This window comes from Cupriavidus sp. 05L310 (genome assembly GCF_056398185.1).
Genome location: NZ_JBFTOX010000022.1, coordinates 56,860 through 112,908, shown reverse-complemented (window position 1 = coordinate 112,908; position 56,049 = coordinate 56,860). Strand labels below are relative to the sequence as shown.

General features: G+C 66.5%; 51 protein-coding genes and 1 pseudogene (2 of these 52 cut by a window edge). 16 read left to right on the top strand and 36 right to left on the bottom strand.

Annotated features, from left to right (window positions below; genetic code table 11):
- On the top strand, positions 1–1,995 hold the 3' portion of the coding sequence (locus AC1DS6_RS17775; RefSeq protein WP_477102841.1) for an ATP-binding protein. 1,200 nt of this gene lie to the left of the window's left edge; 1,995 of the gene's 3,195 nt are visible here — the last part of the coding sequence; its start codon lies beyond the left edge, outside the window; the stop codon is at positions 1,993–1,995.
- 177 nt (positions 1,996–2,172) lie between these two features.
- Here AC1DS6_RS17775 and AC1DS6_RS17770 read toward each other — a convergent pair whose 3' ends face one another.
- Positions 2,173–2,592, bottom strand: coding sequence for a hypothetical protein (locus tag AC1DS6_RS17770; protein ID WP_441633342.1), 420 nt, complete (start codon positions 2,590–2,592; stop codon positions 2,173–2,175).
- Between the two features lie 612 nt (positions 2,593–3,204).
- Here AC1DS6_RS17770 and AC1DS6_RS17765 point away from each other — a divergent pair.
- Complete coding sequence (locus tag AC1DS6_RS17765; RefSeq protein ID WP_441633344.1) at positions 3,205–4,371, top strand: response regulator; 1,167 nt, start codon at positions 3,205–3,207, stop codon at positions 4,369–4,371.
- Between the two features lie 5 nt (positions 4,372–4,376).
- The gene (locus AC1DS6_RS17760) at positions 4,377–8,192 is read left to right on the top strand and encodes a hybrid sensor histidine kinase/response regulator (RefSeq protein ID WP_477102840.1); all 3,816 of its coding nucleotides are present in this window, start codon (positions 4,377–4,379) and stop codon (positions 8,190–8,192) included.
- A 102-nt stretch (positions 8,193–8,294) separates the two neighbouring features.
- Here AC1DS6_RS17760 and AC1DS6_RS17755 read toward each other — a convergent pair whose 3' ends face one another.
- Both AC1DS6_RS17755 and AC1DS6_RS17750 read right to left on the bottom strand, forming a co-directional pair.
- Entirely contained in the window at positions 8,295–9,353 is a 1,059-nt protein-coding gene (locus AC1DS6_RS17755) for a DMT family transporter (protein WP_477102839.1), read from the bottom strand.
- A 56-nt stretch (positions 9,354–9,409) separates the two neighbouring features.
- Positions 9,410–9,622: pseudogene (locus AC1DS6_RS17750) on the bottom strand (chromate resistance protein ChrB domain-containing protein); the annotation flags it as partial.
- 183 nt (positions 9,623–9,805) lie between these two features.
- Here AC1DS6_RS17750 and AC1DS6_RS17745 point away from each other — a divergent pair.
- On the top strand, positions 9,806–10,765 hold the full coding sequence (locus AC1DS6_RS17745; RefSeq protein WP_477102838.1) for a DMT family transporter: 960 nt from the start codon (positions 9,806–9,808) through the stop codon (positions 10,763–10,765).
- A 51-nt stretch (positions 10,766–10,816) separates the two neighbouring features.
- Here AC1DS6_RS17745 and AC1DS6_RS17740 read toward each other — a convergent pair whose 3' ends face one another.
- Positions 10,817–11,257, bottom strand: coding sequence for a GFA family protein (locus tag AC1DS6_RS17740; RefSeq protein ID WP_441633352.1), 441 nt, complete (start codon positions 11,255–11,257; stop codon positions 10,817–10,819).
- Positions 11,258–11,336: 79 nt separating this feature from the next.
- Complete coding sequence (locus AC1DS6_RS17735; RefSeq protein ID WP_441633354.1) at positions 11,337–11,702, bottom strand: hypothetical protein; 366 nt, start codon at positions 11,700–11,702, stop codon at positions 11,337–11,339.
- 204 nt (positions 11,703–11,906) lie between these two features.
- On the opposite strand from AC1DS6_RS17735, the gene AC1DS6_RS17730 reads away from it, so the two are divergent.
- A complete protein-coding gene (locus AC1DS6_RS17730) occupies positions 11,907–12,584 on the top strand; it encodes an alpha/beta hydrolase (RefSeq protein WP_441633356.1) in 678 nt (225 codons plus the stop codon).
- A 7-nt stretch (positions 12,585–12,591) separates the two neighbouring features.
- Here the strand turns inward: AC1DS6_RS17730 and AC1DS6_RS17725 are convergent, their stop codons facing one another.
- Complete coding sequence (locus tag AC1DS6_RS17725; RefSeq protein WP_477102837.1) at positions 12,592–14,130, bottom strand: DHA2 family efflux MFS transporter permease subunit; 1,539 nt, start codon at positions 14,128–14,130, stop codon at positions 12,592–12,594.
- 127 nt (positions 14,131–14,257) lie between these two features.
- Here AC1DS6_RS17725 and AC1DS6_RS17720 point away from each other — a divergent pair, with 127 nt between their 5' ends.
- A complete protein-coding gene (locus AC1DS6_RS17720) occupies positions 14,258–14,701 on the top strand; it encodes a MarR family winged helix-turn-helix transcriptional regulator (protein ID WP_441633360.1) in 444 nt (147 codons plus the stop codon).
- Positions 14,702–14,727: 26 nt separating this feature from the next.
- Here the strand turns inward: AC1DS6_RS17720 and AC1DS6_RS17715 are convergent, their stop codons facing one another.
- The 5 genes from AC1DS6_RS17715 to AC1DS6_RS17695 all read right to left on the bottom strand — a co-directional run bounded on the left by AC1DS6_RS17715 (position 14,728) and on the right by AC1DS6_RS17695 (position 18,657).
- Entirely contained in the window at positions 14,728–15,102 is a 375-nt protein-coding gene (locus tag AC1DS6_RS17715) for a hypothetical protein (protein ID WP_441633362.1), read from the bottom strand.
- Positions 15,103–15,337: 235 nt separating this feature from the next.
- Positions 15,338–16,228, bottom strand: a complete 891-nt coding sequence (gene glxR, locus AC1DS6_RS17710) for a 2-hydroxy-3-oxopropionate reductase (RefSeq protein WP_441633364.1) — start codon at positions 16,226–16,228, stop codon at positions 15,338–15,340.
- An 84-nt stretch (positions 16,229–16,312) separates the two neighbouring features.
- Positions 16,313–17,104, bottom strand: a complete 792-nt coding sequence (locus tag AC1DS6_RS17705; RefSeq protein ID WP_477102836.1) for an HpcH/HpaI aldolase family protein — start codon at positions 17,102–17,104, stop codon at positions 16,313–16,315.
- A 400-nt stretch (positions 17,105–17,504) separates the two neighbouring features.
- A complete protein-coding gene (locus AC1DS6_RS17700) occupies positions 17,505–18,200 on the bottom strand; it encodes a fumarylacetoacetate hydrolase family protein (protein WP_441633368.1) in 696 nt (231 codons plus the stop codon).
- 34 nt (positions 18,201–18,234) lie between these two features.
- A complete protein-coding gene (locus tag AC1DS6_RS17695; protein WP_441633370.1) occupies positions 18,235–18,657 on the bottom strand; it encodes a VOC family protein in 423 nt (140 codons plus the stop codon).
- Between the two features lie 146 nt (positions 18,658–18,803).
- Between AC1DS6_RS17695 and AC1DS6_RS17690 the strand changes: the two genes are divergently transcribed.
- A complete protein-coding gene (locus AC1DS6_RS17690; RefSeq protein ID WP_477102835.1) occupies positions 18,804–19,685 on the top strand; it encodes a LysR family transcriptional regulator in 882 nt (293 codons plus the stop codon).
- Between the two features lie 119 nt (positions 19,686–19,804).
- On the opposite strand, the gene AC1DS6_RS17685 is transcribed toward AC1DS6_RS17690, so the two are convergent.
- The 4 genes from AC1DS6_RS17685 to AC1DS6_RS17670 all read right to left on the bottom strand — a co-directional run bounded on the left by AC1DS6_RS17685 (position 19,805) and on the right by AC1DS6_RS17670 (position 23,892).
- A complete protein-coding gene (locus AC1DS6_RS17685) occupies positions 19,805–20,395 on the bottom strand; it encodes a TetR/AcrR family transcriptional regulator (RefSeq protein ID WP_477102834.1) in 591 nt (196 codons plus the stop codon).
- Positions 20,396–20,870: 475 nt separating this feature from the next.
- Positions 20,871–21,566, bottom strand: coding sequence for a glutathione S-transferase family protein (locus tag AC1DS6_RS17680; RefSeq protein ID WP_441633376.1), 696 nt, complete (start codon positions 21,564–21,566; stop codon positions 20,871–20,873).
- Between the two features lie 73 nt (positions 21,567–21,639).
- Complete coding sequence (locus tag AC1DS6_RS17675) at positions 21,640–22,809, bottom strand: MFS transporter (protein ID WP_045241227.1); 1,170 nt, start codon at positions 22,807–22,809, stop codon at positions 21,640–21,642.
- 258 nt (positions 22,810–23,067) lie between these two features.
- Positions 23,068–23,892: a class I SAM-dependent methyltransferase gene (locus tag AC1DS6_RS17670; RefSeq protein ID WP_441633378.1), complete on the bottom strand. Its 825-nt coding sequence runs from the start codon at positions 23,890–23,892 to the stop codon at positions 23,068–23,070.
- Between the two features lie 336 nt (positions 23,893–24,228).
- On the opposite strand from AC1DS6_RS17670, the gene AC1DS6_RS17665 reads away from it, so the two are divergent.
- Positions 24,229–24,801 (top strand): hypothetical protein, encoded by a 573-nt coding sequence (locus tag AC1DS6_RS17665; RefSeq protein ID WP_477102833.1) that lies wholly within the window; start codon positions 24,229–24,231, stop codon positions 24,799–24,801.
- A 42-nt stretch (positions 24,802–24,843) separates the two neighbouring features.
- On the opposite strand, the gene AC1DS6_RS17660 is transcribed toward AC1DS6_RS17665, so the two are convergent.
- The 3 genes from AC1DS6_RS17660 to AC1DS6_RS17650 all read right to left on the bottom strand — a co-directional run bounded on the left by AC1DS6_RS17660 (position 24,844) and on the right by AC1DS6_RS17650 (position 29,477).
- A complete protein-coding gene (locus tag AC1DS6_RS17660) occupies positions 24,844–26,163 on the bottom strand; it encodes a cytochrome-c peroxidase (protein ID WP_477102832.1) in 1,320 nt (439 codons plus the stop codon).
- Positions 26,160–27,731 carry a metallophosphoesterase gene (locus AC1DS6_RS17655; RefSeq protein WP_477102831.1) on the bottom strand — a complete coding sequence of 524 codons (1,572 nt, stop codon included), beginning with the start codon at positions 27,729–27,731 and terminating at the stop codon, positions 26,160–26,162. Before AC1DS6_RS17655 ends, AC1DS6_RS17660 begins: the two co-directional genes overlap by 4 nt.
- 78 nt (positions 27,732–27,809) lie before the next feature.
- Entirely contained in the window at positions 27,810–29,477 is a 1,668-nt protein-coding gene (locus AC1DS6_RS17650; RefSeq protein WP_477102830.1) for a hypothetical protein, read from the bottom strand.
- 259 nt (positions 29,478–29,736) lie between these two features.
- Between AC1DS6_RS17650 and blaOXA the strand changes: the two genes are divergently transcribed.
- A complete protein-coding gene (blaOXA, locus tag AC1DS6_RS17645; RefSeq protein WP_477102829.1) occupies positions 29,737–30,549 on the top strand; it encodes a class D beta-lactamase in 813 nt (270 codons plus the stop codon).
- Between the two features lie 76 nt (positions 30,550–30,625).
- Positions 30,626–31,528 (top strand): class A beta-lactamase, encoded by a 903-nt coding sequence (gene bla / locus AC1DS6_RS17640; protein ID WP_477102828.1) that lies wholly within the window; start codon positions 30,626–30,628, stop codon positions 31,526–31,528.
- Between the two features lie 48 nt (positions 31,529–31,576).
- On the opposite strand, the gene rtcR is transcribed toward bla, so the two are convergent.
- The gene (gene rtcR / locus AC1DS6_RS17635; RefSeq protein WP_477102827.1) at positions 31,577–33,187 is read right to left on the bottom strand and encodes an RNA repair transcriptional activator RtcR; all 1,611 of its coding nucleotides are present in this window, start codon (positions 33,185–33,187) and stop codon (positions 31,577–31,579) included.
- Between the two features lie 872 nt (positions 33,188–34,059).
- On the opposite strand from rtcR, the gene AC1DS6_RS17630 reads away from it, so the two are divergent.
- Both AC1DS6_RS17630 and rtcA read left to right on the top strand, forming a co-directional pair.
- A complete protein-coding gene (locus AC1DS6_RS17630) occupies positions 34,060–35,289 on the top strand; it encodes an RtcB family protein (protein WP_477102826.1) in 1,230 nt (409 codons plus the stop codon).
- Positions 35,290–35,375: 86 nt separating this feature from the next.
- Complete coding sequence (rtcA, locus tag AC1DS6_RS17625; RefSeq protein ID WP_477102825.1) at positions 35,376–36,395, top strand: RNA 3'-terminal phosphate cyclase; 1,020 nt, start codon at positions 35,376–35,378, stop codon at positions 36,393–36,395.
- A gap of 11 nt (positions 36,396–36,406) precedes the next feature.
- On the opposite strand, the gene fliR is transcribed toward rtcA, so the two are convergent.
- From fliR to catA, 14 genes are all read right to left on the bottom strand, one after another.
- Positions 36,407–37,192 (bottom strand): flagellar biosynthetic protein FliR, encoded by a 786-nt coding sequence (gene fliR, locus AC1DS6_RS17620; RefSeq protein ID WP_441636688.1) that lies wholly within the window; start codon positions 37,190–37,192, stop codon positions 36,407–36,409.
- 43 nt (positions 37,193–37,235) lie between these two features.
- Positions 37,236–37,505 (bottom strand): flagellar biosynthesis protein FliQ, encoded by a 270-nt coding sequence (gene fliQ / locus AC1DS6_RS17615; RefSeq protein ID WP_035870540.1) that lies wholly within the window; start codon positions 37,503–37,505, stop codon positions 37,236–37,238.
- A 34-nt stretch (positions 37,506–37,539) separates the two neighbouring features.
- The gene (gene fliP, locus AC1DS6_RS17610; protein WP_200876802.1) at positions 37,540–38,229 is read right to left on the bottom strand and encodes a flagellar type III secretion system pore protein FliP; all 690 of its coding nucleotides are present in this window, start codon (positions 38,227–38,229) and stop codon (positions 37,540–37,542) included.
- Positions 38,230–38,366: 137 nt separating this feature from the next.
- Positions 38,367–38,885 carry a flagellar biosynthetic protein FliO gene (gene fliO, locus AC1DS6_RS17605; RefSeq protein WP_477102824.1) on the bottom strand — a complete coding sequence of 173 codons (519 nt, stop codon included), beginning with the start codon at positions 38,883–38,885 and terminating at the stop codon, positions 38,367–38,369.
- Complete coding sequence (gene fliN / locus AC1DS6_RS17600; protein WP_276287103.1) at positions 38,882–39,337, bottom strand: flagellar motor switch protein FliN; 456 nt, start codon at positions 39,335–39,337, stop codon at positions 38,882–38,884. Before fliN ends, fliO begins: the two co-directional genes overlap by 4 nt.
- Entirely contained in the window at positions 39,330–40,337 is a 1,008-nt protein-coding gene (gene fliM / locus AC1DS6_RS17595) for a flagellar motor switch protein FliM (RefSeq protein ID WP_045241242.1), read from the bottom strand. Before fliM ends, fliN begins: the two co-directional genes overlap by 8 nt.
- A 159-nt stretch (positions 40,338–40,496) precedes the next feature.
- Complete coding sequence (gene fliL, locus AC1DS6_RS17590) at positions 40,497–40,982, bottom strand: flagellar basal body-associated protein FliL (RefSeq protein WP_477102823.1); 486 nt, start codon at positions 40,980–40,982, stop codon at positions 40,497–40,499.
- 272 nt (positions 40,983–41,254) lie between these two features.
- Positions 41,255–41,449 (bottom strand): hypothetical protein, encoded by a 195-nt coding sequence (locus AC1DS6_RS17585; protein ID WP_477102822.1) that lies wholly within the window; start codon positions 41,447–41,449, stop codon positions 41,255–41,257.
- Positions 41,450–41,489: 40 nt separating this feature from the next.
- A complete protein-coding gene (locus AC1DS6_RS17580; protein ID WP_441636231.1) occupies positions 41,490–41,702 on the bottom strand; it encodes a hypothetical protein in 213 nt (70 codons plus the stop codon).
- 242 nt (positions 41,703–41,944) lie between these two features.
- Positions 41,945–42,730 carry a 1,6-dihydroxycyclohexa-2,4-diene-1-carboxylate dehydrogenase gene (locus AC1DS6_RS17575; RefSeq protein WP_477102821.1) on the bottom strand — a complete coding sequence of 262 codons (786 nt, stop codon included), beginning with the start codon at positions 42,728–42,730 and terminating at the stop codon, positions 41,945–41,947.
- Between the two features lie 43 nt (positions 42,731–42,773).
- Positions 42,774–43,793 (bottom strand): benzoate 1,2-dioxygenase electron transfer component BenC, encoded by a 1,020-nt coding sequence (gene benC, locus AC1DS6_RS17570; protein WP_477102820.1) that lies wholly within the window; start codon positions 43,791–43,793, stop codon positions 42,774–42,776.
- Between the two features lie 25 nt (positions 43,794–43,818).
- Positions 43,819–44,319 carry a benzoate 1,2-dioxygenase small subunit gene (gene benB, locus AC1DS6_RS17565; RefSeq protein ID WP_441636225.1) on the bottom strand — a complete coding sequence of 167 codons (501 nt, stop codon included), beginning with the start codon at positions 44,317–44,319 and terminating at the stop codon, positions 43,819–43,821.
- On the bottom strand, positions 44,316–45,713 hold the full coding sequence (benA, locus tag AC1DS6_RS17560) for a benzoate 1,2-dioxygenase large subunit (protein ID WP_477102819.1): 1,398 nt from the start codon (positions 45,711–45,713) through the stop codon (positions 44,316–44,318). Before benA ends, benB begins: the two co-directional genes overlap by 4 nt.
- Positions 45,714–45,832: 119 nt before the next feature.
- Positions 45,833–46,747, bottom strand: a complete 915-nt coding sequence (gene catA / locus AC1DS6_RS17555; RefSeq protein WP_441636221.1) for a catechol 1,2-dioxygenase — start codon at positions 46,745–46,747, stop codon at positions 45,833–45,835.
- A gap of 218 nt (positions 46,748–46,965) precedes the next feature.
- Here catA and AC1DS6_RS17550 point away from each other — a divergent pair, with 218 nt between their 5' ends.
- The 4 genes from AC1DS6_RS17550 (at position 46,966) to AC1DS6_RS17535 (ending at position 53,429) form a co-directional block, all read left to right on the top strand.
- Positions 46,966–47,877, top strand: a complete 912-nt coding sequence (locus tag AC1DS6_RS17550; RefSeq protein ID WP_441636220.1) for a LysR family transcriptional regulator — start codon at positions 46,966–46,968, stop codon at positions 47,875–47,877.
- A gap of 170 nt (positions 47,878–48,047) precedes the next feature.
- The gene (gene acnB / locus AC1DS6_RS17545) at positions 48,048–50,633 is read left to right on the top strand and encodes a bifunctional aconitate hydratase 2/2-methylisocitrate dehydratase (RefSeq protein WP_477102818.1); all 2,586 of its coding nucleotides are present in this window, start codon (positions 48,048–48,050) and stop codon (positions 50,631–50,633) included.
- A gap of 987 nt (positions 50,634–51,620) precedes the next feature.
- A complete protein-coding gene (locus tag AC1DS6_RS17540) occupies positions 51,621–52,064 on the top strand; it encodes a thioesterase family protein (RefSeq protein WP_477102817.1) in 444 nt (147 codons plus the stop codon).
- Positions 52,065–52,139: 75 nt separating this feature from the next.
- Positions 52,140–53,429 carry a DUF1444 domain-containing protein gene (locus tag AC1DS6_RS17535; protein WP_441636214.1) on the top strand — a complete coding sequence of 430 codons (1,290 nt, stop codon included), beginning with the start codon at positions 52,140–52,142 and terminating at the stop codon, positions 53,427–53,429.
- Positions 53,430–53,453: 24 nt separating this feature from the next.
- Here the strand turns inward: AC1DS6_RS17535 and alkB are convergent, their stop codons facing one another.
- The 3 genes from alkB to fliJ form a co-directional block, all read right to left on the bottom strand.
- Positions 53,454–54,107: a DNA oxidative demethylase AlkB gene (gene alkB, locus AC1DS6_RS17530; protein ID WP_477102816.1), complete on the bottom strand. Its 654-nt coding sequence runs from the start codon at positions 54,105–54,107 to the stop codon at positions 53,454–53,456.
- 118 nt (positions 54,108–54,225) lie between these two features.
- Positions 54,226–55,698 (bottom strand): flagellar hook-length control protein FliK, encoded by a 1,473-nt coding sequence (locus AC1DS6_RS17525; RefSeq protein WP_477102815.1) that lies wholly within the window; start codon positions 55,696–55,698, stop codon positions 54,226–54,228.
- Positions 55,699–55,724: 26 nt separating this feature from the next.
- Positions 55,725–56,049, bottom strand: partial view of a flagellar export protein FliJ gene (fliJ, locus tag AC1DS6_RS17520; protein WP_477102814.1) — the 3' portion only. It continues 131 nt past the right edge of the window; 325 of the gene's 456 nt are visible here — the last part of the coding sequence; its start codon lies beyond the right edge, outside the window; its stop codon occupies positions 55,725–55,727.

Sequence of the window (56,049 nt, the reverse complement as noted above, 5' to 3'; positions counted from 1 at the left end):
GCCAATCGCGCTTACGAGCAAGCCATCGGGGTGCCGCACGGCGCTGCCGTGGGATGCTGCGACTGGGACATCATCCCGAATCGCCGTATCGCGGAGATCAGCCGCGATATGCACGAACTGGTACTGGCCAGCGGAACCTCCCAAAGCCAGGTGCATACGACCAGTCCTCGTTACGGGTATGAACGTATCTTCCGCGTGGTCAAGTTCCCGGTGCGCGCGCCGGACGATGCGGGCATCATCGGCGTCGGTACCGTGGTCGCGGATATCACCGAGCAGGAGCGCACCCGGCAGGCCCTGGAACTGCTTACCAACACGCTGGAAGCACGCGTCGAGGAGCGAACTCTGCAGCTGACGGTAGCCCGCGAGGCGGCCGAATCGGCTGCGCGGGTCAAGGCGAAGTTCCTGGCCAATATGAGCCACGAGATCAGGACACCGCTGAATGCCATCATCGGTATGTCGCATCTGGCGCTGAACAGGGAGTGCGACGACAAGCTGGATCGCTATCTGGCGCGCATCAGCGCATCCGCCGGGCACTTGCTGGGGATCGTCAACGATATCCTGGATTTCTCGAAGATCGAGGCGGAAAAGCTCACCGTCGACGCGCGCGAGTTCTACCTGTCCGAACTGCTGGACCGTGTCACTGGCCTGTTCTGGGAAACGGCGGAAGCGAAAGGCGTCATGATGTCCATTTCCACGTCCCCCGCGATTCCGCTTCGGCTTGTCGGCGATCCACTGCGGGTCGGGCAGATCCTGATCAATTTCCTGAGCAATGCGTTGAAGTTCACGGATCGCGGCGAGGTCTCCCTGCGAGTCAGGGAGACGCTCGTCCGCGACAGCCATATCGGCTTGTGTTTCGAGGTCGAGGACACGGGCGTAGGCATTGCGCCGGAACAGTTGCCGCAGCTGTTCACGCCGTTCCAGCAACTGGATAGCGCGATGAACCGCCGCTTTGAAGGCACGGGGCTAGGGCTTGCGATCTGCAAGAAGCTGGCGGAACTCATGGGCGGGCGTGTCCTTGCGCGGAGCCAGGCCGGCGTGGGAAGTACCTTCTCGTTCGAGGTATCGCTGGAGATTGCGGGAGCGGACCGGGCGGCCGGTGCGGGCTCCGGGCGTTCGCATACGGATACGGCGCCATCGGATGGCCGCTCGCTCGCCGGGCCGGCGTGGCAGGCATTGCACGGGCGCACGGTCTTGCTGGTCGAGGACAACCCGATCAATCAGGAGGTTGCGCGCGGTCTTCTCGAACTGGTGGGCATGGACGTGCATGTTGCCTGCGACGGTCCGCGGGCGCTGGCGGCGCTCAAGGAGCACGCATTCGATATCGTGCTGATGGACATCCATATGCCGGGCATGGACGGCATAGAGACCACCGGCGCGATTCGCCACGGCCTGGGGCTGCAGGCCCTGCCGGTGCTGGCGCTGACGGCCGACGCGATGTCGGCTGACCGCATCCGCTGCATCGAGGGCGGGATGAACGATCATATTTCAAAGCCGATCGACGCAGAGGCGATGTTCCGCACCATTGCGGCATGGCTACCGCCCGTGGCTAAACCAGGGGGCGCGGATCGCGGTCAGGCAGGCGCGGGGACAAGGATGGATGTGGCGGCGCAGGCGAGTCCCCCTGCGTCAGCGGTGGTGAAAGCCCTGAAGGGCGTACCGGGCCTGGACGCCGCTGCGGGGATCAAGCTCTTGTTCGGTCGCGAGGATCTCTATGTCAATCTGGCCAGGCGCGTATGCGCCGAACGCTCGGACGTGGTAACGCGGATCCATGAGGCCATCGGGGGCGGCGATTTTGGCCGGGCATGCCTGCATGCCCATGGCATGCAGGCCATCCTCGGCATGCTTGGGGCGGCGGAGCTCGCGCGGGCATGCATGGAGCTGGACCGTGCCTTGCGGGATGGCAAGGCGGATGCCGTGGCGCTCTCCACGCTGGGCCTGGACTTCCCGGCGCTGATCGCCAACATGCGCTCGGCGTGTGCCGTGGGCGCGGTATAAAAAAATCCAGAGCCAGCCCGGTGCATGAATCTGGCACTTCATCTGCAAGGGGGGGACACGGGGAGTGCTGTTTCCCTGCAAGAATCGGCCATGCTGCTAATCCTCACGCGCAAGGCGGGCTCTGGACCGGAAAGCGTGGTGCCGGCCATCACATCAGTCGCTGGAACTGCCAACGATTCAGCGGCGTTCCGCGCCGACCGGGGCAGCACACAGGTCGAGTCCGGCGGACAGGAACCTGAGCGTGCGCAGTTCAATCTGGGTGAATACGCCGTTGATCGTCACCCATGGGTAGCGGACACCAGACACCGTATGCTCGAAAGCGATCAACGTCGCATCGCTGTCGATTGCGCACACGAAGCGCCGGACGCCGATGTCGGGATGCCGGACCTCATAGCGCGCGCGATGTTCAAGCCGGAACTCGCTCCGGCCTTCGCGGATCACTCTCGATATGGCATGCCCCGGCACGTCGGGCGCCAGACTGTTGAGAATGCGGCTTAACCAGTCGTCGTATTCCAGCGCGGTTTCCCCGCTGCCCACCGCCATCGTCCACTGGTCGATGCGCAAGGTATGGCGAGCAGATTGCTGATGAGATTCCATGCCTCATGATGGCTCGGCGACGGCTGCCGCGAAAGAGTAGAAGTACTCAGATCGCCGAGCCTGTATTCGCATCCGTTGCCGGGGGCGTCGGGGGAGTAGCGGAGAGGGGGAGTATTTTTACTCTTTTCGATTCTGCGAGACCCGATGACAATGCCGCCGGTGCTTCGATCCAGCGAAAGACGGACCTTGATGTCTGCGGGAATTCGCTGTTGGTCGGGCACCATGCCGGCGCGCCGTCTGGCGGCGCCGGCAATGCGGACACGTCTTCCGACGTAGCCGGCGAGCATTGAAATGATTGCGGGGTGTCAGCGTCAATGCCATGCGACCGTTGTCCGTCCCTCTTGGAAAGCCCACTTCGGTGGGCTTTTTTTCTTGTCGCTGGCGCGCGGCGCCGGCAGGTCACCGTGCGCGCGGGCTCGGCGCGGGCTCGGTGCGGGCTCGGGTTAACGGCCGGCAGGGCCAATACTTGAGCCCTCCGCAAGTGGGGCTGAATTGCGGCGCAATACAACCGTTATGGCAAGCAGGGGCTGGGATGCCCCTTGCTTTGTTGCGTCCCGGGCCGGGCGCGCGCGGACATCGCCTGCCCGGCAAATATCCCTATCTGACTTTCCCATGCGCCCAGACAATCCCGACGCACAGCCCACGATTCTGGTGGTGGACGATGTTCCGGAGAACATCGCGATGATGGCCGCGTTGCTGCAGGATCGCTATCGGGTGAAGGTGGCGACTTCCGGCGGCGTGGCGGTGCGCATCGCGTCGGCAGCGCCGCCAAGCCTGATCCTGCTCGATGTGATGATGCCCGACATGGACGGCTACGAGGTGTGCCGGCAGCTCAAGGCGAATCCGGCCACCATGGACGTGCCGGTGATCTTCCTCACTTCCCGCACCGGCGAGCACGACGAGACGCGCGGGTTCCAGGTTGGCGCCGTGGACTACATCATGAAGCCGCTCAGCCCGCTGGTGATGCACGCCAGGATCGCCACCCATCTCACGCTCAAGAACGCCAGGGATTTCCTGCGGGACAAGTCGGCCTACCTGGAGCAGGAGGTACAGCGGCGGATGCGGGAGATATCCATGATCCAGGATGTCACCATCATGGCCATGGCATCGCTGGCGGAGACGCGCGACAACGAAACCGGCAACCATCTGCGGCGTACCCAGCACTATGTGCGGCGGCTGGCGCAGGCGTTGCAGCACCACCCGCGTTTCAGCGAGGAACTCAACGACGAGACCATCGCGTTGCTGTTCAAGTCGGCACCGCTCCACGACATCGGCAAGGTGGGCATCCCGGACCGCATCCTGCTCAAGCCAGGCAAGCTGACCGCCGAAGAGTTCGAGATCATGAAGACCCACACCATCCTCGGGCGGGATGCCATCGCGCAAGCCGAGGCCCAGTGCGGCGCTCCCAACTCCTTCCTGCGCTACGCGCGGGAGATTGCGCACTATCACCAGGAGAAGTGGGATGGCAGCGGTTACCCGGAAGGGTTGTCGGGAGATGCGATTCCGGTGTCCGCGCGCCTCATGGCGGTTGCCGACGTATACGATGCGCTGATCAGCCGGCGGGTCTACAAGCCGGCGTTCCCGCACGAGCAGGCGGTGCGCATGATCGGCGAAGGCCGCGGCCGTCATTTCGATCCGGACATGGTCGATGCGTTCCTGGCGATCGCCCATGAGTTCCACGCCATTTCGCAACGCTACGCCGATACCGACGCGGACCATGCGCGCGAGGCGGAGCTGCTGGCCGCCAACGGTTATTCAGCCGCGACCCCTGGAGAATGATCGCCATGGCTGCCTATGATTCCCTGCCTGGCTGGCGCAAGCGGGGGATGCGTCCCGGTGCCTGGCGCTATGTGTGCCCCGTGCTCCTCATGCTGGCGGTCTGCCTGCTTTCCGGCGGCGCCATCCACCTGGTGTACGAGAATAACCGCGCCATCCTGGGCGCGCGCATGGAGTCGACCCTGGCGGCCAACGCGCGCCTGCTGGGGCTGTGGAGCGGAGAACAGCAGCGGCGGGCGGGAACGATAGCGCGCATGGCGGAGGGGCTCAGGCTCGCGCGGCCGTTGCTATTCGCGCAAGGCCAGCCGTCGCCGGACCGCGAGGCGGCGGCCAGGTTTGAGCGATGGGCGACGCCGCTCTACCAGAGCAATGGCTACCTGGGCTTTGCCCTGGCCACGCCGGCACTCCAGATCGTCGCATCGGAACTGCCCAGCCGCATCGGCCTCCCGTTGTTGCCGGAATCCGCCAGGACCGCCAGGCGGGCGCTGGAGGAGGGCAGCGCGGTCTCGCCCCCTTATCCGGCCCCGGAGCCAACCCGTGACGCATCGGGCGCGCTGGCCGACTTGCCGTTCCAGGTGGTGTGCGCCCGCCTGTCCGACGCGGGACACAACATCGGCGTGTTGTGCCTGCGGGTGGATCCCCGCGCTGTGATGCTGCCGATCATCGAAGCGGGTCGCTTTGCCCGTACCGGCGAGTTGTACGCCATCGACAGCCAGGCCAGGCTGGCCTCTCCCAGCCGCTTCACGCGCGAGCTGGCGGCAACGGGCAGGCTGGCACGGAATACGTCGTCCATGCTCAATATCGCTGCCCGGGTGCCTCTGCAGCCAGGCAAGGCCGGGGGGAGCGGCCAGCAGGACGGCCCGCTGACCCTGGTCGCCGGGAGCGTGCTGCGCGACCGCGCGCCGGTGCTTGCCTTCGACTATCCGGACTTCCGCGGCGAACGGGTCGCGGGCGCGGCCAGGTGGATCCCCGGCCTGGAGGTAGGGCTGATCGTGGAGCAGGAGATGGGCGAGGCGTTCTCCTCCTATCTGTTCACGCGTAATGTCGTGGTGGCGCTGACCGCCATCATCCTGCTGCTGATCGCCATCGCCACCTGGATCCTGCGGCGGGAGGGCCGGCTCCTGGCCCAAAGCGAGGAGAGGATGCGCGCCATGCTTGAGCATTCGCCCGCGATCATGTCGCTCAAGGACCGCCAGCACGTCATGCTTGCCGCCAATCCGACCACGCAAGCCCTGTTGGGAGCGAGCGAGGCCGACGTGCTGGGCAAGGCTACCTGGGAGTTCAACACGGCAGCGGACGAAGCCCGGGCGCGCTGGGAGATGGAAGAGCGCGTGATGTCCTCGGGCAAGGCAGAGGAGCACATCTACGCCATGCAGACACCGCTTGGCGAGCGCCAGCTGCAGATGATGCGCTTTCCCGTGCGTGACCCGCACACCGGCGAAGTGGTGGGGGTCGGTGCCGTGGGCATCGATATCACGGAGCAGGTGGAGGCCAATCACCGCCTGAAATCGCTGTCCCAGACGCTGGAAGGCCGGGTCGAAGAGCGGACCTGGGAACTGGCCCAGGCCAATGCCGAGCTGGTCGTCGCCAAGCAGGCCGCCGAGAGCGCCGCCCATGCCAAGGCCAGCTTCCTGGCCAATATGAGCCATGAAATCCGTACCCCGATGAACGCGGTGATCGGCATGGCGCACCTGGCGCTGCGCACGCGGCTCGATGAGAAGCAACGCGGCTACCTGGAAAAGATCCAGCATTCCGGGCAGCATCTGCTGGAGATCATCGATGACATTCTCGACCTGTCGAAGATCGAAGCCGGCAAGCTGGAAATCGAGCGGATCGATTTTTCGCTGGAACGGATGTTGCGCACGGTGAGCGACCTGGTGGCCGAGCGCGCCGTCGCCAAGCATCTCGAACTGATCGTCGAAGTCGCCCCGGACGTGCCGGACTCGTTGCGCGGCGATCCGCTTCGGCTCAGGCAGATCCTGATCAATTTCGCCAACAACGCGGTCAAGTTCACCCATCAGGGCGAAATTGTCATCCGCGTCGAACGCCGCGGCGCCGGCGAATCCCAGCCCCGCATCCGCCTGCGCTTCGAAGTGCGCGACACCGGCATCGGCATCGATGCGGCCACGCGCTCCCGCCTGTTCCAGAGCTTCGAGCAGGCCGATGCCTCGACCACGCGCCGCTACGGCGGCAGCGGCCTCGGCCTGGCCATCTGCCGCCGCCTGGTGGAACTGATGGGCGGCACGCTGGGGGTGGACAGCACCCCTGGCCAGGGCAGCACCTTCTGGTTCGAACTCGACCTGCAGGCAGGAAAGAAGCGGCCTGCCCGTGCCATGGTCGCACCGCAGCTTGCCGGCTGCCGTCTGCTGGTGGCGGACGATCACGACTACGCGCGCCAGGTCGTCATCTCCATGCTGCGCAACTTTGGCTTCCGCGTGGACGAGGCCGCCTCCGGCCGGGCCGCGCTGGCGAAAATCGCGTTGGCTGACGAGGCCGCCGACCCGTACCAGGCCGTGTTCATCGACTGGAAGATGCCTGGTCTCGATGGCATCGAGACCGCCCGCCATATCGACGCCATGCGCCTGCGCCACCCGCGTCCCCGCCGGGTCATGATCACCGCGCACGGCCGCGAGGAAGTCTTGCGCGAAGGCGAGCGCTCCGGCTTCGATGCGACCCTGATCAAGCCGGTGAGCGCCTCGATCTTGCTGGAGGCGACCGTGCGCACGCTGGCCGCCGACGAGGATGCCCCGGAGGACGCCGCCGAGGCGCGGGAGAGCGCGCCGGACGCGATGCTCTCCTTGCCCAGCGCACGGGTGTTGCTGGTGGAGGACAACGACATCAACCGGGAGGTTGCGGTTCACTTGCTGCAGGCCGCGGGGATCTACCCGGACGTGGCGGAGAACGGTGCCATTGCGCTGAACCAGGTCCAGGCCGGTGCCTACGATCTTGTCCTGATGGATGTGCAGATGCCTGTGATGGACGGGTTCGAAGCCACCAGGCGCATCCGGGGGCTGCCGGGTTTCGCGAGCTTGCCGGTGATCGCCATGACGGCCAATGCGCTGCCGGAAGACCGGGCGCGTTGCCTGGCGGCGGGCATGAACGACCATATCGCCAAGCCGATCATTCCGGCGGCCTTCTATGCCACCCTGCGCCAATGGCTGTCGGTTCCCGGTGGCGGAGATCCGGCGCCGCAAGCCGTTGCCCGGCCGGCCTGGGTCGACGCGCTGGCGGCCTCCCCGCACCTGGACGTGAACGGCGGCCTGGGGCGTGTGAGTGGCCGCGTGGAGGTCTATGGCCAGTTGCTCGAACGCTTCGCCGCGGGCTATGCCGACATGCCGGACCGCATCGGCGAGCGCATGGCCCGGGGCGACCGTGACGGCGCCTTGTCGCTGGCCCATTCGCTCAAGGGACTGGCCGCCAATCTTGGCGCCATGGCGCTTTCCTCCGCCGCGGCTACGCTGGAGGCGAGCTTGTTGCTGCCGACCGCGCCCGGGCGCCCGGATTCCGTCAAACTGCTGGCTGTCCTGCGCGCGGCCTTGCTGCCATTGCTCGATGTCCTGCGCGCGCACTTGCCGGCTCAGGACCCTTCACCCCAGCACGGCGCCGTGCCGGCGGCCGGCCCCGATCGCCAGGATGCCGCGCTGGCTGCCGTCCTGGAAGCACTACGCGGACAACTGGAGGGGGCCGATAGCGAGGCCAACAACACGTTCGCCCGCTACCGCGACGTCATTGCCCGCGGCCTGTCCGCCGACGCGTGCAAGCGCCTGCAGGCGCAACTGGATTGCTACGACTATCAGGGGGCACTGGAAACCCTTGGCGGCTAGGCCGCCGGGCCGGGATTGCCATACTGGCTCGCGATCGCCACGACATAACCATCGGCGGCGCGCAGCCAGATCTCGCGGTGCTGCGCGTTCGCGCAGGCGGTGTCAGTGCGAATGCCTGTGATGGATATCCGGATAGTGCGGATGCCTGTGGACCAGGGGGGCATGCCGGTGCAGGTGCCGGTGCGGCTCCCGCCCGTCCCAGGGGAAGTCGTGTTCATGCTGGTGATGCGCATCGTGGCGATGCGTGTGGCTGTGTTCGAGCGGCTCGTGGGTGTGCTCGTGCTCGTGATGCTCGCGCAGGTGCAGCCAGACACCCAGCGCCATCAGCAAGGCCGCCGCGTAGAACACCACATGTGGCGGCTCGGGCCACATGGCCAGTGAAATCGCCACGCCGAACAGCGGCGCCACGGAAAAATAGGCACCCGTGCGGGCGGTACCCAGCAGCCGCAACGCGATGACAAAGAGCGCCAGGCTGACGCCGTACCCGAGGAACCCGATGGCCATGGCCGCGCCCAGCGCGGGCAGCGCCGGCAACCGGGCGCCGGTGGCAAGGGCCAGCCCCGTGTTGCAGAGAGCGGCCGCCAGGCCCTTGATGCAGGCGATCAACACGGCGTCGTTGCTCGACACCTTGCGCGTGAGGTTATTGTCGATGGCCCAGCACAGACACGCACCGATGATGAGCAAGGCGCCGGCTGACAATGGCAGGCGGCCCGGCTGCCAGGACAGCAGCAAGCCGCCGGCAACGATGGCGGCCATGCCGATCACGATCGGGCGGCTGGCATTCTCCCTGAAGACCACCCAGGCGATCAACGCGGTGAACACGCCTTCCACGTTCAGCAGCAGGGAAGCCGACGCCGCGCTAGTTCCGGCCAGGCCGCTCATCAGCAAGGCCGGCCCGGCCATGCCGCCGGCGAGGATGGCGCCCAGCAGCCACGGCATTTCCCGGCGCGGAATGCCAGGCATCTGGGTACCGGCATTGCCGGAGCCCATCCCGATGCGCCGCAGCACCAGCAGCAGGCCAAGACCCAGGCCGCTGCCCAGGTAAAGCAAGCCCGCCAACAGCAAGGGCGGGACGGATCCGGCCAGGGCTTTGGCAAGTGGCGTGCTTGCCCCGAACAGCAGCGCGGAGGCCAGGGCGGGGGCGGCGGTGCGCAGGGACATGGGCGTATGGCACTGGCTGGTTGGTTGTTAACGTATTGTCGCCCGGCCAGGCCGCGTCAGGGCGTGTCCTGGGCAGGCATGACCGGCGACCAGCGATGTTCTTCCGCCTGGCAGTGCAGGCACCAGGCGAAAAGGGCGTCATACATCACCATGCCGTGCGCGAGCATCTCGTGATCGTCGGCGAACACGTGCGACAGGCCCCGCGAGATGGCATATAGCCCCGCCGATTGCGCAGTGAGGTCCAGCCGCGAGATATCCGCCCCGCGCATATGCGATCCGCGCGCTCGCTGATACTGGCTCTGGATGGATTTGTGGTGATAGCGTAACTTCGCCAAGGGCTGCCCGATGACCGCGCCGGTGCATGGCTTGCAATCCATTGTTCAGCACACGCTGAAACGTTCGCCCGCGTCGCATGCCCACAATGGTTGCGATGCCTTCCCCGGGAGAACCGCATGCCAGCCAACCCCACCGCGGATGCGCGCGCGGCCCACGGCAGCGGGCCCGCGCCGGACCTGGCGCTGCTGCTGGCCTTGTCCACGCTATGGGGCGCGTCCTACACCTTTATCCGGCTCGGCGTTGCCACGATTCCCCCGGTGACGCTGATCGCGGCAAGAACACTGATCGCCGGCGCGCTGCTGGTGGCCTGGATGGCCGCCAGGGGCATGCCGACGCCGCGTGATGCTGGAACCTGGCGCCGCTTTGCCGTGCAGGCCATGCTGAACAGCGTGGTGCCCTTTACGCTCATCGCCTGGGCCGAGCAGTCGGTTCCGGCCGGCCTGGCGACGATCCTGAACGCCGCCTCGCCGGTGATGGCCGTGCTGGGAACCTGGCTGGTCACCCGCCACGAACGCATCGCGGCGCGCAAGCTGTTCGGCGTGATCGCCGGGCTCGCGGGCATTTGCATGATCGTCGGCACCAGCGTGCTGGGCGGCCTCGGGCAACAGTTGTTGCCGCAACTCGCCATTGTTGCCGCCACCGCCTGCTATGCCGGCGCGGCCATCTACGGCCGCTCGTTCAGGGACCTGGCGCCGGCGGCGCCCGCGGCCGGTTCGATGATCGTGGGGGCGGCATTGCTGGTGCCGGCAAGCCTGGTCATGGACCGGCCCTGGACGCTGCATCCGTCAATGTCGTCGCTGGCCGCCTTGCTGGCGCTATCGGTTTTTTCCACCGCGCTGGCTTTTGTCATCTACTTTCGCCTGGTGCGCACACTGGGTCCTGTGGGAACCACGGCGCAAGCCTATCTGCGCGTGCCGATCGGCGTCGCCATCGGCATCGTGTTTCTCGGCGAGTCGCTTACGGCCGGGGCATGGGCCGGCCTGGCGTGCGTGGTTGCCGGCGTCGCTGCCATGACGATGCCCGCGCGGGAGCGCCCCGCCGGCGCAAAGCCTGCAACGCCGACGGGCCGCGCGTGACCAACCCGTCGTACATCTGCAGCCTCAGTGAGAGCGAGCTTGCCGGGCGGCTCAGAACCCTGCCTTGTGCAGCGGGCCATCCCATCCGTCCAGGAACTTCGGCAACTGATCCTCCACGTCCACCACGCGATGCCGGTAGAACAGGTGCATGGCCGGTTGCAGGGCCTCCGGCAGCGCGCCGCCACTTGCCCGCGCGAAGAGGCTGTTGGGAATGACCGACATGCCAAGCCGGTTGGTGCCGACCAGCGTCTCGCCGCACTGCCGGCAGAACTGGCGCTCGAGTTGCCGCGTTCTGTGGTGGTACGTGGCCAGGTGCTCGGCGCCGCGTTCCACCAGTACTTGCGCCGGCTCCCAGGCCGTGGCGGCAAATACCGGCGTCGCATAGAAATCCCGGCAAGCCTGGCAATGGCAATTGGCCCTGGCCACCGGCGCTCCGCTAATACGAAGCTGGACCTGGCCGCAAAGGCACTCCAACGTAGCGGGGATTGTCATGGGCATTGTCTCCTGTCTTTTGAATGACGAGGAGCATTCTACTTGGCGCCGGGCCGGGCTGCCTGGCGCCGGCGCGCGGTCATCCCGTGATGGCCGCGTCAAGCATGGCGCCGAACAATCCGATCAGCAGCACGACCGCCGAGGCGATGAACCAGCGCACCGTCTTGCGGTATTCCGGCACCTGGTCATCCTCCACCCGCAGCGAGCGGAACAGGGCAACGATCTGCAGGCACACGGCGGCCAGCAGCGAGGCGGCGGCGAGCAGTGCCTGGGTGCTCCAGCGGCCGGGGCTCTCGAAGCCCCAGAAGCGCCAGAACGCCAGCGAGAAGCCAAGCAATACCGTGATGGCGGTGATGATGCCTTGCCGGTAGCCCGCCGGCACGACCTGGGGCGCCACGCTTGCCGCCTTTGCGGCTGGCGCGGGATCGGGGGCAGGGGCAGCCATGAGATGTCCTCCTGAGCGGTGCCGGACGGCCGCAGATGTGGTGCAACGAGTATAGGCACCGGCGGCCGTGGGTGAATCCTCCTCCATGCCGCCGTCTGTCACGCGCGCTCCCCCGGCATTACAATGCGGCTTCGCGGCCGCAGCCCTGGCGTCAGCGCTGACCGGCTCGCCTTGCCACTGCCTGTGCCTTACCTCCCATACCCTATGTCTTCGCTTTCTCCCTCAGACAATCGCATCTGGTTCGATGGCGCCGCCGGCCGCATCGAGGCCCTGGCGGATTCGCCGCAAGGGCCTCCTGCCGGCATCGCGGTGATCGCGCACCCGCATCCTCTGCTTGGCGGCAGCGCCGAGCACAAGATTCCGGTGGCGCTGGCCAGGATCTTCCAGGCGCGCGGCTATCTGGCCGTGCGGCCCAACTTCCGGGGCGTGGGCGGTACGCAGGGCAGTCACGACGCAGGGCAGGGCGAGACGGATGACATGCTTCTGGCCGTCCGGCATCTCAGGCAGGCGCACCCGGACCTGCCGCTGGCGCTGGCCGGCTTCTCATTCGGCGCCTATGTGCAGACGCGCGTGGCAAAGCAGTTGCTGGAGGACGGCGAACAGATCGCACACCTGATCCTGGCCGGCATGCCGGCAGGCCCGGCCGCCGGCGGCCGCAATTACGACACCCCCGCGGTGCCTGCCGATACCTTCGTCATCCACGGCGAACTGGACACCAACGTACCGCTGCAAGCCGTGTTCGACTGGGCGCGCCCGCAGGAGTTGCCCGTTGTGGTGGTGCCCGGCGCCAACCACTTCTTCACCGGCAAGCTGCCCGTGTTCCAGCGCGCCGTGGCGGAGTACCTGGACCACCGGCAGAGGCTGGGCAGGGCGGCCGGCTAGCCGTGCGTCAGTCCATGGCCGCATGCGCGACCGCGTCGCCGCCGGCATGGTGCGTGGGCCTGATCAGCAGGATCAGCGGCACCACCAGCAGGGTCGCGAGGAACATGACCTTGAAATCGTTGAGGTAGGCGATCATCGAAGCCTGCTGGTTGATCGACTGGTTGAGCATGGCCAGGTCGTAGCGCGAGCCGCTTGCCAGCAGCGCCTGCATGGCCGGGTTGTACACGCTCACATTGGCAGCCAGGTCGGCGTGGGCAACCTGTGTGTTGCGCGTCATCAAGGTCTGGATGACGGAGATGCCGATACTGCTGCCGATATTGCGCATCAGGCTGTAGGTGGCGGTGCCGTCCGCGCGCAGCTCCGGGGCGAGCGTGGAGAATGTCAGCGCGCTGAGCGGCACGAACACCAGCCCCAGCCCGAAGCCCTGGATGATGCCGGGCCAGACGATGTCGGAGACCGACAGCACGACGGTATATTGCATCATCTGCCACAGCGCGAAGGCGGAGATCAGGAAGCCCGACAGCAGCAGCACGCGCGCGTCGATGCGCTTGAGCAGGCGTCCGGCCAGCAGCATTGAAAGCATGGTGCCCGCGCCGCTTGGCGCGGTGACCAGTCCGGTGGTGGCGACGGGATAGCCCATCAGGTTCTGCAACATCGGCGGCAGCAGCGCACGGGTGGCGTACATGACCGCGCCGATCACGAAGATAAAGCAGGCGCCGGTGGCGAAGTTGCGGTCCTTCAGCAACTGGTAGCGGAAAAACGACTTTGGCCCGGCGGTGGCGGTGTGCGCGAGGAAGTAGAGGAAACTCACTCCGGCCAGGATGGCTTCGATCCGGATCTCCAGCGAGCCAAACCAGTCCAGCTGCTCGCCGCGGTCCAGCATGGCCTGCAGCGCGCCGATCGCCAGGCCTAGCGTGATAAAGCCGAAGGCATCGAACTTCACCGCCCGCTCCGCCGCCCTGGCGGGCAGGAACGACAGCACGCCAAACAGCGCGAAGGCGCCAATCGGCACGTTGATGAAGAACACCCATCGCCAGTTATAGCTGTCGGTGAGCCAGCCACCCAGCGTCGGGCCGAGGATCGGGCCCACCATCACCCCCATTCCCCAGACCGCCATCGCCTGTCCCTGCTTTTCGCGGGGATTGATGTCCAGCAGGATCGATTGCGACAGCGGTACCAGCGACGCCCCGAAGATGCCTTGCAGCAGCCGGGAGGCCACGATCTGCGCGAGTGTGTCCGAGAGCCCGCAGAACGCGGAAGCGATGGTGAAGCCCGTGATCGAGACGGCCAGCAGGCGCTTCACACTGAGCCGGTCGGACAGCCAGCCGGTCAGCGGCGTGGCGATCGCGGCAGCGACGATGTACGAGGTCAGCACCCATGTGATTTCATCCTGCGATGCCGACAGGCTGCCTTGCATATGCGGCAGCGCCACATTGGCGATGGTGCTGTCGAGTGTCTGGATCAGGGTGGCGGCCATGATCGAGATGGTGATCATGGCCCGGTTGAGCGGCATCGCTACGCGCCCTGCTACCGCTTCGGATGACATGGATAAGGCAGGCTGGTGGACGGGGATATGATAAGCATGCTTATTATACGGACGCCACAAGGCATGGCAAGGCGGTTTTCGCTGGCGGTACCGCGTCCACGGAGGTAGATGTTTGTACAATCGCGCCATGGAAACGAAACTGGAAAAACGCTTTGGCTTCCTGGTCTCGGACGTCGGCCGGCTCAGCGGCAAGCGCTTCGACGACCTGGCGAAGTCGTCCCTTGATCTCACCAGGGCGCAATGCCGCGCGCTCGCCTACCTGTCGCACTACGGTGAAGTCAACCAGGTGCGGCTGGCCGACTTGCTTGAAGTCGCGCCGATCTCGGCTGGCCGCCTGCTGGACCGGATGGAAGAGGGCGGCTGGATCGAACGGCTGCCGAACCCCGCGGACCGCAGGGAACGGGTGGTGCGCATGACGCCCAAGGCGGAGAAGGCACTGGACAAGGCGCGCCGGGTCGGGGATGAGGTTGCCGAGGAAGCGCTGGCAGGGCTCAGCGCGCAGGAGCGGGAGCAGTTGATCCGCTTGCTCCAGCGCGTGCGGGTCAATCTCGGCACGATTGTCGATCGCTGACGGGAAGGGCGCGTACGATGCATCGCTCAAAGCAGCCGGTGCATGTCTTCCACCGCGTCATCCAGCTGCAGCTTCAGCAGCTTCAGCAGGCAGTACAAGCCATAGGCTTCTTCGGCTTTCTCGCTCTGCAACTCCGCTAGCTGCAGCACGCTGTCCAGGCCGGCGCTGACACTCTGCAATTCGGCGCAGCCGTTCGCCATGCGCTCGCCGAGGCTGCGGTTCAGCGCATCGATCTGGGCGGTCAGTTCGGCTACGCGGGGCGGATCCCCGGGTTCGGCGGGACGGCTCAGGCTGAGCACTTCGGCGATGAGATCGCTTAGCGTGCTGAAGACGAAGGGCGGATCAGTCGGACTGCCGGCGCTGGCGATCGGCTTGGGACCGGCTCGGTCGGTGGGACGCAATGCAAGCTCCTCATAGTGTGGAGGTCCGCCTGCTCCAACGCGAGAGTGGCGGGCTCGCAAAAGCATACTGCGTATGCGGTCGCTCGCCCTTCGGAAATTTCCGTATTTGCACGGCACCGCATTTTGCCTTGCACCAACCGTTCACCACCGATGCTGCCTGCGCCTGCCGCAACGCGATGCCTGCGATCCGGTCGGCGTGGAATCCGGTCCGGATCGCATGGTTGCTGCGGGGGCTTCAGCCTTGCTTGGGGGCGACTTCATGGTTGGCCATCAGCTCAAGCGCCCTGACCAGCCCCGAATGATCCCAGCCCGCGCCACCATGGCTTGTGCACGCATTGAACAATTCCTGGCAGGTGGCGGTATTCGGCAGCGACAGCCCCATCTCCCGGGCGTTCGACAGCGCAAGGTTCAGGTCCTTCTGGTGCAGCCCGATGCGGAAACCCGGTTCGAACGTGCGCTTGATCATGCGTTCGCCATGCACTTCCAGCACCTTGGAGGAGGCAAAGCCGCCCATCAGCGCCTGGCGCACGCGCGCCGGGTCCGCGCCCGCCTTGGACGCGAACAGCAGCGCTTCGGCGACCGCCTCGATGTTCAGCGCCACGATGATCTGGTTGGCGACCTTGGCGGTTTGCCCCGCGCCGTTGTCGCCCACCAGCGTGATGTTCTTGCCCATCAGTTCGAACAGCGGCCGTACCGTTTCGAAGGTAGCCTCCGGCCCGCCCACCATGATGGACAGCGTGGCATTGCGCGCGCCGACCTCGCCGCCCGATACCGGCGCATCCAGGTACTGGCAGCCGCGCGCGTCGATACGCTTGGCAAATGCCTTGGTGGCGATAGGCGAGATCGAACTCATGTCGACCACGATCTTGCCGGCGCTCAGTCCGTCGGCAATGCCGCCCTCGTTGAACAGCGCCGCTTCCACGTGGGGCGTGTCCGGCACCATCAGGAAGATCACGTCGGCCCGTTCGGCCACTTCCTTGCCGCTGCCGCAGGCCACGCCGCCGCTGTCCAGCAAGCTTTGCGGCACGCCGCTGCGGCTGGACAAGCTGACTTCGTGGCCGCCGGCGATGAGGTTCGCCGCCATCGGGGTGCCCATGATGCCAAGGCCGATAAATCCAAGCTTCACTTTTGTTCTCCGTTAGTGCTTGGCACTGGCATCGCGTACGCCGCGATGCCGGTGTTTCAAATCGCAAACCGCAAATCAAAGATATCAATAGCCCGATGCCTGCCCCGGGGCGGCTTGCCCGGCACGCATCTGCGTGACCACCTGCCTGGCGCCGGCCGCCATCAGCCGCGCATCGGAGCCCACCGTGACAAACTGGAAGCCCTGTTCGATCCGGCGCAATGCCGCCTCCGGCGCGCCGTTGTGGATGCCGGCGACTACGCCGTGGGCCTTGGCGCGCGAAAGCACATGCGCAATGGCGTCCGCAACGGGCGGGTCGACATCGTCGAAGGTGGGCCTGCAACCGAGCGCCAGCGACAAATCGGACGGGCCGATATAGACGGCATCGAGCCCCTGGACCGAGAGGATGTCGTCCAGGTTGTTGAGCCCTTGCATGGTCTCGATCATCGCGAAGGTGACGATGGTCTCGTTGGCGTGTTCCGGATAGTCGGCGCCGCCATAAAGCAAGCCGCGGATCGGTCCGAAGCTGCGCGTGCCCAGCGGCGGGTAGTGGGTGGCGGCGACGAACCGTTCCGCGTCTTCGCGGGTATTGATCATCGGACAGATGACACCGTACGCGCCGGCGTCGAGCACCTTCATCAGGATGCCCGGCTCGTTCCACGGCACCCGTACCACGGGCACGGTGTCCGTGGTGGAGATCGCGGTGAACAGGGTGATGGCGTCGCGGTAGTCGACGGCGCCATGCTGCAGGTCCACCGTCAGTGAATCCCAGCCCTGGTGGGCCATGGTCTCCGCGGCGAAGCCGCTGGGGATGGACAGCCAGCCGTTGATGACAGCGTGCCCCGCCGCCCACATTTTCCGAATCCGGTTCTCGCGCATTGTCTCTCCTCGCATGGGTTTGTCCGGCGCTGGTTGCCCTGTGCCGCCAACTTATAAGTTATCGTACAACTTGGAGGGAAGTATAAGCTTTACACGCGCTTCGTCAAGAGACGGCGGGAAGTGTCGGCGATGATCGTCTGCCTCTATCAATTTAGCGGCGGCTCGGGGCTGGCGCTCCGGCTTGGGGGCGGATAGCGCCCGCCTGCCGCTTTAGACGTTTTCGTCGTAGGATGTCCTACTAAAAGAAATCGACATTGACGCACCTGGATGGATATCCCCGCGATCCGTCGCAGCGTTTTGTTGCTGCTGAAACGGCCCGGCGGGGAATCCGCCGGGCGCGAACAGGAAACCGGGCCCGGATGCACCTGGAAATACGATGAGTGGCCTTGCGGCGTTCGCCTCAGCGCTTGCCGATCCGGAAAGCGATCTCGCCGACGCCTTCGATGCCCGCGGTCACCGCATCGCCCGGCTGCAGCGCGCCGACGCCAGCCGGCGTGCCAGTGAAGATCAGGTCACCCGGCGCCAGGGTCACACTTTGCGATACGTAGGCAATGACGTCCGCCACGGGCCAGATCTGCTCGTTCAGGTTGCCTTCCTGGCGGGGCTCGCCATTGACCTTGAGCCATACGCGGCCGTGGGCGGGGTGCCCGATGCTGGCAGCGGGCTGTAGCGGACCGCACGGGGCGGAGGCGTCGAAGCCCTTCGACCAGTCCCACGGGCGGCTCATCTTCTTGGCGGTGTCCTGCAGGTCGCGGCGCGTCAGGTCCACGCCAACGCCGTAGCCCCACACCAGTTCGAGCGCCTGCTCCGGCTTGATGTTGGCGCCACCCTTGCCGATGGCCACCACCAGTTCGATTTCATGATGGAGGTTGTCCGTCAGCGGCGGATAGGGCACGGTTCCTTCCGCGGCTACCACCGCATCGGCCGGCTTGGTGAAGAAGAACGGCGGTTCGCGGTCCGGGTCATTGCCCATCTCGCGCGCATGCGCCGCATAGTTGCGGCCAACGCAGAACACGCGGCGGATGGGGAAGCGGGCGCTGCTGCCGGCCACGGCGACGCTCGCCTGCCCGGCGGGCTGGATGACGAATTCAGTCATGTCTGGGTTCCTGGGGGCGTATGTGAGGAGGCGGTTACTTTGCAAAGACCTGGCTGATGTCGCCGAAGGCCTTGAACTCAAGGGCATTGCCCGACGGATCGAGGAAGAACATCGTGGCCTGCTCGCCAACCTGTCCCTTGAAGCGTACATGCGGCTCGATCACGAACCGGGTGTCAGCGGCGCGCAGCTTGTCAGCCAGTGCTTCCCACGCTTCCATGGACAGGATCGCGCCGAAGTGCCGCACCGGCACCTCGTCGCCATCGACGGCACTGGTTGCGCGATGGCCGCATTCTTCCGGCGCGAGGTGCGCGACGACCTGGTGGCCGTAGAAATTGAAATCGATCCAGGCATCGGAACTGCGGCCTTCCGGGCAGCCGAGGAGTCCGCCGTAGAAGCGGCGGGCTTCCGCCAGGTCGTTGACGGGAAAAGCCAGGTGGAACAACGGCGTTGCGCTCATGGGAGGGGCTCTTGTGGGTTGGGGGTATCGGCAGTGCGTCCGCATTGATTGTAATCAGCAGAAGTCGTAATATGAAACGAATGATTTCTGTGCTCAGCATAGAAATTTTCGATATAAAACCATGATCGGACCATGAGCCGCACCGGATGATCCGCTATTTCCGTACCTTCCTGGTCGCCGCCGAAACCTCGTCCTTTTCCGCCACTGGCGCGCGCCTGGCCCTCACGCAGTCCGCTGTGAGCACGCAGATCCGCCGGCTGGAGGAAGACCTGGGATGCGCCCTGTTCGACCGGGCCGGCAAGTCGGTCGCACTGAGCGAGGAGGGCCGCAAGCTGCTTCCGGAGGCCATGCGCTTTGTCGAGCTCTATGAGTCGATGAAGGGCCGCGTGCATTCGGCCCCGGATACCACGCCGCTGGATCTTGGCGCCGTCTCGACCGTGCAGGCCACGCTGCTGCCCAAGGCCATGAAGCGCCTGCGCGCCGGCTTTCCCAAGGCGCACGTCAATATCGTTCCCGGCATGTCCACCCAGTTGCTTACCCAGGTGGATGCCCGCGAGCTTGACGTAGCCGTCCTGATCAGGCCCAGGCTTGGCATTCCCCAGGAACTCAAATGGGTGCCGCTGATGCGGGAGCGCTTTGTCGGCATCGCGCCCTCCGACTTGCCGCGCGAGCTGAAGGCGGCGCTGGCGGCGTTGCCATTCATCCGCTACAACCGGCATTCCATGGGCGGCCAGCTGGTGGACCGCTATCTCCGGCGCCACCGGCTGTGGGTGGACGAGAGCATGGAGCTGGACGAGCCAGCGGTGATCCTGCAGATGGTGGGCGAGGGGCTGGGCTGCGCGATCATTCCGGCGGAACTGGTCCCGCTCAAGTCAGCGCGCAACGTCGTGGAAATACCGCTGCCGGGCGAACCGGTCTTTCGCGAGATCGGCGTGCTGGTCCGGCAGTCGGCGCTCAAGCGGCCATCCATGGCGGCACTGATCGATGCGCTCGTTGCCGAGACCGCTCACTGGCGGGACCCGGTGTAATCAGGCGGTCTCCTCGGCAAGCATGCATGCCGGGCCGCGCTGCATCGCCATCCAGGCAATCGCAAGCGCGGCCAGCGAGAAGCCTGCCGCGGGCCACGGCAGGCAAGGCTGGCGTGCGTTCAGCGCTTGGGCCAGGACAGCAATGTGGCCTCTACGACGGCCTGCAGGTCCTCTCGCGTCGCGCCGCTCTTGGCCCGCACCGCCATGCCCTGGATGATGGTGGCAATGTAGTGCGCGGCGCCGCCGGCCGTCATCCCCTTCGGCAACTGGCCATTCCCGCTGGCCAGGACGTCTTCGAACCGATCGCGCAGCAGGTCGCAAATGGCGTTGCGGTTCGACGCAAGCGCCTCCCGTATGGCTTCGTTGCCGGGCGAGCAAGCCAGGGCGGCATTGGTCTCGAGGCAGCCGTGCGGCGTGCCCGCGCCAGTGTGCAGTTCGACCATGCCATGCAGCAATCGCTCGGCGATCCGGCGCGGCGTTGGCTCGGCCAGCGCAGCCTGCCGGAAGGCCAGATAGCGCTGATGGTAGCGCTCGAGAACTTTCCTGAAGAGCGTCTCCTTGTTGACGAACGCGCCATAAAGGCTCGACTTTGTCAGGCCGGTGGCTTCGAGCAGGTCGGCCAGCGAAGTCCCCTCGTAGCCGTTTTCCCAGAATGCCCGGAGCGCCAGGTCAAGAACCTCGTCTTCGTCGAATTCGCGCGGTCGTGCCATGGAATCGTGCGGCAGGAGTGGAAACCATGATTGTAGACCACCTGGTCCGTAATACCGGCTCGCCGCGCCGACCAGGCCGCGCCGAAAAAAAAACGCCCCGGGCGGCGGGAGCGCACTCGGGGCGATGAGGACGAATTGGCGGTACCCACGAGGCGCCGCCACCCAGCAAATCGAAAAATCGGAGAGTCAGCAAGCGGGACGGATCACGCGCCGCAGAACACGTGCCCGCATATTAAGGAGCACAGCAGCGGATCAAAGCCCGGAGTAGCAGGGCCATTGCGGCCCTATCCCGGCTTTAGGCACCAGGGCGGTGCTCATGGCCTGGCGCTGGGCAGGCCTGCCTGTCGCACACGTCACTTGCGGTCTCGGGAGGCGGCTCCGGCCGGCCGGCCGCGCCGACGCATTGCCCGGCCCGCGGCTCCCGGACTCGCGTCTTATTGCGGCAGCCGACATCGAATGGCGTCCCCAGGGAAGATCAGGCAACCGGCGGCTCGTCCCGGAGAAAGCGCGCCGGGATGGCGCCCTTGACCGGGAACAGGTGGAAGTAGGGGCGGGCTTCGGCGATGACACGTTGCACGGACGGGCGGCCCCACAGGCGCTCCGCATAGGCGGCCAGGCGCGGATGCGTTTGCGCGAACGGCATCACCATGCCCGCATAGAACAGCGCCGGCTCCGCCGAGCAGTCCGCCAGGGTGAAATGCTCGCCCGCCACCCAGGTCCTGTCCGCCATGTGCTGCTCGATCATGTCATAGGCAGTGCGCAGCGTGGCCTGCGCGTCTGCGACGCCGCGCGGATCGCGCTCGCCATCGGCCCGCAGCCGGTCGCCCACGATCTTCTGCACCGGGATGTGCACGTAGTGGTCGAAGGTGCGGTCCCATAGCCGAACCTCGCGGCGCTCGTCGTCCGTGGCGGGCAGCAACGGGCGCGCGCCGGGGTAATGCCGGTCGAGATACTCGATGATGATCGTGCTTTCCGGGATTGTCAGGCCGCGGCTGTCGTCGCGCAGGACCGGCATCTTGCCGATGGGCCAGAGCGCCAGGAAGGCGGCGCGGGAGTCCGGCTCGCCAAGGTTGACCAGATGGGTGGAAAACGGCGTGCCGTTCTCGTAAAGCGCGATCAGCACCTTGTGGCAAAAAGAGGACAGCGGATGAGCATGGAGCGTCAGGGCCATGATGGTTGCCTCCTTGTCGTTCCGGCCGCAGCCGGGATGCCGGCGCCCGTGGCGGGCTGCCGGGCGGGGCCGCTTACGTGGCGACCACCTGCGGCGGGCGCGGCCGGGTGGCAAACGCGAAGGCGATCTGCGTCAGTCCCGCGGACAGTCCCAGCGCCACGCCGATTTGCCACGCCAGAGTATAAGAGCCCAGCGCATCGTAGACCAGCCCGCCGCCAAACGCGCCGACGAAGCTGCCGATCTGGTGGCTGAAGAATGCCACGCCGCCAAGCATCGCCTGCCAGCGCAGGCCGAAGGTTTCGGCGATCCAGCCTGCCACCAGCGGTGCCACGCCCAGCCACAGGAAACCCATCACCGCGGCGAACACCAGCGTGCTGCCGGGCGTGGGCGCGGACGAGAAATACCAGGTCAGCGCAAGCGAGCGCACGGTGTAGATGGTGCCGAGCAGCATGAGCTTGTTGACCCGGCCGCCGGCCCAGCCGAAGAACAGGCTGCCCAGCACGTTGAAGCCGCCGATCACGCCCAGGGCCTTGGCGCTGAGCATGGGGTCCATGCCGCAGACGTCGAGATACGAGGGCAGGTGCGTGGTGAGGAAAACCAGCTGCATGCCGCAGACGAAATAAGCGGCGCCCATGACCAGGAAGGCCTTGTGCCGCAAGGCCGTGCCAAGCGCCTCGCGCGCGTTTTGCTGCACGCCGCCCGGCGGCGTGGGCAGCGGCAGGCGATCCACCTTGCCGGCAAACCACGCGGCCGGCAGCATCACCAGCGCCAGCACGACAAAGGCCGCCAGGCCCACGCGCCAGCCGTAGGATTGCGCCACCATTTGCCCGATCGGCGCGGCTACCAGGGCCCCGAGCGAGCCGGCGCCCGACACGATGCCCAGCACCGTGCTGCGCAAGGCGGCCGGCACCGGGCGTGCCGCGACCGCCATGGAAATGGCGCTGCCGGTGCAGGCCATCGACGCCCCGATCGCCACGCCGGCGCCGAGCGTCACGCCCACGATGCCGTGGGCGGTGGCCAGCAGCACCAGGCCCAGCACATAGAGCAGCGAGCCGCTCATCATCAGGGGCCGGAATCCTACCCGCGTGGCCCACGCGCCGGCCAGCGGCTGGAGCAGGCCCCAGGCCAGGTTCTGCACCGCAATCGCAATCGTGAAGTCCGACACCGAGATGCCGATGTCCCTGGTCAGGGGCGGCATGAAGATGCCCAGGCTCTGTCGCAGGCCCATGGCCAGGCTGAGCATCACGGAGGCGCCGAGCAGGATCGGCAGGACGGGGCGGAGGTCGGTCAGGCGGGGAGGCACGGTGGGGCTGTCTCTATTGTTGTCTTTGTCTTGTTGTTCTCTTATGCCGGCTCGCCCTGGGCAGCCGCGAACAGATGCGAACACACGTGAACAGCCGCTCAGGGCTGGGTCAATGGCTCAACCGAGGGTAGTTCCGAACGAAATCGAAGTCAATTTGGATCTGCTTAAGCGACCCTTTGCGCGGCGCCGGCGTTCGCGCTATGGCCTGACTGCGGTTGCCAGCAGGGCCGGCATCGGCACGTCGAAGGCGTCGCCGCTGACATAGGCGGCAACGGTGTCCCGGAGCGCTGCGCGGATGGCTTCCCTGGCTTGCGGGCTTTGCGCACGCAGGGTGGCAGATGCGCGCACCGTTCCCGCCGCGACCATCTGGAAGAGCTGGTCGGGCGTCGCCATGCGCCAGCTCTGCGGCACCTGGCGGCAGGAGGGGGAGACAAAGCCCGCGCCGAGCAGCGCCTTTGCGCACGCATCCGGATCGCTGAACAGGAAGAAGTTCGGTCCCGCCGGCAGGCCGACATCCAATGTGCCGTGGGCGCGCACGGCGGCATAGAGCGCCCCGAATCCCACGGCGCGCTCCGGCACGTCCCACACGGTGAATGCCACGCGCCCGCCGGGCTTGAGCACGCGCAAGGCCTCGCGCAGCGCCAGGTCGGGATCGGGCAGGTGGCACATGCCGAAGGCGTTGACGACCGCATCGAAGGTGCCCGGTTCGAACGGAAGCGCCTGTGCATCGGCCTGTTCGAAGCGCAGCGCGGGATAGCGCTGGCGTGCCATCCCGACCTGCGCGGCCGCGAAGTCGATGCCCACCGGATGCGCGCCGCGCCGCGCCGCCGCGTCGGCCACATAGCCCGCGCCGGTCGCGACATCCAGCACTTGTGTTCCGTCGCCAACGGCCGCCGCATCCAGCAGTGCGCCGATGGATTGGATGGTGACGCCCGAAAGGTTTTCGTCGTATCCGGAGACGGTGGCGGGGTCCTCCCAGCCAGCCCGTTCGAATTCCTGGAAGGATTGCGCTGAACCGGCCATGGGAACCTCCGTTGGCGAGAGCTGCGCACGGTGACCGATGCTGCGCTTGCGGCGCGGGCATCCGTGCGTGTCGCTCACTTTGCGCCAGGTCTTTACTTGCGGCAAGTCCTCCCGGAATGGCGGCCGGGCCCCCGGACCGGACAATCGCGGCGCCATTGACCGCATCCCCGGCGACGCGCAGTTCGTGATCGTCGGGACGCCGTCGCGCTGCGGAAGCGCTAAGTCAAACATGCCTGTACCTGGCGGATCGCGGCTGGCGCCATCGGGCATCCGGTGGACGCGCATGGCGAATCAATGCGCGTATGCTCTGCCAACAGCCAACTTTCCCGCATTCCCATGTCGAAAGTCTGCAAAGCCGTTATCCCTCTGGGCCCGGCATCGCTCCTGGCGCTCGCGCTGACCGGCTGCGTGTCCCACTACCGGGTCGAGACCGGCGCACCCGCCGCCCGTGTGCGGTTGCTGACCAACACGGAAGACAACACGACCTTCAGCGTGGTGGATGCGGGTAAATGTCCCAAGCCGCCCAAGCCGCTCTTGCTGGCCGCGACGGGAAACCAGATCACGGCGATGGGGAGGGAACCCGGCCTGGCGATGGTGGGGATCTCGCCGGAGCCCCCCGGCCGCACGCGCGAACGGTGGTTGCTGGCAGGCCATCGGATCTACCTGACCGCGATGGCGGCATCGGCCGCCGACGACCAGCCTTACCGCTGCGCGGTGGGCATTTCCTTTGTGCCGCTGCCAGGTTGGGAGTATGAGTTCCGCTTTCAGCGCAATGCCGCCGCGAAGAGTTGCGGCGGACAGGTGCTGCGGCTGGTCCGGGCAGAGGGCGGCGCCATCGCAACAACGCCCGATCCTACGCAACAGGTCTTTCGCGGCTTTGAAGCGGACGCGGTCTGCGCGGCGCCGTGAGGCAGCCTGGCGCTGCCGCGGCGCAGCGTGTAGCCGGGCCGGTCAGCGCTGTGCCGCCGCCGCGCCCGGCATGAGGCCGGCATAAGGCGCATCGGTCAGCGTTCGCAGGAATGCCACGAGATCGTCGATCTCCGCTTCGGTCATGGCCGGGGCTGTTCCCGCGCGCCGGTTCATCGGCGTGGAGTTGATGTTGATGTTTCCCCGGTAGGCCGCAGGCACGTCGTCGAAGGTCCTGGCGCCGCGATACCACTTGCCCGGATCGGTCGAGCGCGTGTTGTAGAACGCCACCGCATCGCGCAGCGTGGTGAACACACCGTTGTGCATGAAGCTCTGGCGCACCGCCACATTGCGCAGGCCGGGCGTGCGGATATAGCCGCACCATTGCTCCGGCTCGGGCCAGCGCAGGCGGCGGGCGCTGTCGCACAAGCCGTTGTCGAAATGGCCGGGGTCGCGGTTGGCGGCCAGCGCGCGGTTGCGCGGAACGGCAATGGCGTCGTAGCCGAAATCCGTAAACAGCGAGCGCTCGGGACGGCTGGCGGTGTCCGCCAGCGTGTGGCAGCTCATGCAATTGCCCTTGTCCGGGTTCTTGAACAAGGCCAGGCCGCGCGCTTCCTGCGGTGCCAGCGGCGTGCGGTGGCGCAGGTAGTCATCGAAGCGGGAACTGAAGGGCGCCATCTCATCGCTCTGCAGGTAGGCCTCCAGCGCCTTGCCCAGCGCCCTCACCATTTGCTCGGGATCGGTCTGTACCGCGGCGCCGAAGTGCCGGGCCAGCGCGGGTGCCAGCCCGGTCCCCTTGACCTTGCGCAGCAGGCTGGCGGGGGTGCCGTTGTTCATCTCGTTGGGATCGAGCAAGGGGCCGCGCGCCTGCTCGGCGAGCGTGTCGGCGCGGCCGTCGGCGAACAGGCCGCCGAAGGGCGACGCGTAGGGCGCGTCGTCGTCCTGGTAGAAGTGCCGGCGTGGAATGTAGCGCACGTAAAGCAGCGACGGCGCGTTGCGCAGGCTGAAGCGGCCGGGCCGGCTGCCCTGGGGCACGTGCGGCCCGGCCAGAGCGGCGGGCGACAGTGTTGGCGCGAAGGCGCGCGCCGGGTCGTGGCAGGCGGCGCAGGATGTGCCGCGCGGCTCCGACAGGCGGGCGTCGAAGAAGATGCGCTTGCCCAGCGCGGCCAGGCCAGGATCGGGGCGGAAGACGGCGGCGGTGGGGTCCACCTTGGCGGTGACCTTTGGCGTGCCGTTGCCGATGGTCGCCACCACGCCCGCGGGCGGGGCGCCCGGCGTCAGCGCCACGCCGGGCGGCGGCGCCGCCAGGCAGGCACCGCCAACGCAGGCCAGAAGGGCGATGGCGGCGCGCGTGGCTGCGCTCACGGCGCCAGGAAGCCGGTCTTGTCGCAAGCCAGCGTATTGGAGGTTTGCACGCAGGTAGCCATCAGCTTGCCGGCCACGCTATAGGCCTTGAAGGTCCAGCCGGTGGCGGGCGATGCGTTGCGCTCCATCATCACGAAGCCGAAGCTGCTGTGATGGGTGATCTTGTCGATGACGGTGCCGGGCGCGGGAATCGTGCCGGGCGGCAGCGGATCGGGCAGCGCTACGTCCAGGTTGTCGCCGCCGTTGCCGGACACGATGGTGGCCGGGTGGCCGGAGGCGAAATTGATGGCCTGGAAGTCATGCACGTGGCCGTGCAGCGCCACGTGCACGCCGACCGGGTAATAAGCCTGGGCGTTGGCGTTGCTCATCACCGACTGCAGCGCCAGGTTGCCCGGCGCGGGGTTGTTGCCCGCCACCGGCGCAAAGGCCAGGATGGGATGGTGGTTGGTGAACAGGGTGGTGCTCATGCCCGGCCTGGCGGCGAGCCAGCCCACCGTCTGGAACTGCTTCTGGTAAGCGATGAACTGCGGGTCGTTGGTGGGCAGCGCGGTCTTGCCGGCCTTGGCCGAGTCAAAGACGATGACCTGCGAACCGGTGCCGAGCGCAACGGCGTAGGGCTCGGAGTAGTTGGCGTTGCCGTCGTTGGCCGGGTCGTTGCAGGAGCGCGCGTCCGAGTACGGGCGTGGATCGAGGAAGCGGAACCAGCCCTGGCCGGCGCGCGCGCATTCCTCATGGTTGCCGCGCACCACCACCCACGGTGCCTTGGCCATCAGCGCGGCGGCGGGCTTGAAGAGGTCGGCCTGCCAGGTATCCCAGCCATAGCCCCACGGCGTGCCCTGGCAGCCGGCGATATCGGGCGGGCAGAGGTTTTCGCGATAGTGGTAGTCGCCGATATGCAGGACCAGGTCGGGGTTCATGCCGGCGGCGGTGGCGGCGAGCGCGGCAAACGGCCACGCGGTGCCGTCGCTGCAAGGCTGGTAGGCGTTATCCGCCTTCTTCAGGCGGCAGCCGGTGTCGGCCAGCACCAGCACGCGCTGCGGCTGGGCCTTGGGTAGCGGCAGTGTCTGGCCCGCCACGCTGGCGGCGGCCGCATTGGCCGGCAGGGTCGCTTCGCACACCGAGACCGGGAAGTCCGATGGCTTGGAGTCGGCAGCGGCGCTGGCGGTGGTGCGCAGCGGCATGGTGCCGGCGACCACGCGCAGCGCCATGCGCTGCTGCACGCCATCTACCGTCAGCAAGGGGCACAGCGCATTCGACGGCAGTGCGCTGCCCGCGGCGGCGGCCGGCGCGACATAGCTGGTAATGACGCGGGCGATGGCCTGGTTGCTGTCGCCGATCTCTACCCACGCGGCCTGGATGTTGGCGCTGGTGCTGGCTGCATCGCCGGCCGGCACGACCGGCGCGGCGGGAGCGGCGGGGGCGGCCGGAGCCACCGGCGCGGCTGCCGCGTCGGTGCCGTCGCTGCCGCAGCCGTGCAGTACCGCTGCCGTGGCCAGCACCGCCAGGATCGCGCCGATGCCGACACGTGTGGCGGCTCCGGCGCGCCGGTTCGCTTTGGGGTTGCCCATTGTTATATCTCCCTGTCCGCTTTGTTAGCGAGGCGGAAATATACGGAAGGGATGTTTCGGCGCGATGAACGTTATGTGTCAGCGCCGCGGCCCTGGCCCCCCGCGGCGGGCGGCGCGCGTGGCTTCAGCCGCGGCCAGCTGCAGTTCGCGCGGCAGCGCGGTGATGGCGGCATGGAAGAAGCGGCGCTCCGCTGGGCGCAGCTTGCCGAGCAGGCCGGCCAGGCGCTCCACGGTGGCAAACGCGGCGGGGGTGTCGCCGTGCTCGAAGGTGTGGAACCAGCTGGCTTCAAGCAGCAGGTTGGCGAGTTGCAGGGCGCCGTAATGCACGTGCCCGGCATCGTGCTCGTTCAGCGCGAAGCCGGCCAGCGAAGACCAGCTGATAAAGCCCTTGGCGCGGGCAAACGGCGCATGGAAGGGGCGCAGCGCGTCCACGGCTTCGTCGAGCAGCAGCGGCCGCTGCGCGCGGAACGTCTTGAGCGTGCCGCCGCCGTCCTGCGCGCAGTTGCCGCGCGCGATACGCAGCAGGAAGATGATGTTCCACGCCGAGCCGCCGCCTGCGCCGAAGCGGTCGCAGATCCACTCCGACAAGCCCAGCCAGCGCACCGACTGGCGCTGCACCTGGCCGGCGGGCCACTGGCGCGCCGGGTCGATCAGGGCATGGTTCCAGAACAGCCACAGGCACAGGCCGAGATTGGCGGCCACGTGCTGCGCGGCATCTACCGAGTCCGCTTCGTACGCGGCCTGCAGCGCGCCGGAGAAGCCTGCCACGGCGGCTTCGGCGGCCTGCCGGCCTGCCTCCGGCTGCGTGGCCATGTCGCGGATCGCCACGGTCTTGTGGATCAGCGCGCCCAGGTTCAGGGTTTCAAAGCGCACGCGCGGGTTGTAGCGCACCACCGGCTGCAGCGCGGGGTCGGCGGCAAGGCTCTCCAGCTCGGCCTGCGCCGCTTCCATCTGGTTGCCGGCATAGCGCTCCCAGGCGCGCACCACGCGCGCCATGGCGGCGAAGGTCGGCAGGGCGGTATCCACGGTGCCGGTGCCGACGATGCGGTCAAAGCGCTGCAGCGCCGCACGGCTGCGCGCGAGGTCGTCGCCACGCCGCCACGCCAGGCTCTCCTTGAGCAGGGCGAAGGCGTGCTGGAAATCGTCGGTGGCGCAGCGCTGTGCCGCGCGCAGGGCGTTGGCCACGCCGTTGCTGGCGCTACCCCCCGCAACGCCCACGCCGTCCTGCATGCCGCGCATGGCTTGCGTGAGGTGGCTCCAGTAGCTGATGTCGCGCATCACGTAGTCGACGGCAGGATTACCGGGGCTGCCGGGATTTCCATCGCCCCCCTTGCCGGCGCGCTGCGCGGCGCCCGTGGCCGGTCCCACGAAGCGCGCCAGCGCCGCATCGCCGGCCCGGCGGCCGTCCACGGTGAAACGCAGGCGCTTGCAGGCCGCCGGCGTGATCCAGAACGGCCCGCGGCTGCGGTGCGCCGGGTTGAGCCCGGCGGCGCACTGGCTGCGATCCGGCCCCCAGCCCACCGGGATGTCCCAGCGCGCGAAATCGGCAAAGGCGCGGGAGACCAGCATGCGGATATTGGCGGCGTCGGGAAAGCGCGTTCGCAACAGAACCGCTGGCACGCCGGTGGCGCCCTTGCGCGCGGCCAGGCAGACCGCGGCGAGCAGCCACAGGCTCTGGTAGCGCGCGGGCTCGCCATTGACGCGAAAGGGCGCGGACAACTCGATGGTGAGGGAGGGCTGGGGCATGCGTTCGCGGATCGATTGGAGGGCCGTGGGCGCCTTCGGCGAGCACCGCCGGAACGCGCAGGTTACACAGGTTACAGCAAATGCTCTTGGCGGCGTGCCGCCGGACTCCTATGCTCCGCTTCGTTCGCCAGGCCTGGCCAGCAATCCCGTGCTCCCTTGCCGATGTTCGTACCCCGGCACGTCACCGGCACGGCTGCAGGGACCGCCACTTCTTCGCAGCGACGGCGGCGCGGGGTGGCTCCGATCACTACTAAGAACAATGGAGAGAATCTTGAAGCAAACCGCAATCCTGGCCGCGCTATGCGCGGCGCTCTCGGTCTCAACGGCCCGTGCGGAAGTGCTCTGCACGGTAATGGCGGACGCCGCCAGCGGCAAGATCCTGAAACAGGAGGGCACCTGCGGCCAGCGCGTGACCGCCGCATCGACGTTCAAGGTGCCCCTGAGCCTGATGGGCTTCGACTCGGGGCTGCTGGTGGACGAGCATGCGCCGGCCATGCCGTTTCGTGCGGAGTATCGCGAGAGCAATCCCGCCAAGCGCGTCACAACGGATCCCGAACGCTGGATGAAGACTTCGGTCGTGTGGTACTCGCAGCAGTTGACGCAACAGCTTGGCGAAGCGCGCTTCCGGCGCTATGTGGGCGAGTTTCAATATGGAAACGGCGATGTGTCGGGGGACCCCGGGAAGCACAATGGGCTGACGCACTCATGGCTCAGCTCGTCGCTGAGGATCTCGCCGCTGGAGCAGGTCGCCTTCCTGGCGAAGGTGGTCAATCGCAAATTGCCCGTCTCCGCGCATGCTTACGACATGATGAGCCGGATCATGGCGATCGGCGTGCTGCCGGACGGATGGGCCGTGCACGGCAAGACGGGCACCGGCGCTCCGATCCTGGCCAATGGGTCCGAGGACTGGAACCACGGCTATGGATGGTTTGTCGGCTGGGCGACGAAGGCGGGCCGCAGCGTGGTGTTTGCCCGCCTGACCCAGGATGAAAAGAAGGAGTCGGTCGGCGCCGGCTTGCGCACGCGGGAAGCGTTCATGCAGGAGCTGCCGGGACTATTGGCCTCCCGCTAAGGCCGCCGCATCCGACGGATGCCATGTCAGCCGGAATGGCAAATGGCATCCGTTCCAACATCACAGGAAAAGACAGATGAGACACTCACCCGTTCGCCGCACGCTGCTGCTTGCCGCTGCTTCGGTTCCTTTCACCAGCGCCTGTACCTCGTTGGCAGGCAGAGCCGGGGGGAGCGCCGCGGCGCAAGACCGCCTTGCCGCTCTCGAGTCCGCAGCGGGCGGGCGGCTTGGGGTCGCGGCGCTGAATACGGCCAACGGCGCGCGGATCAGCCACCGCGCCAGCGAACGCTTTCCGCTCTGCAGCACATTCAAGGTGCTCGCGGCATCCGCCATCCTGCAGCGCAGCGCGGCGGAAAGCGGACTGCTGCAACGACGCATCGCCTACACGAAAGACGAACTCGTTGCGTATTCACCGGTCACCGGAAAGCACGCAGGCGAAGGCATGACGGTTTCGGAGCTCTGCGCGGCCGCTCTCCAGTACAGCGACAACACGGCTGCCAACCTGCTGATGAAGATACTTGGCGGTCCCGCCGCCGTGACGGCGTTTGCCCGCTCGATCGGCGACGACGCGTTCCGGCTCGACCGCTGGGAGACCGAACTCAACACGGCGATACCGGGCGATCCGCGCGACACGTCGACACCCGCGGCGATGTCGCGGAGCCTGCAACGGCTCGCGCTGGGCGATGCGCTGGGCGCGGCGGAACGCGGCAGGCTGGTGGCATGGATGCGCGGCAACACGACCGGCGCGACGCGCATCCGTGCCGGCGTGCCGGCGGATTGGCAGGTGGCGGACAAGACCGGTTCCGGCGACTACGGCGCGGCCAATGATATTGCCGTGGCGTGGCCCCCCGGAAAGTCGCCTGTCGTGATGGCGATCTATTTCACGCAAGGCGACAAGGACGCGGCATATCGGAACGACGTGCTGGCAACGGCCGCGCGGATCGTGGCCGATGCGATTGGCCAGGCCGGCATGGCCTGAGCGGGCTTCGTGCTTCGTTTCCTCACGCAGAGGACGGGGGGCCGCCCCTCAGGCCTGGCTGGCGGCGGCGAACGTCAGGCCGAACTTGCCGAGGTACTTGGCCAGCCGGTCGCTGTCGTTGCTGCTGCTCTTGCCCAGCCGCGAAACCGCGAACAGTTGGCGCCCGGCCTCGGCCTGGCTACGGCTGCGCTGGCACACACCCAGCACGTAGTCGAGCTGGACCAGGTCGAAAGGGTCCGTGGCGGCCAGCACGGCGGGGTCCAGCAGCGCTTGTGCCAGGGGCTGGCCGGGCACCTTGCCGTTCTCTTGTTCGTCGTCGCCGTCCTGCCAGGATTCGCTCAGGCGCGTTATCTCCGCGTCCACGGCGGCCGCATTGATGCGGCCGCTGTCGGCCAGCGTCATCATGCGCGTCACTGAAGCCGCGAGGTCGCGGAAGTTGCCGCGCCAGCAGGCCTGCGGGGACACCGCGAAATCCAGCCACGCCAGGCGCGCCTCCTTGTTGAAGCGCACCTGGCTGCCGAGCTCGCGTGCCTGGCGCGCGAGCTCGTAATCCAGGTTGGGCTCCACGTCTTCGGGGCGCTCGGCCAGCCCCGGCAAGCGATAAGTCCACAAGTTGATGCGGGCGAACAAGTCCTCGCGGAAACGCCCCGCGCGCACTTCCACGCGCAAGTCCCGGTTGGTGCCGGCGATCAGCTGGAAATCGCTCTGCACCTCCTTGTCGCCGCCCACGGGAAAGAACCGTTTCTCCTCGATTGCCTTGAGCAGCATGGCCTGCTCATCCAGCCCCAGCTCGCCGATCTCGTCCAGGAAAAGCAGGCCCTGGTGGGCCGATCGCAGCCAGCCCGTGCGCTCGCCCTGCGCGCCGGTAAAGGCGCCCTTGACGTGGCCGAACAAGGCGGACATGGCGCCGTCGCCGCGGATGGTGGCGCAGTTCACCTCCACGAAGCCGCCGCTCAGTTGATGCCGGCCCTTCTTCAGTTCAAACACCCGCCGCGCCAGGAAGGACTTGCCGGCGCCGGTGGGGCCGGTCAGCAGCACCGGCGCGCGCGAGCGCAGCACCACGCGCTCGATCTCGTCGATCATGCGGTTGAAGGCGGGATTACGGGTGGCGATGCCGGACTTGAGCAGCGATACCGCGTCCTGCTGCTCGCGCGAGAAGCGCGCGGCGAGCTGGTCGTAGCGGGACAGGTCGAGGTCGATGGCGGCATAGCTGCCCGGCTGGCCACTGGCCTGCCGCAAGGGTGGCGAGGTTTGCAGCAGGCAGGCCGGCAGGTAGCGCGCCTCGGTCAGCAGGAACAGGCAGATCTGCGCCACGTGCGTGCCGGTGGTGATATGCACCCAGTAATCCTCGCGCTCCGTATCGAAGCGGTAGCCGCGCGCGAACTCATGCAGCGAGGCATAGACCTCGCTGAAATCCCAGGGATCCTCCAGCGCCAGCAGGTTCAGCCTGACCTCGGTCTCCGGCGAAACCTTGGCGATATCGGCCGCGACCTGTTCGGCCAGCGTCCGGTGGCGGGCCGTATGGAGAAGCTCGAAGCGGTCTACCAGCAGGTCTTCGTGCTGGCACAGTGCGACCGTGGGCCGCCATTTCTCCCAGCGCGCGGAGCCCTTGCCGCGGTCGAGTTGCGTGCCGATGAAGCCGATGACGACTTTTTTCATGTTCTCTTAATTTATATATAGCTAGATAAATATATAGAAATAGAGGCACTTCAACAAGCCAAAATCCGGCATTCATTTTCCATCTGTCGAAGAAAAATCTATTTATATCAATGGCTTGCCGGCTTTGTGCCCAAGCCGGCCGTGCCCTGGCACACCGATTGCTGAATAGAGACCATCGAATACGGTGCGGGCCGAAAGCCAACGGCAGCCAAACCAGGCGCAAGACGCCACCGCCCGCACCGGCAACACACTAGTCTCCAGGGAGAATGCGAATGGCAAATACCAATCTGTTCCAGGGCCAGCGTGGCCGCCCGATCGTTGCCGCCTTCGCCGCCGGGCAGTTGCATGCCGGGCACTGGGTGGGCGAGATCTCGGCGCTCAACCTGTGAAGTCGAAAGCTTGTGAAATTGTGAGGTTGTGAAGTTCGGCGGTGGCCGGCGAATGCCGGGCAGACTACATCCAAGGCTTGTCTGTCCTGACCCTTGTCGCCGGTTGCCGCCCCCGAGCCTGCATACCCCAAGCGCCCCGCGCGGCGCCTGCGGTATGCGGACTTGCCACGAATGCTGGCCAGGATTACATCTGGTGATTGCCGGTTCGATTCCGGCTGCTGCGCAGGACGGCAGCGTCAATCCGGCCGATCCTCGTCGTGGCGGAGCCGCATTCTTTCAGGTTGACGGGCGAATGCCTGTGGAACTACATCACTGGTAATGAGGAGGTTGCGGGTGCGAGTCCCGCCGCTAAACCGGATTGGCCGGGGCAGCGTAGCTCAACGATAGAGCGCCGGTTCCACAACCACTAGTCGCCCACTTATTTTGGTATCTTGCTGGCCACTGCCAGCGTAGTCCCGCCGCAAGGCAAAGAGAGAAGCAGAGATGACCTCCAAGGAGAATTACGACGTATTCCGGACCGGCAAGGGCCGTCCGGTCAAGATGTGGACCCACGGCGTGCCGGTCGACGAGGGCGCCCGCGCGCAACTCGCCAACACCGCCCAGATGCCGTTCATCTTCAAGCACCTGGCCGTGATGCCGGACGTGCACCTGGGCAAGGGCTCGACCATCGGTTCGGTGATCCCGACGCAGGGCGCCATCATCCCGGCGGCGGTGGGCGTGGATATCGGTTGCGGCATGATTGCGGTCAAGACCACGCTGTGCGCCGGCGACCTGCCCGATAACCTGGGCCCGCTGCGCAGCGCCATCGAGAAAGCCGTGCCGCACGGGCGCTCGAACAACCGCGGCGGACGCGACAAGGGCGCCTGGGGCGAAGTACCGGATACGGTGGATGCCAGCTGGGCCGGCCTGGCCGGCGGCTTCGAACGGATCACGCAGAAGTACCCCAAGCTGACGCGCACCAACAACCGCAACCACCTGGGTACGCTGGGTACCGGCAACCACTTTATCGAAGTCTGCCTGGACGAGAGCCAGTCGGTCTGGTTCATGCTGCACTCGGGGTCGCGCGGGGTGGGTAATGCCATCGGCAATACCTTCATCGAGCTGGCACAGGCGGATATGCGCCGCCACTTCATCAACCTGCCGGACCGCGACCTGGCCTACCTGGTGGAAGGCAGCCAGCACTATGAGGACTACGTGTTCGCGGTGGAGTGGGCGCAGCAGTATGCGCGGCGCAACCGCGAACTGATGATGGCCAATGTGCTGGACGCCGCCCGCGCCGTGATCGGCAAGCCCTTCGCGGCGGAGATGGAAGCAGTGAACTGTCACCACAACTACGTGCAGAAGGAGCGCCACTTCGGCGAAGACGTGCTGGTGACACGCAAGGGCGCGGTGAGCGCCAAGGCCGGCGAACTCGGCATCATCCCGGGCTCGATGGGCGCGCGCTCCTACATCGTGCGCGGCAAGGGCAATGAAGAGTCGTTCTGCTCCTGCAGCCACGGCGCGGGCCGCACCATGAGCCGGACCGAAGCCAAGCGCCACTTTACGGTGGACGACCAGCGGCGCGCCACGGAAGGCGTGGAGTGCCGCAAGGACGCCGAGGTGATCGACGAGATCCCGATGGCGTACAAGGATATCGACGCCGTGATGGCGGCGCAGTCAGATCTGGTCGAAATCGTCCACACGCTCAAGCAGGTGGTGTGCGTGAAGGGCTGAGCGATGCCGAAGCCACCGGCGCGGACCGGGACGGGAAACGTCCCCGGCCGCGCCGGCATAACAACAAGAACAGACGAGTAAACGCAATGATGGAAATCGACGGCTCCTACGGCGAGGGCGGCGGGCAGATCCTGCGCACCGCGCTGTCGCTGGCCATGGTGACCGGCACGCCGGTGCATATCGCCAATGTGCGCGCCCGGCGCAGCAAGCCGGGGCTGATGCGCCAGCACCTGACCGCCGTGGTCGCGGCGCAGGCGATCAGCGGTGCGCGCACCGAAGGCGCGGCGATCGGCTCGACCGCGCTGACTTTCGCGCCGGGGCCGGTGCGCGCCGGCAACTACGACTTCGCCATCGGCTCCGCCGGCAGTTGCACGCTGGTGCTGCAGACGCTGCTGCCCGCGCTGTGGAGCGCGCCCGGCGATGAGAGCTTCACCCTGACCCTGTCGGGCGGCACCCACAACCCCATGGCACCCTCGGCGACCTTCCTGCGCGATGCGTGGCTGCCGCTGATGGCGCGCATGGGCGCGGCGGCTGACCTGACGCTGCGCCGCCACGGCTTTTATCCCGCGGGCGGGGGCCAACTGACAGTGAGCGGATGCTCCGGCGCGGCATGGCGCGCGCTTGCGCTGGAAGAGCGCGGCACGCCCGGCGTGGCCGACGCGCGTGCGCTGATCGCCGGCGTGCCGCTTCACGTGGCGCGGCGCGAGCTTGACCTGGTGGGCGAGTTGATGGGATGGGAGGCGAGCCAGTTGCACGTGGGCGGCCTGCGGCACGAGGAAGGGCCGGGCAATGCGGTGCTGCTGACGCTGCCGCACCAGCACGTTACCGAGGTGTTCTGCGAGTTCGGCAAAAAGGGCCGTACGGCGGAGAGCGTGGCGGGCGCCGCCTGCCGCCAGGCACGCGCCTACCTGGCCGGCAAGGGCGCGGTGGGCCCGCACCTGGCCGATCAACTGCTGTTGCCGATGGCGCTGGCGGGTGGCGGGAGCTTTACGGTGGACGAAGTAACCGATCACCTGCGCAGCAATGCAGAAGTGATTGGCAAGTTCCTGCCGGTGGAGATCGGGTTTGAAACCCTGGCCGGGTGTACGCGCGTGGTGGTGTCCTGAGGCCCCGGCCCTCAGCGTCCAAACTGCCCCAGCACCATCCCCACCGTACTCAATCCGCCCTCGATCAGCCGCCCCATGTAGGTGCTTATCTGCGGCATGATCAGCATCATCATCAAGATGCCGCCGCCCAGCGTGACCGGGAACCCGACCGCGAAGATCGACAGTTGCGGCGAGGCGCGGTTCAGGATGCCCATGGCGAGATTGAGGGTGAGCAGCGCGGCGATCAGCGGCAGCGCCAGCAGCAGCCCGGACGAGAACACCGTGGCGCCGGCGCCCGCCACCGCGGCCCAGCCCGCGCCGGTGAGCGGCTGGGCGGCGATCGGCAGCGCGGCGAAGCTGTCGGCGACGGTGGCCAGCAGCATCAGGTGGCCGTCCATCGCCAGGAACATCAGCATGGCCACCACGTTGAGAAAGCGCGACAGCACCATGGTCTGGCCGCCGGAGGAGCGGTCGTAGAAGGAGGCGAACGACAGGCCCATCTGCAGGCCGATGGTTTCGCCGGCGAACTGCACGGCGGCGAACACCAGCCGCATGCTGAATCCCACCGCCAGCCCGATGCCGACCTCGTTGAGAATGATCAGCAGGCCCTCGAGCGAGTACACCGGCACCAGCGGCAGCTTGTCGATGGTGGGCGAGATGATCACCGCCATCAGCGCCGCCAGCGCGACCTTGGCCCGCCTCGGGATGGTCGATTCCCCGAACAGCGGCGCGGTGCCGATCAGCGCCAGCATCCGGAACATGGGCCAGAGGAAGGCGGCGATCCAGGCGTAGAGCTGGGCGGAGGTGACGGAGAGCACGGCGGCGGGCCTGGCTAAAGCGCGGTCAGTCGCGGCGCCGGGCTTAGTGCACCAGGGCGGGAATGCCCTGGAACACTTCGCGCATGTAGTCGACGAAGGTGTTGATCATCCACGGGCCGGCCAGCACCATGGTGGCGAACAGCGCCAGCAGCTTCGGGATAAAGGACAGCGTCATTTCATTGATCTGCGTGGCGGCCTGGAACAGGCTCACCACCAGGCCGGCCACGAGCGCCACCAGCAGCAGCGGCGCCGACAGCATCAGGGTCATCTTCATCGCCTGGGTGGCGATGGTCATTACGGTTTCCGGAGTCATGGCGAAGGCCTAGGGTGGGGCAGGCGCCCCGTGATCAGTTCAGGAAGCTCTGCGCCAGCGAGCCAAGCAGCAGTTGCCACCCGTCCACCAGCACGAACAGCATCAGCTTGAATGGCAGCGCGATGGTGGCCGGCGGCACCATCATCATGCCCATCGCCATCAGCACGCTGGCGACCACCAGGTCGATGATCAGGAAGGGGATAAAGACAGTAAAGCCGATCTGGAACGCGGTCTTGAGTTCGCTGGTGACAAAGGCGGGCACCAGGATACGCATCTGCACGTCTTCCGGGCCTTGCATCTCGGGCGCCTTGGCCATCTGGGCGAACAGCGCCAGGTCCTTCTCGCGGGTCTGCTTGAGCATGAACGCCTTGAGCGGCGCGGCGGCCTTGGCGGCGGCGTCTTCCAGGCTGAGCTTGTTTTCGGACAGCGGCTTGTAGGCGTCGGTGTAGATGCGGTCGAACACCGGCGACATGACGAAGAAGGTCAGGAACAGCGACAGTCCCACCAGCACCTGGTTGGGCGGCGAGCTGGCCGTGCCCAGCGCATTGCGCAGCAGCCCCAGCACGATGATGATGCGCGTGAAGCCCGTCATCATCAGCATGGCCGCCGGCAGGAAGGACAGCGAGGTCAGCAGTACCAGCGTCTGCACCGACAGCGACCAGGTCTGGCTGCCGCCCGGACCCGCCTTGCTGGTCAGCCCCGGCAGCGCTTGCGCATGCGCCATGGCCGGCAACAGCACCAGCGCGAGGCACGCGCAGGCCAGCAGGGCCGCGAGCGCAAGCCGGGCGGGCTGGCTGAGGTATTCGCGGAAGGACTGGAGGTGGTGTTGCAGGGAGCGCCGGGGGGCGTCAGGCAGGAAATTCATGACTTCAGGTTGTCTTGCATGGCGCGCAGCAGCTTTTGTCCAAAGCTGCCGGCCGGACCCTGGCTTGCCGCGCCGCCGGGATTCTGGTCCGGCTTGTGCGCGGCTTGCGCGGGCAAAGTGTGGAGCGTGCGAATCTCGCCGGCGCTGACACCCAGCACCAGGCAGGTGTCGCCGACTTCCACCATGACCAGGCGCTGGCGCGCCCCGAGCATGGTGCTGCCTATCACTTTCATCTGGCCGCCCTGGCCATGGCGCACCAGGCCAGCGCGGCGCGCCAGCCAGGCCAGCAGCAGGATCAGCGCGATGACGGCGAACAGGCCGAGGCCGGCCTGCGCCAGTCCCGACGCGGCGCCAACGCCGACATGGCTGCCGGCGCCGACGCCGCTGCCGACCGTGCCGGTACCGGCAGGGCTGGCGGCAACCGCGCTGGCCTGCGCGGCCGCGGGCGCGGCATGCGCCAGGGCCACGCCGGCGGCTAGCGCGGCGGTGGCGGTCCGGCGCGGGCTGGCGTTCATCGGTTGAGCTTCCGGATGCGTTCGGACGGCGTGATGATGTCTGTCAGGCGGATGCCGAACTTGTCGTTCACCACCACCACTTCGCCCTGGGCGATCAGGTAGCCGTTGACCAGCACGTCCATCGGCTCGCCGGCCAGGCCGTCGAGTTCCACCACCGAGCCCTGGGCCAGCTGCAGCAGGGTCTTGATCGGCACCTTGGTGCGACCGAGCTCTACCGTGAGCTGGACCGGGATATCGAGAATCATCTCGATATCGTTGTGGAAGGCGCTGGGCGTGTCCTTCTCCAGCGGCTGGAAGACCTTGGAGGCGGCCGGTGTTGCTGTGGCTGGCGTGGCGACGGCCTGGGCAGGCGCGGCGGCAGCGGCGAGATCCTCGGCGCTGGTCTGCTCCGCCAGGGCACTGGCCCAGTCGTCCATCGGGTCGGCCGGGATGTCCTCTTTGCCGTCAGTCATGGTCGGTTTCCTTGTTGGAATCGATTTCTTGGTGATTGATCATCCGTTCTACCCGCAACGCATACTGGCCGTTCATGGTGCCAAAGCCAGCCTGCATCACGGGCACGCCATCGACCTTGCCGAAGATCTGCTCGGGCAACTCGATGGGGAGTACATCGCCGACGCGCAGCGCCAGCACATCGGCTACGGTGCTTTCCACGTGGGCAAATTCGGCTACCAGGTCTACCTCGGCCGCGCGGATCTGCTGCGACAGCTGGGAGATCCAGCGCTTGTCGACTTCGACCTCGTCCTGCAGCGGGTTCATCAGCAGGTCGCGCACCGGCTCGATCATCGAGTACGGGAAGCAGACGTGAAGCTGGCCGCCGACGGCGCCGAGTTCGATATGGAAGGCCGTTGTTACCACCACCTCGCTGAGCATGGCGATGTTGGCAAACTTGGTGTGCATTTCCGAGCGGATGTATTCCAGCTCGATCGGGTGCACCGCCTGCCAGGCGCTGCCATAGCTGGAGAGCGCCAGGTCCAGCAGGCGCCGGATGATGCGCTGCTCGGTCTGGGTAAAGTCGCGCCCTTCCACGCGGGTGTGGAAGCGCCCGTCGCCGCCGAACAGGTTGTCGACCACCAGGAACACCAGGTTGGGGTCGAACACGAACAGCGACGTGCCGCGGAACGGCTTCATGTGCACCAGGTTCAGGTTCGTCGGTACCGGCAGGTTGCGCACAAAGTCGCCGTACTTCTCGATGCGGATCGACCCTACGGAGATGTCGGCGCCGCGGCGGATGAAGTTGAACAGCTGGGTGCGAAGCTGGCGGGCAAAGCGCTCGTTGATGATCTCGAGCGTGTGCAGCCGGCCGCGCACGATACGTTCTTGCGTGGCTAGGTTGTACGGGCGCACGCCATCCTCGGAGACCGGCGCGGCGACCTCGGGCGTGTCGGTCTCGCCCGACACGCCTTTCAGTAATTCGTCTACCTCGTCCTGCGAGAGGAACTTGTCGTAGGCCATCTAGTGTCCTGCCCCGTGAGTGCCGTGATGAATGAAAGCGACCATTTGCCCGGATTGCCTATGAGCCCGCGCGCTGGCGTTGGCGCGCACGCTGTGAAACGTGCAAGGCGGACAAGGACGGATTCATATCGGATTTGCTGGTGGGGCAGGGCAAAGCGCTTACTGCACCACGAAGGAAGTGAATAGGACGTCCAGGATCTGCTGTTTGGGCAGGTTGGGCGCGAACGGCTGGCTGATGGCATTCTGGATTTCCTGGGCCAGCTTGCGCTTGCCTTCCACCGTCGCCAGGTCTGGCGGCTGCTTGGCCGATAGCAGCAGCAAGATGCGGCTGCGGACTTCCGGCAGGTATTCGGTGATGCGCGCCTGGTTCTGCGCGTCCGCCACCTTGAGCGACAAACCGGTATGCAGGAAGCGGTCGCCGTCATCGCTCTTCAGATTGACGGTAAATGCTTCCAACGGCACAAAAATCGGCGGCGGTACAACCGGTGCGGCGGGCACGGCCGGTTGGCGGTTGCTCAGGATGTTGCCCAGAAAAAAGCCCCCGGCACCCAGCGCAGCGACGAGCACGACGCCGAGAATCAGCAGCAGTCGCCCGCGCTTGCTCGTGTTGCCGTCAGCCTGGGAAGAAGTGAGCGTATTCGCCATGAGATGCCTGTATCGGAATGCCCTGCCATTCTTGAGGGAATCAGGGGCAAGCAAAGGGCCGAAAAAAAGGGTGAAACCCGCTCAGCTTGGCCCTTTGAGCCGAGCAGGTCTTGTCATCCGAGCGATGCGGATGGTCTTACAGGGGTTAACGAATGGCGGACACGGAACTTGAGCGGGATGTTCAAGGAAAACCCGTACTGGGGGCCGGACAGCGGGTGGCGCCGGGGTCGGGCGGCCGGTTCGCCGCCCCTTGGGCGAGCCGGCGCGGCCGGTCAGCCGCCGCCCGCTCCGCCGTGCGTCGGGGTGGGCGATGCTGCCAGGCTATTGATTGGAAAGGGATTTTCCTGTGGCCAGGTATCGGCGGGACCAGGCGCCCGGTGGATTTCCTCGGCCGCGATGGCGATCAGGGCGCCGGCTGCGGCGCTGAGCGGCCGCAGCGGGTGGCTGACCGTGCCGGGGCAGCCCATGGCGCCCCGATCCGCAGCGGTGCGTGTGACTGAGGGACGCTCAGGAGCCTCGGCAGGCGGGCGGGAATACGCACCAGCCGCCGTCCCGGTGCCGGAAGAAGAAGATGGCGAGCGAGCCGGCGGGGCGGTTGACTTGCGCGCGCACACACCCGCCCGATATGCCGGGCGGGTGCACGCGGGTGATCATGGCGTCGCCCGTGGACCCCAGCCACTTGTGGACCAAGGCGCGTAGCGACGTGGCGGCCGATTGCATTTCACACTCCTTCGGTTCTTGCGACCCACCTGCGACCTTATGGCCGGGGCTGGCCGGTACGTTTTTCATACCTGCAGTATGGTTCTTGCGCCCTGGCGGCGAAATCGGCCAAGACTGAAAACGATGTCCGACGGAGGGCAACAACCGTGTCCGTGGCGGGCTGGCCTGTGTCAGCGGATGCTGACACAGGCGGTAGCCGATCCGCCGTGCCGGGCCCGTTTCCTGTGCAATATTGGGCGCGTTCAGCCCTGGTCGCCGCCACCTACCGGCAGGACCGTACCCGTGATGTAGGAGGCCTCGTCGGACGCAAGGAACAGGATGGCGCGCACTTGTTCGTCGATGGTGCCGTAGCGGCGCATCAGGCTGGAGCCGATGGTCTGGTCAACGATCCCCTGATACCAGATGGCTTCCTGCGGGGTCTGCTCCGCCGTGTTGCGCGGCACTTTGCGCGGCGGCGCCTCGGTGCCGCCGGTGGCGACCGCGTTGACGCGGATGCCGTCCTGCGCATGTTCGAAGGCCAGGCTGGCGGTCAGGGCGTTGACGCCCCCCTTCGCGGCCGCATAAGGCACGCGGTGGATGCTGCGCGTGGCGATGGACGAGATATTGACGATCGTCCCCTGCCGGCGCCCGATCATGGCGGGCAGCACGGCGCGGCAGCACCAAAGGGTGGGGAACAGCGAGCGGCGGATCTCGGCTTCGATCTGCGCTTCCTCGTATTCCTGGAAAGGCCTGGCCCAGATGGTGCCGCCCACGTTGTTGACGAGGATATCGATGCGGCCGTAGGCCTGCAGCGCGGCGCTGGCCATCTGGCAGGCGCCGGCGTAGGTTTCCAGGTCGGCCTCCACCGCCAGCGCCCGGCCGACATTCGCGGCGATTTCCGCGGCGACCTCATGCACCAGTGGCGAGCGGTCGACCAGTACCAGGCTGCCGCCCTCGGCCGCCGCGGCGAGCGCCACGCCGCGTCCGATCCCTTGTGCCGCACCGGTGACGATGGCGGTTTTTCCGCTGAAGCGCGCGTTTGTGTTCATGGCGTATCCGTGATCCGTATTTTGTATTCCGTGAGAAGGTGGGTCAGGCAGCGTTGCTGGCCGAGAATTTCTCGTAGTGGAAGCTGGCCGGCGTCACGCCGCCGTTCTGCAGCCAGCCGCGCACCGCGTCCACCATGGCGACCGGGCCGCACAGATAGATGTCGACACGCCCGCCGTTGAGCCAGTCCGGCTCCACGTGCTGCGTCACATAGCCCTGGCGGGTATCGCTGCTGACCGGGTCGAGCACGCAGGTGCGGTACTCGAAGCCGGGGAGCCTGCGCTTTGCGTCGTCGAGTTGTTCCAGCGCCACGAGGTCGATCTCATGCGTCACGCCGTACACCAGGCGGACCGGATGCGGGCTGCCGTTCTCGGCCAGCACGTCCAGCATGGACAGGAAGGGCGCGATGCCGGTGCCGCCTGCCAGGAACAGCACAGGGCGGGTCACTTCGCGCAGGTAGAAGCTGCCATAGGGGCCGGCGAAGGAAATGGGCTGGCCGGGCTGCGCCTGCTTGCTCAGGAACTCGCTCATGCGGCCGTTGGGCACGTTGCGCACCACGAATGAAGCGTGCCTGGCGCCGGGGGCGGAGCTGAACGAGTACGAACGGGTCAGGCCGGTGCCCGGGATTTCCACGTTCACATACTGCCCTGCCAGGAAGGCCGGCACGGCGGTCTCGCCGAGGTCGATCGAGAACCCGATGGTGGAATCGGACAACTTGTCCACTGCCGCCAGCTTGCCCTGGAAGCTGGTTACGCCCGTCTTGCAGGCGGCCGACGATGCCGGCACCTTGATCACGCAATCCGAGCGCGGGCGCGTCTGGCACGCCAGCACGTAGCCCTTGGCCGCTTCCTCGGGCGTCAGCGCGTCTTCGATATAGCTCGACTCCGGCAGGTCGTACTCGCCGGATTCGCACAAGCCGCGGCAGGTGCCGCAGGCGCCGTCGCGACAGTCCAGCGGGATATTGATCTGCTGGCGGTAGGCGGCGTCGGACAGGGTTTCATTGGCGGCGCAGGTGATGAAGCGGGTGACGCCGTCTTCGAACTGCAAAGCGATGTTGTATTCCATGGCGTGATTCCTCCGGCGCGTCCGCTCAGATGTGATAGATGTCGATGACCTGGTTGATGTAGTCGTTTTTCAGCACGACGTACTTGTCCAGGATCTGCGGCCGCTCGCCGGCAAAGTCGATGACGTAGCGCGACATGCCGAAGTAGCTGTAGTTGGTCTTGTAGCGGTGGCTCAGCGTGTGCCAGTTGAAACGCACCGTGCAGACGCTGCCTTCCTGACGCTCCAGTTCGACGTTGCTGAGGTTGTGGCTGGTGCGCGTGTCCGGCATGGTGGCGCTGGAGCGCTCGGTCTTGATGCGGAACACGCGGTCTTCCAGGCCCTGGCGGTTCGGATAGTAGATCAGCGAGATCTCGCGCTGGGGGTCGGTCACCAGCGTGTCGTCGTCGTCCCAGGATGGCATCCAGAACGCAGCATCCGGGTGATAGCAGGCCAGCCATTCATCCCATTGTTCGTCGTCCAGCAAGCGGCTTTCCCGATAGAGGAAGGCCTGGATATCCGCGAGGCTGATCGTGGCGGTCGTGGTCATGCTTCGCTCCCTGCGTTGCCGGCATTGCCGCTTTTGCTTGCTTCGGCCCCGGTGGCCTTCTTCATGACGTCCAGCCAGTAGCGGTGCTGCACCGTGTACAGGCCTTCGTCCTCGGTCTTGACGCCGCTCATCAACGGCTTGAGGCCAATCTTCCGGGCGGCTTCGTCGGCGCCTTCGACCCAGTGCGTGGCGCCGCGGCACATGTCGTTCCATTCCAGCGCGCTGCCGGCATAGCCTTGCTGGCAGGCGCGGAATTCTTCCAGGTCGTCGGGCGTGGCCATGCCGCTGACGTTGAAGAAATCCTCGTACTGGCGGATGCGGCGCGCGCGCGCCTCGTCGGCCTCGCCCTTGGGCGCGATGCAGTAGATGGTGACTTCGGTCTTGTTGACGGAAAGCGGACGCAGCACGCGGATCTGCGAGCCGAACTGGTCCATCAGGTAGACGTTGGGGTACAGGCACAGGTTGCGCGAGTTCTGGATCATCCAGTCCGCCGTCTCGGCGCCGCAGCGCTCGGCGAATTCCTCGCGCCGGCTGAAATTCGGCCGGTCTTCGGGATTGGCCCAGCGCGACCACAGCAGCATATGGCCGTGATCGAAGGCGTAGAAGCCGCCGCCTTGCCGGCCCCAGTTGCCCGCGTCCATCGCGCGAATCTTGTCCTCGCGGGCGTTCTCCTGCTTGCGGTGGTTGGTGGTGGCGGCGTAGTTCCAGTGCACCGCGGAGACGTGGTAGCCGTCGGCGCCGTTCTCGGTCTGCAGCTTCCAGTTGCCTTCGAAGGTATAGGTGGAGGCGCCGCGCAGCACTTCGAGCCCGTCGGTGGACTGGTCCACGATCATGTCGATGATCTTGGCGGCTTCGCCCAGGAAATCCTTGAGCGGCGCCACATCCGGGTTCAGGCTGCCGAACAGGAAACCACGGTAGTTTTCAAAGCGGGCCACCTTTTTCAGGTCGTGCGAGGCTTCCTTGTTGAAGCAGTCGGGGTAGCCGGCGCCCTCCGGATCCTTGACCTTGAGCAGCTTGCCGCTGTTGTTGAAGGTCCAGCCGTGGAAGGGGCAGGTGTAGGTCGCCTTGTTGCCGCGCTTGTGGCGGCACAGCATGGCGCCGCGATGGGTGCAGGCGTTGATCAGCGCGTTGAGTTCGCCCTGGCGGTTGCGCGCGATCACGACCGGCTGGCGGCCGATGTAGGTCGTGTAGTAGTCGTTGTTGTTGGGGATCTGGCTTTCGTGCGCCAGGTAGATCCAGTTGCCCTCGAAGATGTGCTTCATCTCGAGTTCGAACAGCGCTTCATCGGTAAAGGCGCTGCGATGCAGGCGGTAGTCGCCGGTTTCGCGGTTTTCCACCAGGTAGTCGTCCAGCCGCTTCAGGGTCGGGCTGTTGTCCGGGTAAATGGGGATCATGAGTTGTCTCCTGCATCCGTGCGGATGCGCCGGGCCGTGAGGTGTCCTCAGGGCGGCCCTGATGTGGCTGCGGCGGCCGGCAGGTGCGCCGGCTACGTCTTTCCTGTCTTGGGGGGGGCTTACGCGGCGGCGCGCTTGCGCTCCACTTCCGGCGCCGGCGCCGCGGCGCATTCGCCGTACAGGCGGAAGTCGAAATCGATGGAGGCAAACGGCTTGCCCAGGCCGCGTTTGGCAAGTTCCTCCGGGGCGTCGATATGCCTGACGGCCGGCACCAGCCCCTCGCGGCTGGCGAAGGCGAAGTCGTCCCACAGGTATTCGTCGCCGTCGATATTGATCTGGGTGGTCAGCTTGCGATGGCCGGGGGCCGAGACAAAGAAGTGGATGTGGGCAGGCCGGCGTCCGTGACGGCCCAGCAGGTCCAGCAGCCGCTGGGTGGTGCCTTGCGGCGGGCAGCCGTAGCCCATCGGCACGTTGCTGCGGAACTGGTAGCGGCCCTCGCCGTCGGTCACGATGGTGCGGCGCAGGTTGAAGTCCGACTGGGTCTTGTCGAAGAACGAGTAATTGCCAAGCAGGTTGGCATGCCAGACCTCCACCGAGGCGCCGGGCAGCGGCTTGCCGTTGGCGTCATGCACCGTGCCCTGCATGAACAGGACCTCGCCCTTGCCGTCCTCGCTGCCGTCGTCCAGCCGGGCGAAGCCTTCGCTGGCCGGTGCGCCCGCCACGTACAGGGGACCCTCGATGGTGCGCGGTGTGCCGCCGCTCAGGCCGGCCTTCGCCTCGGCTTCGTCGGCGCGGATGTCCAGGAAACGCTCCAGGCCAAGGCCGGCGGCCAGCAGGCCAAGCTCCGGGCCGGCTTCGGCGAAATATTCGATGCCCTTCCAGACTTCGCTGGCGCTCAGGTCAAGGTCCTCGATGGCCTTGAACAGGTCGGCGGTCAGGCGGGCCACCACGCTTTGCACGCGGGCGTCGACATTGCCCTTGGCGGTGTCGACGATGAACGCTTTCACCAGCGCTTCGATTTCCGGGTGAGTCATTTGTCTGCTCCTTGTCTCTGGTTTTCTGGGTGGGGCCCGTCTTGCAAGGCGCCATTCATGTGGCCTTGCATTGGCTTCCGGCATGGCGGCGTGATTCGAACTAAAATGCCAAAAAGGTATAAAAAATCATTGTCACGGCCTGGTGCGAAGAATAGGAGCGCTGAATTTGGTGGTCCAACACTGTTTTAGTATTGGCTGAATACTTAAAAGGTATGGCTTTGGACTTGCGTCACTTACGTTACTTTGTCGCCGTCGCGGAGGAACTCAACTTCACTCGCGCTGCCGAGCGGCTGCATATCGCGCAGCCGCCACTGAGCCGGCAGATCCAGCAGCTGGAAGAGGGGTTGGGGGTGCAACTGTTCGAGCGCAACGCGCGGCCGCTCAGGCTGACCGAGGCCGGGCGCTTTTTCTACGCGCATGCCCTGCAGTTGCTGGCGCAGGCCGCGGAACTGGAGTCGATGACCCGGCGGGTGGGGCAGATCGAGCGGAAGATGTCGGTCGGCTTTGTCGGCTCGACGCTGTACGGCATGCTGCCCAAGATCATCCGGCGCTTCAGGACTGAGCACCCGGAGATTGAACTCAGCCTGCATGAGATGACCACCATGGACCAGATCGCGGCGCTCAAGCAGGGCACCATCGACGTGGGGTTTGGCCGCATACGGCACGAGGACCCGAATGTGCGCCGGGTTGTGCTGCGCGAGGAGCGCATGATCGTGGCGCTGCCGGTCGGGCATCCGCTCTCGCTGGTCAGGCCGGTACTCTCGCTGCACGACCTGCTGGGCGAGACCCTGATCATCTTTCCCAAGGCGCCCCGTCCCAGCTATGCCGACCAGGTGCTGGCGGCATTCCATGACCGCGCCCTGCAGCCGGGGCGCATCCATGAGGCGCGCGAACTGCAGATCGCATTGGGGCTGGTGGCGGCGGGGGAGGGTATTTCGATCGTCCCGAGCAGCGTGCACGGCCTCAAGCGGGACGACATCAGCTACAAGGAGCTGGACGATCCCAACCTGGTGTCGCCTATCATCATGAGCACGCGCAGCCTCGATGAGACCGAGGAGATCAGCGCCATGCTCGACATGATCTACCGGCTGTACGAAGAGGAGAGGCTGGATTTCCTGCCGCCGGGCTAGGAACAGATCCAATGCGCAGAGGTTGCTGCCTGGATGGGGAGGGGCTTGATTTTATTGGGTTTTACCTTGTCAACTCTTATATAAGATATAAGACGTTTGACCTAAAACGCACTTCCATTTAAAATCGCGGCACAACCGGTTTTTGCAACCCTATTACTCCGCAGGTTCCCATGCTTGAAAACTATCGCGCCCATGTTGCCGAACGCGCCGCGCTCGGCATTCCCCCTCTGCCGCTGACCGCCAAGCAGACTGCGGAACTGATCGAATTGCTGAAAGCGCCCCCTGCGGGTGAAGAGCAGGTCCTGGTCGACCTGATCACGCACCGCGTGCCGGCCGGCGTGGACGACGCCGCCAAGGTCAAGGCCTCGTACCTGGCCGCCGTCGCACTGGGCAAGGAAGCCTGCCCGCTGATTTCGCGTGCCAAGGCAGCCGAGCTGCTGGGCACCATGCTGGGCGGCTACAACATCTCCCCGCTGATCGAACTGCTGGACGATGCCGAGATCGGCACCGTTGCCGCCGAAGCGCTCAAGAAGACGCTGCTGATGTTCGACGCCTTCCATGACGTCAAGGAAAAGGCCGACAAGGGCAACGCCAACGCCAAGGCCGTGCTGCAAAGCTGGGCCGACGCCGAGTGGTTCACCAGCCGTCCGGAAGTGCCGCAAAGCCTGACCGTGACCGTGTTCAAGGTCACCGGCGAAACCAACACCGACGATCTGTCGCCGGCCCCGGACGCCACCACCCGCCCGGACATCCCGCTGCACGCGCTGGCCATGCTGAAGAACGCGCGCCCCGGCATCACCCCGGAAGAAGACGGCAAGCGCGGCCCGGTCAAGTTCATCGAATCGCTGAAGGAAAAGGGCAATCTGGTCGCCTACGTGGGTGACGTGGTCGGTACCGGCTCCTCGCGCAAGTCCGCCACCAACTCGGTGCTGTGGTTCACCGGCGAAGACATCCCCTTCGTGCCGAACAAGCGCTTCGGCGGCGTGTGCCTGGGCAGCAAGATTGCCCCGATCTTCTACAACACCATGGAAGACGCCGGCGCGCTGCCGATCGAGCTGGACGTGTCCAGCATGGAAATGGGCGACGTGATCGAGCTGCGTCCCTATGACGGCAAGGCCCTGAAGAACGGCGCGGTCGTCGCTGAATTCACCGTGAAATCCGACGTGCTGTTCGACGAAGTGCGCGCCGGCGGCCGTATTCCCCTGATCGTCGGCCGTGGCCTGACCGCCAAGGCCCGCGAAGCGCTCGGCCTGGCTCCGTCCACGCTGTTCCGCCTGCCGCACAACCCGGCCGACACCGGCAAGGGATTCACCCTGGCCCAGAAGATGGTTGGCCGCGCCTGCGGCCTGGAAGAAGGCAAGGGTATCCGCCCGGGCACGTACTGCGAACCGAAGATGACTTCGGTGGGCTCGCAGGACACCACCGGCCCGATGACGCGCGACGAGCTGAAGGACCTGGCTTGCCTGGGCTTCTCGGCCGACCTGGTGATGCAGTCGTTCTGCCACACCGCCGCCTATCCGAAGCCGGTCGACGTCAAGACCCACCACACGCTGCCGCAGTTCATCAGCACCCGTGGCGGCATTTCGCTGCGCCCGGGCGACGGCGTGATCCACTCGTGGCTGAACCGCATGCTGCTGCCGGACACCGTCGGCACCGGCGGCGACTCGCACACCCGTTTCCCGATCGGCATCAGCTTCCCCGCAGGTTCGGGCCTGGTGGCTTTCGCGGCTGCCACTGGCGTGATGCCGCTGGACATGCCGGAATCCGTGCTGGTGCGCTTCAAGGGCAAGATGCAGCCGGGCGTCACGCTGCGCGACCTGGTCAACGCGATTCCGCTGTACGCGATCAAGTCGGGCCTGCTGACCGTGGCCAAGCAAGGCAAGAAGAACATCTTCTCGGGCCGTGTCCTGGAAATCGAAGGCCTGCCCGACCTGAAGGTCGAGCAAGCATTCGAACTCTCCGACGCGTCCGCCGAACGTTCGGCTGCCGGTTGCTCGGTGCGCCTGAACAAGGAGCCGATCATCGAATACATCAACAGCAACATCACGCTGCTGAAGTGGATGATCGCCGAGGGCTACCAGGACCCGCGCAGCCTGTCGCGCCGTATCCAGGCCATGGAAGCCTGGCTGGCCGATCCGAAACTGCTGGAGCCGGATGCCGACGCCGAATACGCCGCGGTGATCGAGATCGACCTGGCCGACGTGCATGAGCCCATCTTGGCTTGCCCGAACGACCCGGATGATGTCAAGACCCTGTCGGAAGTGGCAGGCGCCAAGATCGACGAAGTCTTCATCGGTTCGTGCATGACCAACATCGGCCACTTCCGGGCGGCTTCCAAGCTGCTCGAAGGCAAGCGCGATATCCCGGTCAAGCTGTGGGTTGCACCGCCGACCAAGATGGATGCCAAGCAACTGACCGAAGAAGGCCACTACGGCGTGTTCGGTACGGCAGGCGCCCGTACGGAAATGCCGGGTTGCTCGCTGTGCATGGGTAACCAGGCACAGGTGCGCGAAGGCGCTACGGTGATGTCGACCAGCACGCGTAACTTCCCGAATCGTCTTGGCAAGAATACCAATGTGTATCTGGGTTCGGCTGAGCTGGCGGCGATCTGCTCGCGTCTGGGGCGTATTCCGACGAAGGAAGAGTACATGTCGGATATGGGTGTGCTGAATGCCAATGGCGACAAGATCTACAAGTACATGAACTTCGATCAGATCGAAGACTTTAAGGATGTGGCGGATACGGTGACGCTGTAAGCGGTACTGGTTTTCGATAGGTACGTTTTGGAAGGCCCCTTGCGGGGCCTTTCTTTTATGGTTTATTGGCGGTGTTGATGGCGGGGTGCTCCTTTTTTGAGGGCATTTGGTTTTTTTGGGGGCGGTGTTGGCCGTTGCACCCAAAGGAATACGACATCCCCCTGCGGGGGACGCCGGTCACTCTTCTTTGCTTCGGCAAAGAAGACTAACGAGAAGAAAGCCGACCCTGCCGGGGGCAGAGCAATAAGGCTTTCGGATATCGATGGTTTCGTCGTGCGGCCCGGAGTGCCGGCGGGCTTCTGCCGGTACCGGCTTGACTGACCACGAATCTGCCAGCTTCCGGGATTCGTGGTGCGACCCCCGGTAGCAGACATCACTTGCTTCACGCCGTCTGTCGCTCGCGGAGTGGCCGCCCACGAAGTTGCAGGCGCACCGGTTCCGTCGTGGGCGCGGTGGCACCGGGTGATATGCCCGAGGTCTTCACCACCGCGCCCGCCCCACCACGAAACCATTGGCAGGCGATGTGTCGTGGTGCTTCGCGCTGGTAACGGCAGATGGCCGAATGGGCAAGGATTCCGCTACCGGGGGCCGCACCACGAATCCCGGAAATTGGCAGATTCGTGACCCTGCAAGCTGGTAGCGGCAGAAGCTAGCAGAACTGCTGGCCGCACGACGAAACCACCAACGCGAAATAGCCTGATTGCTCTGCCCCCGGCAGGGTCGGCTTTCTTCTCGTTAGTCTTCTTTGCCGAAGCAAAGAAGAGTGACCGGCGTCCCCCGCAGGGGGATGTCGTATTCCTTTGGGTTCAACGACCAACACCGCCCCAAAAAAACCAAATAACATTAAAACTCCACCGATTCACCACCTATTCCAAGAATCCAAAACACATAATTCCCAACAGCCAGCGCCAAACCATTAACACTGCACCAACCTGAACAATCGCACATAATGCGGATAAAACCTCACCTAAATCCCCCCTTAGCATCATGGCCCGCCTAAAACTCGAATTCCCCGAAGACCAATACTGCTACTCCACCCACCTCACGGTGCGCGTCACCGATATAAACTCAGCCAACCACCTCGGCAACGACTCGATGATCTCGATGATCTCCGAGGCACGCGCCCGTTTCCTCTTCGAGTTCGGCATCCAGGAAACCCAGGGCGACGGCGTCGGCATCATCGTCAGCGACCTCGCCACCACCTACCGCAACGAGGCGCACGCCCGCGACCAGTTGCTGTTCGAAGTCGGGGTGATGGATTTCAATCGATACGGTGGCGACATCACTTTCCGCATCACGCGCCCGCATGACCAGGCGCTGGTGGCGATGGCCAAGTCCGGTTTTGTCTTTTTCAACTACCAGATCAAGAAGGTGGTGCCGATGCCGGAAGCGTTCTCGCGGAAATTTGCCAAGGTCAACTGGGTCGACTGAGGCCGGGTTAGCGCGGCAGGCCGCATAGCCGGGCGTGCCGGCCGCGCGGCACACGCGCGACATGGGGTAAGGTGTGTGCAATGCTATCCGCGCCACGCCATCGTCATGGGTTTCTTCGATTCGCTCTTCCTGCGCAAGCCGCCGCCGGACCGTTTCGCGGCGTATTTCATTGCCGCGGCCAGGCGCCAGGGTTTCGAGGGCCGCCTGGAATTCAACGCGGACGAGTTCCGGCTGGAGCACGGGCGCAATGCCTTTTTCAACCTCCACAATGCCTACCGGGCGTATTGCGAGACGCGCGGCGCACAGCGCGACAAGGCGCTGCACAGCTTCGTGGCGACCTTGTGCTCCAGCGGCCAGGCTACGCCAGCCTTGCTGTCGGAGGCCGGCCCCATGCTCCGCCCGCTGATCCGCAGCCGCTCGCTGATCGATGAAATCCGGCTGCATCACATGCGCACCGAGGGCGATGCCTCGAGCTTCCAGTCCGCCTGCCTGCCCTTCGGCGACGATTGCGTGATCCTCTTGGCGGTGGACTACCCGGAAACCACCTCGACCCTGTTGAACGGCCCCTCCGCCTCCTGGCAACTGAGCCTGGACCAGGCGCTGCGGATCGCGGCCGACAACCTGCGCGACCACACCGCCGAGGCCTTCGTGCAGGTGGCCCAGGGCGTGTACCAGGGCGCCTGGAGCGATGGCTACGAGGCCAGCCGCGCGCTGCTGCCGGATGTGCTGCAGCGGGTGCCGGTGCGCGGCCGCCCGGTGTTCATGTTGCCCACCCGCGAGGTACTGCTGGTGACCGGCGACCAGGACGAAGCGGGGCAGTTGCACATGGTGGAGCTGAGCCTGCAGGCTTCGCGGCAGGGCCGCACGATCTCGCCTGCCATGTTCCGCTACGGGCCCGGAGACGCCTGGCACGCGGCGCACGCCGTGCCGTCTGGCCCGGACGTGTCGCATTTCGTGCCGGCCGGCGCGCAGGCGGCACGGCATCTTGCCCACCTCAAGCGGCTGTACCAAAAGGAAGAATACGACACGCAGAAGGCTGCCATCGATCGCCTGAACGAGCACGCCGGCGCGGGTGTGTTCCTGGCGAGTTACCTGCTCTACGGCCAGCAGGACGATCCCGTGGCCTCGTTTTCGGTCGCCACCTGGACCTGCGGCGTGGACACCTCGCTGCCGCGCACGGACCGCATCGCCCTGGTGTGGCCCGATGCCGACGATGCCCCGGGGAAGACGCGGGTGGTGGCATGGCAGCAGGCGCTGGCGCTGCTTGGCGATCTGGTCGAGGAAGAAGCGCTTTATCCCGTCAGGTACCGCGTACGGGCCTTCCCCGACGAAAGCCGCCTGGCGCTGCTCGATGAAGTGGGCTGACGGGGACTGGCGCCGCGTCGCCCGCTAGCGTGTCTTGCGGAAGGTCAGGTTGATCCGCTCGCGCCCCAGCAGCGCGTGGTCGCCGTCCGCCAGCGGCGCGATGCCATGGAACGCCAGGCGCGCTGGGCCGCCCCAAACCACCAGGTCGCCATGCGCCAGCCGCACGCGTAGCGGGCGCTCGGCGCGCCGCAGGCCGCCGAACAGGAATATGGCGGGCAGGCCGAGCGAAACCGAGACGATCGGCGCGCGCAGGTCGAGCTCGTCGCGGTCCTGGTGCAGGGAGAGGCGGGTGCCGGGCGCGTAACGGTTGAGCAGGCAGGCGTCCGGCACGAAATCCGCAAAGCCGGCAGTGGCGGCGGCTTCGCGCGCCAGGGACAGGAACGCCGCCGGCATGGCCGGCCATGGCTGGCCGCTAAGTGGATCGGCCGCTTCGTAGCGGTAGCCTGTGAGATCCGAGACCCAGCCAAACGGGCCGCAGTTGGTCATGGCCACCGACATGCGCAGGCCGCCCGGCGTGATGAGGTGGCGCCATGGCGCTTGCGCGGCAATGCCGCGCACGGCGTCCAGCAGGTTCTGGTCATGCTCGCGCGCGAAGCCGCGCAATACCACCGCGCCGGGCACGATCGGCTCGGCATGGGGTGCGTCTTGCGGCAGGGAATCGAACAGGTCAAAGGTCATGGCGTTCTGGCGGGCGGGCGCTGCAGCCCTGCGCTAAAACGACATGGTAAGCGCGAACGCGCGTGGCTGCTGCGGGGGTTGCGGCATAGGCGCCGCAGCCCCCGTCGCTCGCGTCCGGTCAGGCGAAGGTGTCGACCTCGCCGCGCGCGAGGGTGCGTGCCACCGGCGCGGCGGGGCCGGCATTGACAGGCGCCGTGGTGGCGCCTGCCAGCGTGCCGAAGCCGCTTTGCGGGCTGCCGGGCTGGCGTTGCTGTTGCTGCTGACCGTTGCCGGCCTGGCCGGCAAAGCTGTCGGCGCCGACCGAGGTCTGGCCAAGCTGGATGCCGTTGTCCGCCAGCGCGGTGCGCAACTGCGGCAGCGCTGCTTCGACCGCGGCACGCACGGCCGCGTGGGGCGAGACGAACTGGGCCTGGGCGTGGTCGTTGACGACGTTGAGCACGACCTTGAGCGGGCCGAGATCGGGCGGGTTGAGCTGCAGCTCGGCGGTGTGGTTGCCCTGGGTCGACAGGCGCACCATCTGCTGGCCGAGCGCTTGCGGCCACTGGCCGTCGCCTACCGGCGGGGCGATCGGCAGCGAGGTGGCTGGCGACAGGCCGCCGGCGGTGGGCGCCTGGCTCGCGGCCATGGTGCTGGCGGCCATCATCGGCGTAGCGGTCACGCCGGCGGGCGCGGCTTCCGTGCTGGCCGGCTCGGCGGCGCGCGTGGCTGCGGCCAGTTGCATCGGGTTGGCTGGCGCGGCGGTGGCGGCAACCTGAGGCTTGCTGTCCTTGCTGGCTTCACCAAGCTGGAGCTGGGCCTTGTACGGCTGGCCGGCGGTGTCCTGCTGCCCGGCGCCGGACTGTCCCTTGCCGGCTTGCTGGCCCGCCATTGCAGCCGCGAGGCTGGCGGCCAGGTCCGGGCTGGCCTTGGCAGCGTCGCCGGCCGGCGTGGCAGCCGGCTTGTCCGTGGCCGCGGCCTGGGTGCTGGCCGGGGTTTGCGGCGCGGGCTGCAGCGCGGCGCGCTGGGAGGCGATGGTGGCCAGCGTATCGGCTGCCGCCGAGCTTGCCGGTGCGGCGGCGTCGGGCGTGGTGGCTGCGGTGGTGGCCAGGGCGGGGGCCTTCAGGTCCTTCAGGCCGGCCTGGGTGGCCAGGGCAGCCGTGCCGGGCAGTCCGGCCGCGGCAGTTTGCGCGCCGTTGGCCGCCGGCGTGGCAGGCTGGGCCGCTTGTGGCGCCAGCAGGGCGGCAAGCGCAGCGGCGGCGGAAGTGGCGGCGGGGTCCGCCGCGACTTCCTGGCCCTGCTCGTCTTCCTTGTCCTGGCGGCGCGGCGGCTTGGCAGCTACCGCGTTGCCTTGCGCGGCTTGCGTGGCTTGGGCAGGACCGTTGTCGGCGGCGGCGCCGTCCTTGCCGTTTGCGTCGGCGCGGGCAGGGACACTGTCGGCGCATTGATTGCTGCCGGCGCTCTGGTTGCTGCTGGTGCGGTCCTCGCTGCGGGCGCGCGCCAGCGCATCGCCGAACCCCTGCGGCTTCGCATCGGCGCTGCCGGCGTTGTTGGCGTTGCGCGAGGAGGCCGCCGTGCTGGCGGCATTGCTGACAATCTGGCTGATATCGATCATGTTGGGATTCGGTCTTGCTGGGCGGCTTAGCGGTGGCGGCCCGCGACTTGCAGGCGGGCCGCGCGGGCGGCGTATTCGTCGGTGTCGCGTTGTTCGCGACGCGTGCCGGCTAGGTGTTCGCGCGTCTCCGCGCGGGTAATCAGGGTGTCGAATGAGTTCTGGCGGCGTTTGTGCTGCTGCCAGTTGGCGCGCCCGGCGAGCAACTGCGCCTCGGCCCTGGCCAGCGATTCCGTCTGCTGGCGAATGGCGGTATCGAGCGAGGCCAGGAACTGCGCAAAGTCCTGCCAGCGCGTGGAGGTCATGCCGTCTTGCGCGATGGCCTGCATGCGCTCGCGGTATTCCTGCCGGTAC

Bases quoted from the DNA above. Each gene is read 5' to 3' on its own strand.
- benC (WP_477102820.1), bottom strand. From the start codon at position 43,793: ATGGAATACAACATCGCTTTGCAGTTCGAAGACGGCGTCACCCGCTTC.
- AC1DS6_RS17755 (WP_477102839.1), bottom strand. From the start codon at position 9,353: ATGTCCCTGCGCACCGCCGCCCCCGCCCTGGCCTCCGCGCTGCTGTTC.
- AC1DS6_RS17760 (WP_477102840.1), top strand. From the start codon at position 4,377: ATGGCTGCCTATGATTCCCTGCCTGGCTGGCGCAAGCGGGGGATGCGT.
- alkB (WP_477102816.1), bottom strand. From the start codon at position 54,107: ATGACCTTTGACCTGTTCGATTCCCTGCCGCAAGACGCACCCCATGCC.
- AC1DS6_RS17665 (WP_477102833.1), top strand. From the start codon at position 24,229: ATGTCGAAAGTCTGCAAAGCCGTTATCCCTCTGGGCCCGGCATCGCTC.
- AC1DS6_RS17700 (WP_441633368.1), bottom strand. From the start codon at position 18,200: ATGACTGAATTCGTCATCCAGCCCGCCGGGCAGGCGAGCGTCGCCGTG.
- AC1DS6_RS17735 (WP_441633354.1), bottom strand. From the start codon at position 11,702: ATGGCTGCCCCTGCCCCCGATCCCGCGCCAGCCGCAAAGGCGGCAAGC.
- AC1DS6_RS17680 (WP_441633376.1), bottom strand. From the start codon at position 21,566: ATGGCCCTGACGCTCCATGCTCATCCGCTGTCCTCTTTTTGCCACAAG.
- AC1DS6_RS17685 (WP_477102834.1), bottom strand. From the start codon at position 20,395: ATGGCACGACCGCGCGAATTCGACGAAGACGAGGTTCTTGACCTGGCG.
- AC1DS6_RS17765 (WP_441633344.1), top strand. From the start codon at position 3,205: ATGCGCCCAGACAATCCCGACGCACAGCCCACGATTCTGGTGGTGGAC.
- AC1DS6_RS17720 (WP_441633360.1), top strand. From the start codon at position 14,258: ATGGAAACGAAACTGGAAAAACGCTTTGGCTTCCTGGTCTCGGACGTC.
- AC1DS6_RS17540 (WP_477102817.1), top strand. From the start codon at position 51,621: ATGGCCCGCCTAAAACTCGAATTCCCCGAAGACCAATACTGCTACTCC.
- fliM (WP_045241242.1), bottom strand. From the start codon at position 40,337: ATGGCCTACGACAAGTTCCTCTCGCAGGACGAGGTAGACGAATTACTG.
- fliP (WP_200876802.1), bottom strand. From the start codon at position 38,229: ATGGCGCATGCGCAAGCGCTGCCGGGGCTGACCAGCAAGGCGGGTCCG.
- AC1DS6_RS17740 (WP_441633352.1), bottom strand. From the start codon at position 11,257: ATGACAATCCCCGCTACGTTGGAGTGCCTTTGCGGCCAGGTCCAGCTT.
- AC1DS6_RS17630 (WP_477102826.1), top strand. From the start codon at position 34,060: ATGACCTCCAAGGAGAATTACGACGTATTCCGGACCGGCAAGGGCCGT.
- AC1DS6_RS17690 (WP_477102835.1), top strand. From the start codon at position 18,804: ATGATCCGCTATTTCCGTACCTTCCTGGTCGCCGCCGAAACCTCGTCC.
- AC1DS6_RS17745 (WP_477102838.1), top strand. From the start codon at position 9,806: ATGCCAGCCAACCCCACCGCGGATGCGCGCGCGGCCCACGGCAGCGGG.
- fliL (WP_477102823.1), bottom strand. From the start codon at position 40,982: ATGGCGAATACGCTCACTTCTTCCCAGGCTGACGGCAACACGAGCAAG.
- AC1DS6_RS17675 (WP_045241227.1), bottom strand. From the start codon at position 22,809: ATGCTCAGCCTGGCCATGGGCCTGCGACAGAGCCTGGGCATCTTCATG.
- fliO (WP_477102824.1), bottom strand. From the start codon at position 38,885: ATGAACGCCAGCCCGCGCCGGACCGCCACCGCCGCGCTAGCCGCCGGC.
- rtcR (WP_477102827.1), bottom strand. From the start codon at position 33,187: ATGAAAAAAGTCGTCATCGGCTTCATCGGCACGCAACTCGACCGCGGC.
- rtcA (WP_477102825.1), top strand. From the start codon at position 35,376: ATGATGGAAATCGACGGCTCCTACGGCGAGGGCGGCGGGCAGATCCTG.
- catA (WP_441636221.1), bottom strand. From the start codon at position 46,747: ATGACTCACCCGGAAATCGAAGCGCTGGTGAAAGCGTTCATCGTCGAC.
- AC1DS6_RS17670 (WP_441633378.1), bottom strand. From the start codon at position 23,892: ATGGCCGGTTCAGCGCAATCCTTCCAGGAATTCGAACGGGCTGGCTGG.
- AC1DS6_RS17655 (WP_477102831.1), bottom strand. From the start codon at position 27,731: ATGGGCAACCCCAAAGCGAACCGGCGCGCCGGAGCCGCCACACGTGTC.
- AC1DS6_RS17650 (WP_477102830.1), bottom strand. From the start codon at position 29,477: ATGCCCCAGCCCTCCCTCACCATCGAGTTGTCCGCGCCCTTTCGCGTC.
- AC1DS6_RS17580 (WP_441636231.1), bottom strand. From the start codon at position 41,702: ATGCAATCGGCCGCCACGTCGCTACGCGCCTTGGTCCACAAGTGGCTG.
- bla (WP_477102828.1), top strand. From the start codon at position 30,626: ATGAGACACTCACCCGTTCGCCGCACGCTGCTGCTTGCCGCTGCTTCG.
- AC1DS6_RS17575 (WP_477102821.1), bottom strand. From the start codon at position 42,730: ATGAACACAAACGCGCGCTTCAGCGGAAAAACCGCCATCGTCACCGGT.
- AC1DS6_RS17525 (WP_477102815.1), bottom strand. From the start codon at position 55,698: ATGATCGATATCAGCCAGATTGTCAGCAATGCCGCCAGCACGGCGGCC.
- AC1DS6_RS17705 (WP_477102836.1), bottom strand. From the start codon at position 17,104: ATGCGCGAGAACCGGATTCGGAAAATGTGGGCGGCGGGGCACGCTGTC.
- AC1DS6_RS17585 (WP_477102822.1), bottom strand. From the start codon at position 41,449: ATGGGCTGCCCCGGCACGGTCAGCCACCCGCTGCGGCCGCTCAGCGCC.
- acnB (WP_477102818.1), top strand. From the start codon at position 48,048: ATGCTTGAAAACTATCGCGCCCATGTTGCCGAACGCGCCGCGCTCGGC.
- AC1DS6_RS17730 (WP_441633356.1), top strand. From the start codon at position 11,907: ATGTCTTCGCTTTCTCCCTCAGACAATCGCATCTGGTTCGATGGCGCC.
- AC1DS6_RS17695 (WP_441633370.1), bottom strand. From the start codon at position 18,657: ATGAGCGCAACGCCGTTGTTCCACCTGGCTTTTCCCGTCAACGACCTG.
- benA (WP_477102819.1), bottom strand. From the start codon at position 45,713: ATGATCCCCATTTACCCGGACAACAGCCCGACCCTGAAGCGGCTGGAC.
- AC1DS6_RS17725 (WP_477102837.1), bottom strand. From the start codon at position 14,130: ATGTCATCCGAAGCGGTAGCAGGGCGCGTAGCGATGCCGCTCAACCGG.
- fliN (WP_276287103.1), bottom strand. From the start codon at position 39,337: ATGACTGACGGCAAAGAGGACATCCCGGCCGACCCGATGGACGACTGG.
- benB (WP_441636225.1), bottom strand. From the start codon at position 44,319: ATGACCACGACCGCCACGATCAGCCTCGCGGATATCCAGGCCTTCCTC.
- AC1DS6_RS17770 (WP_441633342.1), bottom strand. From the start codon at position 2,592: ATGGAATCTCATCAGCAATCTGCTCGCCATACCTTGCGCATCGACCAG.
- blaOXA (WP_477102829.1), top strand. From the start codon at position 29,737: ATGGAGAGAATCTTGAAGCAAACCGCAATCCTGGCCGCGCTATGCGCG.
- fliQ (WP_035870540.1), bottom strand. From the start codon at position 37,505: ATGACTCCGGAAACCGTAATGACCATCGCCACCCAGGCGATGAAGATG.